The organism is Nonomuraea harbinensis, from assembly GCF_019396385.1.
Taxonomy (GTDB): domain Bacteria; phylum Actinomycetota; class Actinomycetes; order Streptosporangiales; family Streptosporangiaceae; genus Nonomuraea; species Nonomuraea ferruginea.
The window spans coordinates 55,868-111,954 of record NZ_JAHKRN010000027.1; the positions used below are offsets into that span (position 1 = coordinate 55,868).

Below are 56,087 nucleotides of genomic sequence, written 5' to 3' on the forward strand. Positions count from 1 at the left end.
AACTTCTGCGTCTGCGGGATCGGCGCCTTCTTCGTGGGCCGGATCGTCCGCGCCGCCTGCAGCGCCTCGTCGCCGATGCGGGGCTTGCCCACCTTGACCGTCTTGCCGCACTGCCTGAGCAGGGCGCGCATCCGGTCCATCATCTTCCCCGCGCCCTTGGCACTGGCGAACACGAACAGCTGCTCGCCGCGCCTGCGGTCGGTGCGCTCACCGCCGCCGATCTTCGTGTCGTACGAGACCTCCCGGCTCTCCTTCCACCCGGAGAGCATCACGGGGCTGCACTGGATGTTCCACACGTCCTCCGCCCCGTCCAGGCCGAGGATCCAGTGCTCGTCGTCCTGCCGGGCCTGCTTCTCGTACAGCAGGAAGTCCTTCGGGATGGCGGGCGCCTGCGCGGGCGCCATCAGCGCACCGGCCACCACCAACGCGATCGTCTTCAGCATGGGTGGACGCTACCGGACCTGATCAACGGAGATGGCCGCTACGGGGCAAGAATGTTGAAAGCGGCAGATTCCACCCGGCAAGGGGGTTGAAAGCGGGGCGGCGCACAGTGCGGTCAGGAAAACTTGAGAAAGGACCGCACCGATGTCGCTCTCCCGCCCCGTCGCCGTTCTCGCCCTCGCCGCAGGCACCCTTCTCGCGATCGCCCCCGCCGCCCAGGCCGCGACCGCCACCACCGAAGCCGCCGCCCCGTGGGGCCCGCGTTACGCTCCCGGCCAGAAGGCCAAGGCCGTCGGCACGCTGACCGCCAAGGGCGAGGACCACGCGGACCTTCCCACCGCCGACACCGTGAAGATCACCGGCAAGGTCTACGACTACGCCGCCTCGTCCAAGGTCTGCGGCTGGGCCGTGTTCCGCATCACCTACCGGGACGGGAACCAGCTGCCGCACAAGCACCGCAGCGTCCGCGACTGCACGTACCGGACGGCGAAGAGCTTCTCGTTCACCGACAGCGACGTCTACCAGGTCGAGCTCAAGGTCTGCGCCGAGGGCAAGCGGTCCAAGCCGTCACTCAACTGCCTGTACGCCGGCACCTGGAAGACCCTCTACCTGTCCAAGTGACCCCCGCGCCACACCCGGCACGCCCCCTCGACCCGCACCGACACCGCCGAGCCGGCCGCGACAGGGACGGCGTGGCCGGGCACGCGGGCGGTGACGCGGGTGCCGTCCGCCAGCAGGAGCGCGACGGTGGCGTCGTGGCCGTGGAAGTCGTGGCCGGTCACGGTGGCCGACACGCCCGGCCCTTCCGTGAGCACGATCTGCTCGGGCCGCACCATGACCGTCAGCTCGCCCGTACCGCCGGGGATCCGGTCCGCGGCGACCGGGCCGAGCGGCGTCAGCAGGTCGAGGCCGGTCGCCGGGAGGAACACGGCCTCGCCCACGAAGGCCGCCACCCACGGGTCGGCCGGCTCGCGGTAGAGCTCGACGGGAGGACCGCTCTGCAGGACGCGGCCGTCGCGCATCACCGCCACCTGGTCGGCGACGGACAGCGCCTCGTTCTGGTCGTGGGTGACCAGGATGCCGGTCGCCTTGTCGGCCCGCAGCGCGGCCCGCACGTCCCTGCGCAGGTCGGCGCGGAGTCCGGCGTCGAGCGCGCTGAACGGCTCGTCGAGCAGGATGACCGAGGGCCGCGGCGCCAGGGCTCGGGCCACCGCGACCCGCTGCTGCTGGCCTCCGGACAGGTGGTGCGGCATCCGGTCGCCGTACCCGGCCAGGCCGACCAGGTCGAGCACCTCCTCGGCCCGGCCTGAGCGGCGCTCCTCGCGGGTCAGCCCGTACGCGACGTTGTCCCGTACGGACAGATGAGGGAAGAGCGCGCCCTCCTGCGGGACCGTGACGACGTGCCGCCGCTCGGGCGGCGTGTGCGTGCCCGGCCCGGCGACCACGCGGCCGTCGACGGAGATCTCGCCGGCGTCGAGCCGTTCGAAGCCCGCCACGCACCGCAGCAGCGTGGTCTTGCCGCAGCCGGACGGGCCGAGCACGGCGGTGAGGGTGCCGCCGGGCACGGCGAGGTCCGCACCGCCGAGCGCGGTCACCGCGCCGTAGCGCTTGACGAGTCCCCGCAGGTCCAACTGGCTCATCGTGAAGTCTCCGCGGTGAGTATGCCGGTGCGCGCGGTGAGCAGCCACGCGGGCACCGATGACAGCAGCACGAGCAGCGCCGCGTAAGGGGCCGCCGCCGCGTACGCGGCCACGGTGGTGTGCGTCCACAGCTCGGTGGCCAGGGTGTCGACGCCCGTCGGCCGCAGCAGCAGCGTGGCGGGCAGCTCCTTCATGCAGGTCAGGAAGACCAGCGCGGCGCCCGCGCCGATGCCGGGCAGGACGAGGGGCAGCGTCACCGTGCGCAGCACGGCCACCGGCCCGCGCCCGAGCGAGCGGGCCACGTCCTCCAGCACCGGCGGCGCCTGCGCGGCGGCCCCGGCGACGGCGGCGAGGGCGAGCGGCAGGAACAGGGCGGCGTAGCCGAGCGCCAGCAGCCAGGTCGTCTGGTAGAGCGGGTACGCGAGCGTGACCCCGAACGACACCAGCGACAGCCCGATCACCACGCCCGGCAGCGCGTGGCTGACGTAGGCGAGCCGGTCGAGCACGGTCGCGACAGGTCCAGGAGCCTTGGCCGTCAGCAGGCCGAGCGGCAGCGCGAGCGCCATGGTCAGCGCGGCCCCGGCCAGTGACAGCCAGAGCGAGTTGCCCATGGCGGCGGCCACCTCCGCCCAGGCGCCCGGACGGGAGACGCCCTGGAGCATCCGGAGGCCGAGGCTGAGCGCGGTGACGCCGAGCGCGAGCCCCGCCAGCACGGCCAGCGCGGCGGCGGCGGGCCAGCGGGCCCGCCCGAGCCGCTGCCTGGCCGCGGTCCTGCGGGTGCCGCCGAGGTGCGCGTACCGGGCGCCGCGGCGGCGGGTGACGGTCTCCCCCGCGAGCACCAGCATGGTCAGCACCACCAGCACGGTGGACAGCACCAGCGCGCCGGTGCGGTCGAAGCCCAGGTCGAAGGCGACGAACACGGCCCGGGTGAAGGTGTCGGCACGCACGATCGACACCGCGCCGAAGTCCGACAGCACGTACAGCGCCACCAGCAGCGCCCCGCCGGCGTAGGCGGGCCTGATCTGCCGCAGCGTCACGCCGGTGAACGTGCGCCACGCGCTCCTGCCGAGCGAGCGCGACACCTCCTGCTGCGACGGGTCCGCGTTGACGAGCGCCGCCGCGACGGGCAGGAAGACGTACGGGTACGAGCAGAGGGTCAGCACGAGCGCGGCCGCCCAGAAGCCCTCGAACCCGTCCACCGACGACCGCCAGGCGAACGCGGCGATGTAGGTGGGCACGGCCAGCGGCAGCGCCGCCAGCACCGCGAACAGCCGCCTGCCCGGCAGGTCGGTGCGTACGACGAGGAACGCCGACGCCACGCCCAGGACGGTGCAGGCCGCGGTCACGACGGCCGCCAGGCCCACGGTCAGGACGGCCAGCCGGGCCGTTCGGACGGTGAGCACCTCTTCCGCGATCCGCGCCCATCCGGCCTCGGCCGTCCTGACCGTCAGGTAGGCCACCGGGACGAGCGCGACCGCCACCGTCACCACCGAGAGGGCGAGCAGCAGCGGCCGGCGCGTGCGCGTGCGCATCACTACGGGACGAGCCCCGATTCCTTGATCAGCGCGATCGTGGCCTCCAGCTCGTCGAGGTCGTTGAGGTCCACGTCGGGCGCGGTCAGCTGGTCGAGCGGCGGCACGAATGCGGGCGGGGCCACGCCGTCCACGACCGGGTACTCGTACGTCTGCTCGGCGAAGTACTTCTGCGCGTCCGCGCCGAGCAGGTACGTGACGAACGCCCGCACGTCGGGGTCCTCGGCGGCCTTCTTGAGCACGCCCACCCCGGCCACGTTCACCAGCGCGCCGGTGTCGCCGCCGGGGAAGAAGTGCAGCTTGGCCTTGAGCGTGTCCGGCGTGGTGCCGCGCTCCTTGGCCAGCTCGCCCAGGTAGTAGTGGTTGATGAGGCCGATGGCGATCTTGCCTCCGTCGACCTCCTCCAGGATCGGTCCGTTGCCCTCGCGGATCTGCGGTTCGTTGGCCTGGAGCCCGGTCAGGAACTCCTTGGCCTTCTCCTCGCCGTGCTGGACCCGGATCGCGGTGACGAACGCCTGGAAGGAGGCGTTGGTCGGGGCCACGCCGACCTTGCCCTTCCACTCCGGTTTGGTGAGGTCGAAGACCGACGCGGGCAGGTCCGCCTCTTGTACGAGGTCGGGGTTGTAGACCAGGACCCGCGAGCGGGCGGTGACGCCGACCCACTCCTTGCTGCCGGCCCGGTACGTCTCGGGCACCTTGCCGGTCAGGTCGTCGGGCAGCGGGGCGAACATGCCCTGCTTGGCCACCGCGCCCAGCGCACCCGCGTCCTGGGCGAAGAACGCGTCGGCGGGCGAGCGGTCTCCCTCCTCCAGGAGCTGGCCGGCCATGGCGGCGGTGTTGCCGTACCTGGCCTCGACGGTGATGCCACTCTCTTGGCTGAAACGTTCCAGAAGCGGCTTGACCAGCGACTCGCTGCGCCCGCTGTAAACGGTGATCTTCTTGTCTCCACCGGCGGCGGAGTCGCTCTCGGGCGCGCCACCACAGGCGGCCGGCCCGAGCACCAACGCGCTCGCGAGCAGCACGGTCAGAGTGAGGGGACGTCTCATGAGCCGTTAGCTTAGCCTCACCTAATTTCCTTGTCGATGGGCGGGGGGTACCTGAAACCCCCGCGTGACCTGGGGTCAGACGCCGGGGATCAGCCGCGCCAGGCGCTCGGGGTCCGCGATCACGTCGATGGCCGCGATCCGGCCGTCCGTGACGGTGAACGCCATGATGGACAGCGGCCGGTCCTTCGCCACCACGACCACGCCGGCCGTACCGTTGACGAGCGCCGGGCGGGCGAACGGCGAGAGCCGCCCGAACGTGACCGCCTGCTCCGCGACCGTTCCCGCGCCCTGGAAGACGACCGTGTGGCGGGCGCGCGCCACGCCGCCGTCGGAACGCAGCACGACCTCGGGGTCGAGTACGGAGACGAGCGCGTCGAAGTCGCCGTCACGGGCGGCGGCGAAGAACGCGTTCACCACGTCGCGCTGGCGTGCCGGGTCCGGGTCGGGCACAGGGGCCTGCCCGCGCACCCGGCGCCGCGCGCGGCTGGCGAGCTGGCGGGCCGCCGCCGGTGACCGGTCGAGCAGCGGCGCGATCTCCTCGAACGGCACCGCGAACATGTCGTGCAGCACGAACGCCAGCCGCTCGGCCGGCGACAGCGTCTCCAGCACCACCAGCAGCGCCAGCCCCACCGAGTCCGCCAGCAGCGCCTCGTGCTCGGGGTCCACGCCCGACTCCGGGCTGATGACCGGATCGGGGATGCCCGCGCCGAGCGGCTCATCGTCGCGCCGCCGCCGCGAACGCAGCACGTTGAGACACACGCGGCCCACCACCGTGGTCAGCCACGCCGCCAGGTTCGCCACCTCGCCGGTGCCGGCGCGGCTCGCCCGCAGCCAGGTCTCCTGGACGGCGTCGTCCGCCTCGCTCAGCGAGCCCAGCATCCGGTAGGCCACCGCGCGCAGGCGGCCGCGCTCCTCCTCGAAACACGCCGTCATCAGCTCGCGCTCGTTCACCGTGTCACATTCCTTCCCCGCGAGGTGTCGGCGTTGCAGACCCCACCCGATGGACTACTGGAGCAAACCATGACATCCCTGATTCTGGTCACCGGCGGCACCGGTACGCTCGGCCGCCTCGTCGTACCGCTCCTGCGGTCCGCCGGCCACCAGGTGCGCGTCCTCGGCCGGCGCGGCGGCGACGTGACCGCCGACCTGCTCACCGGCGAGGGCCTCCAGCCCGCCGTGGACGGCGCCGACACCGTCCTGCACCTGGCGGGCGGCCCCAAGAACGACGACGTGCTGACCCGCAACCTGGTCCAGGCCGCCGTGCGCGCGGAGGTACGGCACCTGGTGCACATCTCGGTGATCGGCGCCGACCGCGTGCCGCTGGCCTGGTTCCGCTACCAGCGGGACGCCGAGCGGGCCGTGATGGACTCGGGTGTCCCCTGGACGATGCTGCGCGCCGCCCAGTTCCACGACCTCGTGCTCAAGGCGGTGACGCCGATGGCCAAGCTCCCCGTGGTCCCGGTCCCCGGCGGGCTCAGGTTCCAGCCGGTGGACGCCCGCGACGTCGCCGCCCGCCTCGCGGAGCTGACCGTCGGCCCGCCGTCCGACCTGGTGCCGGATCTCGCCGGGCCGAAGGTGTACGGGATGGGCGAGCTGGTGCGCGGCTACCTGGCGGCCAGGGGCAAGCGGCGGCCGATGCTGCGGGTCCGGATGCCGGGCAAGGCGGGCCGCGCCTACCGGGCGGGCGACAACCTGTCGCTGGAGGCCGAGCTGGGCAAGCGCACGTGGGAGGAGTTCCTGGCCGAGCGGGTGCGCTAGAAATCGTTGGACAGCGCGCGGACGAGCGGGAGATCGTGGGCCGCATGCGACAGGAGGACGTCTGGGACGCCGAGACCGCCCGGCGCTACGACACGCCGGGCACCGGCATGTTCGCGCCCGAGGTGCTGGAGCCGACGGTCGGACGCCTGGCCGAGCTCGCGGGCGGCGGCCGGGCGCTCGAGTTCGCCATCGGGACCGGCCGCGTCGCCGTGCCGCTGGCCGAGCGGGGGGTGAGCGTCACCGGCATCGAGCTCTCCCTTCCGATGATCGACCGACTGCGGACGAAGGCGGACGAGGAGACCATCCCCGTGATCGCCGGCGACATGACGACGGCCGTCGCCCCGGGCACGTACACGCTGGTCTACCTCGTCTACAACACCATCTCCAACCTGCTCACGCAGGCCGGGCAGGTCGCGTGCTTCCGCAACGCCGCCCGTCACCTCGCGCCCGGCGGCCGGTTCGTCATCGAGCTCTGGGTGCCCGAGCTGCGCAAGCTCCCGCCGGGGCAGCGGGCCACGGTCTTCCACAGCGAGGACGGCTACATCGGTCTCGACACCTACGACGTGCTGGCGCAGCACGTCGTCTCGCACCACTTCGAGTTCGACGACGGCAGGCAGGCCCGGCTGTTCCGCAGCCCGCACCGCTACATCTGGCCCGCCGAGCTCGACCTCATGGCGCAGTTGGCCGGGTTCGAGCTGGAGAGCAGGCATGCCGACTGGTCCGGCGCCGCCTTCACCGCCGAGTCGCGTTCGCACGTGTCGGTCTACCGCCTTCCCGGCTGACCGCGGATCCGTTCCGGACGATCTCGCCGGAGCCGTCACGCCCGACCCGGGACGGAATCCCCGACCGCTGACCGGTCAGCGCCGGGCGGTGGTGATGACGCGCTCGGTGAGCGTCATGAGCATGGCCGGGGAGGCGAGGTCCAGCGCCGGGTCGCGGCGGAGCACCGCCTCCTGCATCCGGCGCAGCCCCGGCCCCGGCTCGATGCCCAGGTCGCCGACCATGACAGACCGGGTGTCCCGGTAGACCGCGAGAGCCTCCGACGCCCGGGACGCCCGGTACAGCGCCAGCATGAGCTGGGCCCGGGGCCGTTCCCGCAGCGGGTGGGACAGGGTGTGGGCGGTGAGCATCGGCACCAGCGCGCGGTGGTCACCGGCGGCGAGGCGGAGGTCGGCGTGGTCCTCCAGCGCCATGAGGCGCTCCTCTTCCAGGCGTGCGGCCTCGACCTGGGCCCACGGAGCGGTGATGCCGGTCAGCGCGCCGCCCCGCCAGAGCGCCAGAGCGTGCTGGAACAGCGTGTCGGCAGTCGCCGCCTCGCCCCGGGCCCGCGCGGCGCCCGCCCGGCCGCTCAGCAGCGTGAACAGATGGGCGTCGACGTTCTCCCGCTCCACGTTCAGCCGGTATCCGCCGGCGACGGTCGTGATGACCTCGTTCTCCTGGTGCCTGGAGAGCAGGTCGCGGATCTTCGACACGACGATGTGCAGTTGCTTGGCCGCCGTCGCCGCCGTGCTCTGCCCCCAGACGTCTGCCAGCAGCTGTTCGGCGGGAACCACGTGGCCGGCGCTCAGCGCCAGCCGGGCCAGCAAGCCGACCCGCCGCTCACCGGCCACCTTGACCGGTTCGTCATCCGCCGTGACCTCCCATGGTCCGAGGATCTTGATTTTCAGTGCCATCCGGGCCCCCCTGTGTCGGCCGCAGCTTGATCGCAACTCTAGGGAGGCGGGCGGCGGGCCGGTGTCCGGCGAACGCCCTACAGCGTGGCCTCCGTGTGGTCGAGCGTCTGGTTGAGCTCGGCGAGCGTGATGACGCCGTCGTCGATGGCGCGGGTGACGAGGTCGCTCTTGGTGCGGGCGGCCCTGCCGACGTTGGCGTACTTGACGCGTACGCGCGCGATGTAGGTCTCGACGGTCTTGACGGTGATGTTGAGCTTCGCGGCGACGAGGTCCTTGGACGAGGAGACGAACCACGCCCGCAGCACCTCGGTCTCGCGCTGGGACAGGCGCGGCCGGTCCGGGGACTGGTCCGCGGCGAGCGCCCCGGACAGCGACGGCGCGGTGTAGGGCTCTCCCCGCGCCGCGGCCCTGATGGCCGTCACCAGGTGCTCGGGACCCTCCCGCTTGGTCAGGTAGGCGAGCGCGCCGAGGTCGACGCACTTGATCGCGGTGGCGTCGTCGGTGTGCTGGGAGTAGACGACCACGCGCCTGCCGCTGTGGACCAGCCTGCGCAGCTCGCCGAAGTCCGGCCTGCCGGGGACCAGCTCCAGATCGAAGATCACCACGTCGGCGGCGGCGCCCGGCCCGGTCCACACGTCGGCGAGTCGCTCCCCCGCGTCGATGAGGTCGATCGGCGGCGCGGCCTCGGCGCACCAGGCGCTGACGCCCGCGGAGATGGCCGCGTGATCATCGACGATCACCGCGGTGATCACCTCGTCGCCGGCGCGGTGGGCTGCCATCGGACCTCCATCCATACCGTTTCGTCATTGCGCAGCGTCTCGACCAGCACTCCCGGCGTCGCCGGATCCGGCACGTCCACCTCGCCGCTGTCGGCGACGACGCTCACCGACACCAGGTCCGCGCTGCCCACGACGGTGACCCTGGCCCGGGAGGCGGCGGTGGCGAGCACGGTCAGCACCGGCTCGGTGAGATCGCGCCGGACGGCCACGGGGGGCGTCGGCCACTGCCCGCGCGTGTCCAGCTCCACCTCGACGCCCTTGCGGTCGGCGACGTCGGCGCAGTGGCGCAGCTCGTGTACCAGGGGGTCGGCGACGGTGTCGGTCTCGGCGAACAGCCGCCGCATCCGGGCCGCCTCGATGGCGCACAGCCGCTGGACGGCAGGATCGTCCGGCCGGAGCGAGTTGTCGGCGAACCCCTCCAGCAGCGGGATCGTGCTCGCCGATAGCTCGGTGAACCGCTGCTGCCTGCGGCGGTGCGACGCCGCCGCGACGGCTTCCACCACGCGCACCCGTTCGAGCTCCCGCTGGGCGGTGGTCGCCGCCGCGCTGAGGCCGCGGAGCACGGCCGCGCCCACGGCCACGCAGAGCGGAAAGCCGATCACGGTCACCGAGCCGGTGGCGAACCGGGCCAGGGCCTGCCGGTCGGGCTCGTCGAACAGGAACAGGTGGAGCAGGGCGACGAGCTCGTGAGCGGCCAGGAACCCCGCCGAGGTCCGCAACGGGCGGTCGAGCAGCACGGTGAAGCCCGCCCAGTTCGCCGCCCCGAAGATCCAGTCGGTGGTGGTGGACGTCCGCCCGTCCGGCAGCGTCGCGTACGAGAGAGCGGACGCGGCGAGCACCACGGCGACGGCGGCCCAGCGCAGCCGGTTCCACGGGCGCCGCCGGACCAGCAGCACGGCCTCGCAGGCGAGCACGGCCGCCAGCATCGCGAGAGCCACGACCTGGGCGACCGGCCACTCGTACACGTCCCAGTGGCGCATCAGGTTGGCGCCGCCGAGCCCGCCGGCTATCGCCACGGCGACGAGCAGCGTCGCTATCCGGAGGCCGCGTTTGAGCTGGGCTCCGGTCCGCTCCCCGGCGGCGTCAGTCATGGCCGGCCGGCCATTCGAGCCGCACTCGGGTGCCCTCGCCCTCGGCGGAGACGACGGTGGCCGTGCCTCCGATGCGGGTCATCCTGCCGCGCACGGACTCGCGGATGCCGCGGCGGTGGCCCGGGACGTCTTCCAGGGAGAATCCCTTTCCCTCGTCGATGATGTCGAGCCGCAGCGACCGGGAGTCCCCGCGCAGGCGGACGGTCGCCCGTGTCGTGCCCGAGTGGCGTCGCACGTTGGTGAGCGCCTCGCGCGCCGCGTCGGCGATGGGCGCCGCGACCCCCGCCGGGAGTGGTAAGCGTGCCGGCAGGTCGAACTCCACGGAGAGCTGGGCGGCGTCGAGGTCGGCCCTGAGCAGGTCGACGAGGTCGGCCGGGCGGGGCGTCCGCCTGCTGTCGGAACGCAGCCTGTCGAGGTCGCGGCGGGCCTGCGGGCCGAGCCAGGCGGAGTCGGAGCGCACCTGCCCGGTGCCGACCATCAGGAGGGTCGTCGCGGCCGTGTCGTGCAGGGCGTTGGCGAGCTCGCGTTCCTCGGCGCGGACGGCCGCCGCCGCCTGCGCGGCGGCACGCGCCCGGGCGGCCTCGGCCGCCATCCGGTCGGCCCTGTCTGCGGCCTGCCGCAGGAGGGTCCAGGCGGCTCTGGACAGCGCGGCCGCCGGCACCGCCCAGAGGTTGCCTCTGATCACACTCGGGTCCGGCACCGCCATGGCGACGATGACGGCCGCCCCGCCTCCGGCCACCAGAGCCACGGCGGCTCCCACGGGCAGCGAGGTGTGCCACTGCCACGTCACGCACGCGAAGGTGACCAGGAGCCGTGACCATCCGAAATTGGTGTCCTCAAGCGCGCCGGTCCAGGTGACGCTCGCAGTCAGGGTCAGCAGGACGATCACGTCGGGGGCGAGCAGCGCGTCCCCCCGGCCCCGGCGCAGCCACCATACGTAGCCGCACGTCCACACCGCCGCGACGGCGACCATCGAGGCGGTGGCCGCGAAGTGCTCCGGGGACGCCCTGAACAGGGCGACAGCGCAGATCGGCACCAGCGTCGCCAGGCGCACGGCGGCCGCGTAACGGCGGCCGAACCGCACCAGCAGCCGTGCCGCTTCCTCCGCCACACCGGTCACCTCGCCCCACCGCACGCGGCCCTCGTCGTGAGGCAGCCTAATGACTCGGCCTGCCCGGCCGGAACACGTCGATCGACAAGGGCGCCGGTTCACGAGCCCGGCATGATCTCGGGGAACGTCCGGAAGATCTCGTCGTGATCGCTACGGCTCCGACATGGCCTTCGTCGCCCGCATGGCGCAGCTGGCCGGGTTCGAGCTGGAGAGCAGGCATGCCGACTGGTCCGGCGCCGCCTTCACCGCCGAGTCGCGTTCGCACGTGTCGGTCTACCGCCTTCCCGCCTGACCGCACAATTTCCCCGGAGTTGGCACGGACTGCGGGCTTGCCTTGTCCCAGGGGCGGGAACCCTGGTTCACCGGGGGACAAGGAAGGCGTTGTCATGAAGATCGTGGTAATCGGCGGGACGGGCCTGATCGGGTCGAAGCTCGTGACCCGGCTCGGCGAGTACGGGCACGAGGCGGTGGCGGCGGCGCGGAACACCGGGGTCGACACCCTGACGGGCGAAGGGCTCGCCGAGGTCCTGTCCGGCGCGGCCGTGGTGATCGACGTGTCGAACTCCCCGTCGTTCGAGGAGAGCGCCGTCATGCAGTTCTTCGAGACCTCCACGCGCAACCTGCTCGCCGCGGAGTCCGACGCCGGCGTCGGGCATCACGTCGCGCTGTCGGTGGTGGGCACCGAGCGGCTGCCGGACAGCGGCTACTTCCAGGCCAAGCTCGCCCAGGAGCGGCTGATCGAGAAGGCGGGGATCCCCTTCTCGCTCGTGCACGCGACCCAGTTCTTCGAGTTCACCCGGACGATCGCCGACGCCGCCTCCACCGACGGCCGCACCGTACGGATCGCGCCGGTGCTCTACCAGCCCATCGCGGGCGACGAGGTCGCCAAGGAGGTCGGCAGGACCGCGGTGGGGTCGCCGCTGAACGGCAGGGTCGAGGTCGCCGGGCCGGAGCAGTTCAGGATGGACGAGTTCTTCCGCGACGCGCTCGCCGCCTGGGGCGACCCGCGCCAGGTGGTCACCGACCCGGACGCGCGCTATTTCGGGGCCGAGCTGCACGAGCGTTCGCTGGTGCCGGGCGAGGGCGCGGTGCTCGGCGAGATCCGCTACGCCGACTGGCCGGGCCGCGTGTAGCCCGTCGGCCCTCGTTTCGAGGATTCTCTTAGTGATTGCGGGCGGATGACCGCGTCCCCCAGGCTCTGTGCACAATAGCCATCGGCCGGGCTCGACCGGCGGCTGGGGGACGATGAACGGGTACTCGGAACTGCGACTCGGACCGCTGGACGAGGTCAGGGCGACGGTGGCGCTGCACCCCGGCGTCAGCCTGCTGTCGCTGGCCGCGGGCAGCGTGGGCGGCCGGCCGCACGGTGTGCCCGGTCACTGGCGGCGCGGGGTGGCCGGCGTGATCGGCGAGGACGCGGCCGCGCTGAGGCCGCTGTTCGACCCGTACTGTTCGATCATCCCCGACTGCCTGACGGCGACGGCCACGATGGTCGAGGGCGACGTCGAGACCTATCTGGAGATGCTTGAGGACCTGGGTCCGGCGACCCTGATCAGGCTGTGGGAGGACTTCGCGCCGACGTGGCACCGTGCAGGCGGGCTGCTCGGCAAGGAGCGCGAGCGGGTGGGCGTCGCGGCGGTCACCGGCGCCCTGGAGGCCGTGCTCACCGGCCTGAACAGCAGGTTCAGGTTCGGCGGCACCTCCATCAGGCTGCCGGACCAGCAGGGCCGGCGGTTCGACCTGGGCGGCAGGAAGCTGACGTTCGTGCCGGTCGTCTCCGGTCACGGCGCGTGCCTGTTCTCCTTCGACCGGCCGGGGCTGGCGTGGATCGGCTACCCCGTGCCCGCCGTGGGCCTGCTCTGGTCCGGCCACGAGGCGGAGAGCGACGAGAAGGACAGCCTGGCCCTGACGGTCGGCCGGGTGCGCGCCACGATACTGAGGGCAGGCCGGGTGCCACTCACCATGGGCGAGCTGGCCGGCCTCCTGAGCTGCACCCCGGCCACGGCCAGCTACCACTGCGACCAGTTGCAGGCGGCGGGCCTCCTGGAGCGCGAGCGGCACGGCCGCCACGTGCGCATCGGTCTGACCTCACGGGGCGAGGCCCTGGTCGATTTGATGAGCTGACTGTCAGGCGGGTTTCGAAATGATCGAGTCCGCCGGCGAACTGCTGCGGGCCGGCGGCGCACGCGCACCGGCCGCTGACGCGGGGGCGGCTACGGCTCTGACATGGCTCCCGTCGGCCGGACGGGCTCGGCGGGGCCGGGACGGGGCGGGTTCCTGGGCGGCAGTGCGGCGATCAGGAAGGGGATGACCACGAGCGAGGACAGCGCCCACACGCTGTGGAACTGCCACCAGCCCATCCCGGTGAACATCTGGACGCGCAGGTAGCCGGCCGCCGCCCAGGCGCTGGTCACCGTGATCACCGGCCAGGTGGCGCGGCCGGCGCGGGCCAGGAGGTAGGGCACCGGCCACATCAGGTACTGGGCGCCGAGCCGGTAGGTCAGGATGAGGAAGACGAGCAGCAGGACCAGGGTCAGGTCGACCGGGTCGGCCCCGCGCCACCACCATCCGGCCGCCAGCAGCCCGGCGACCAGCACGAGCATGCCGATCCTGCCGAGGACGGACGAGACGTCCTGGTCGCCGCCCGTGACCAGGGCGGTCCAGCCCCAGTCGCCCACCACCGGGCGCGTCGACATGATGGCCCTGCCCAGGTCGACGAGCCCGGTGACCGGCGTGTCCAGGAACACCGCGCTGCTGAGCAGCCACAGCCCGGGAACGGCCGCGGTCCAGCCGAGCACCACCAGGCGGCGCGACCCCGCGACGGCGAGCACCACTCCCGGCACGAGCAGCACCGACCAGTTGGTGCAGGCCACCGACAGGCCGATGAGCACGCCGGCCCAGTGGGCGCGCCCGGCGCGGGCGGCGACCAGCGCGGCCACCCCGAAGACCAGGGTGAGCGGCGGGAACTGGCCGTGGATGCCGCTCACCATGATGCCGAGCGGCACGCACGCGTACTGGAAGCCCCGCAGCGCCCCGCGCTCGCCGGCGAGCTTGGCCACCAGCGGGATCAGCGCGAGGTCGGCCAGCACGGGGACGATCCGGCCCGACCAGTTCCAGGAGAGCCCGATGAGGTCGCCCAGCTCCTTCTGGCCCGCCAGCACGTAGGCGAGGAACGGCAGGAAGTGCCAGCCTCCGTCGCGCATGTGGGTGGTCGGGTTGCGGCCTTCGAGCACCTCGGCGGCCGCCATCGAGAAGTCGTTGGCGAAGTCGTACGGCTGGGCGGGGTCCTGCGCGGCCCAGGCCATCGCGATGATCCGGAGCACGGCCCCGACCGCCAGCGCCGCCCACAGCGGCGGCGCCCAGCCGCGCCGTTGCGCGGCCAGTGCCAGGACCAGGCCGGCCACAAGGGGAGGGCCCACCACCAGAGCTGGGCTCACGTACACTCCTCCAACTGCCTCGCGGTCGGTCGACAGGACGACAAAGACCGTAGCCTACGCAGGGAGTCCAAGCGTTTGCTGGGAATGCCCTCCACATCGTCAGAACCGATGCGGGTCCACCCTCCGGATGCCGGTATCGTCGCTGGGACCTGAGGGAAAGGAATGCCAGGAGATGCCGGAGGTGGCCGGGGCCCGCGTGCTCGTCACGGGCGGAGCGGGGTTCATCGGAAAGCGGTTGGTGGCGGCGCTGCTCGCCGAGAAGGCCGAGGTGACGGTCGTCGACCTCGACCCGCACCCGGATCCCGGCGTGCTGTCCGTCGTGGGCGACCTGCGCGATCCCGGGGTGCGCGAGCGGGCGGTGACGGCCGGGCTCGACGCGGTGGTCCACCTCGCCGCCGTCACGTCGGTGCTCCGCTCGGTGGAAGACCCGGTCGGGACATACCAGACCAACGTCGAGGCCACGGCGGGGCTGCTGGAGCTCGCCAGGGAGCGCGGGGTGCCGCGGTTCCTGCTGGCGTCCACCAACGCCGTCACCGGCGACGTGGGCGGCGTCCGGATCAGCGAGAGCCTGGCGCTGCGCCCGCTCACGCCGTACGGCGCGACCAAGGCCGCGGGCGAGATGCTGCTCAGCGCCTATTCCGGCGTCTACGGCATGCGTACGAGCGCGCTGCGCTTCGCCAACGTGTACGGCCCGGGGATGCTCCACAAGGACAGCTTCGTCCCGAGGCTGATGCGGGCGGCCGCCGAGGGTAGGGGGGTCCAGGTGTACGGCGACGGCGCCCAGCTCCGCGACTACGTCCACGTCGACGACGTCGTGCAGGCGATCCTGCTCGCCTGGCGCGAGGACCACGACGGTCCCCTGATCGTCGGGTCCGGCACGTCGGTGAGCGTGCACGACCTGATCGACGCGGCGCGGACGGTCACCGGTGCGCCCATCCCGGTCGAGCACGTCCCCGCGAAGCAGGGCGAGATGCCGGCGGTCGTGCTCGACATCTCGGCGGCGAAGGCCCTCGGATATCAGCCTCGCCACGATTTGACCTCGGGAATGGCCACAGTATGGCCGGACTTCACGCCATCTGCAGCAGAATGATCTGCGGCTAAAAGCGACAAACCGGAGGAAGACGCATGACGAGCCCGGAGACACCGGTGGACATCGACGCCGCCGCGATGGCGGAGTTCACCTCGCAATACGGCTCGGACCTGCCTCCCGTCGCGATCGTCATCGCCGCGTACAACGAAGAGCGCAGCATCGGCGCCACGGTGAACGGCATCCCGGCGGTCATCGACGGGATGGAGACCGCGACCATCGTGGTCGTCGACGGCTCCACCGACCGCACGGCGGCCGAGGCGCGCAAGGCCGGGGCCATGGTCTGCGACGTCCCCGCGAACCGGGGGCAGGGCGCCGCGCTGCGGCTCGGCTACCGTCTGGCCCGCGAGAGCGGCGCCCGCTACATCGTGACCACCGACGCCGACGGGCAGTACGACCCGGCCGACATCAAGCGGGTGCTCGCCCCGGTGCTGCGCGGGGAGGCCGACTTCGCGACCGGTTCCCGCGTGCTGGGGCGGCAGGAGACCCACGACAGGGTCCGCCGCCTCGGCGTGCACGTGTTCGCGTTCCTGATCAGCCGGTTCACCGGCCAGCGGATCACCGACACCTCGTTCGGCCTGCGGGCGATGCGGGCGGAGGTGACCGGGGCGGTCACGCTCACCCAGCCGCAGTACCAGTCGTCCGAGCTGCTGATCGGCGTGATCTCGCGGGGGTTCCGGGTCGTGGAGGTGCCGGCCACCATGCGACTGCGCGCGGCCGGCACCACCAAGAAGGGCGGCAACCTCGTCTACGGCTACCGCTACTCGCGGGTCGTGCTCGGGACCTGGCTCCGTGAGCGCCGCCGGCCGGCTTCGTCGCCCTCCTCTGCGGGCTCGGCGCCCTCCTCACCCGAGCGGGTGTCGGCGAAGACGAAATAGTGGAACAGGAAGAACTTCGCCACGAACAGCAGCCCGTAGATCCCCAGGAAAACGGCACCCACGAAGATCACCCGGGGGCCGTCGGTGTCGAAGATCTGGTGTCCCACCCGGTCGGCGACCCCGGTGCCCCATGACGCGATGACCAGCCCCACCACCGCGGTCAGCCAGTACGGGAGCAGCTCGCGCAGCGGCTTGGGCCGGCCGCGCAGCTTCCAGGCCCACCACCGGTTGAGCACGTAGTTGACGACGGCGCCGAGCCCCCACGCGACCACGGAGGCGGCCGACGGGCCGAGAAGCTCCAGCCCGTAGACCGTCAGCAGCGTGATCTCGCTGACCACGCCCGCCACCACCGAACCGATCGCGTAGCGCCCGAAGATGCGCGGGAGAGCTCCCCGCAGAAGACGACGAACCTGGATCACGACGCCGCGTGCCCCCGGTCGCCGGGCACCCGGAAGACGCCGAGGATCGACTGGCCGAACGGGATCGGCAGAACCCGGTCGAGCACCCGGGTGACCGGGACCAGGACCTTGTCGTACAGGCCGACGGCGCCCGCCTTGGGCGAGCCCGCCTTGCCCAGCCGCACCGCGGCCCACCAGGCGATCCCGCCCAGCAGGTTGACCGGGCGGGACAGCTCTACCTCCAGCCCGGCGCGCACCGCGGCGTCCCTGAGCGTGGCCGGGGTGTAGCGGCGGAAGTGACCGACCTTTCGGTCGAAGTCGCCGTACAGGCTCTGGTAGGCGGGCACCCACAGCACGAGCGTGCCGCCCGGGGTGACCGAGCGGCCGAGGAGGGTGAGGAGGGCGGCGTCGTCCTCGAAGTGCTCCAGCACGTTGATGGCGATCGCGGTCTCGACCGGGCGGTCCAGGCTGGCTCCGCAGGCGAGGTCGAACTGGGCCGCCTCCACCTCGCCGCGGCCGGCGAAGCGGGCCTTCATCACCTTGACCGCGTCGGGGTCGACGTCGGTGACCACGAGCCGGTCCAGGCCGGTGAACTGGCTGGCGAACTCGCCCAGCCCGGCCCCCACCTCCAGCACGCTGCGCCCGCAGTGGGGGGCGATCAGGTCGAACTGGTAGCGGCGGTAGCGCGGCTTGTCGTGGCCGCCTTCCTCCCGCTCCGCGGTGCGGCCCGTGGCCCGGGCGAACGCGCCTTCCTCAGCGCTCACCGCCTCTCTCCGCCCAGGGCGCCGCGCCAGTCGACCCGGGGCTGCATGGCGTCGAGGTCGACCCGCTCGGCGTAGCGCTTGGTCACGTCGAACAGCGAGGTGATCAGCGTGTCGGAGAGCAGGTGGGGTTCGAGGCCGAGCTCCACCAGGCCGCTGTGGACGACCTTGTAGTAGTGCTCCTCCTTCTCGACCCTGGGGTTGTCGAGGTTGTTGATCGTCACCTCGTCGGGGAAGCTCCGCGCGACGGTCTCGGCGATGTCGGCGACCGACATGGACTCGGTCATCTGGTTGAACACGCGGAACTCGCCGCGGTCGGCCGGGTTCTCGCAGGCGAGCTGGATGCAGCGGACGGTGTCGCGGATGTCGATGACGCCCCGCGTCTGGCCGCCCTTGCCGTAGACGGTGAGGGGGTGGCCGAGCACCGCCTGGACGACGAACCTGTTGAGGACCGTGCCGAACACCGCGTCGTAGTCGAACCTGGTGGCGAGCCGGTCGTCGAGCGCGGTCTCCGGGGTCTGCTGGCCGTACACGACGCCCTGGTTGAGGTCGGTCGCGCGCAGGCCCCAGATCCGGCAGGCGAACTCCATGTTGTGGCTGTCGTGCACCTTCGACAGGTGGTAGAACGACCCCGGCCGCTTGGGGTAGAGCACCCGGTCCTTGCGTCCCTTGTGCTCGACCTCCAGCCAGCCTTCCTCGATGTCGATGTTGGGGGTGCCGTACTCGCCCATGGTGCCGAGCTTGACCAGGTGGATCTCGGGGTCGATCTCGGCGATGGCGTAGAGCACGTTCAGCGTGCCCGCCACGTTGTTGACCTGCGTGTAGACGGCATGCTTGCGGTCGATCATCGAGTAGGGGGCGGCCCGCTGCTCGGCGAAGTGGACCACGGCGTCCGGACGGAAGTCGCGGATCATGTCGTAGGTGAAGTCCGCCTCCATCAGGTCGCCAATGTACGCCTTGATGGTCTTACCGGTCAGCCGGTGCCAGGTGGAAATCCTGGTTTGCAGGGATTCGATCGGCACCAGGCTTTCCACGCCGAGCTCGAAGTCGTACTGCCGCCGGGCGAAGTTATCGGCGACGGCGACCTCGTGCCCGGTCTGAGAGAGGTGGAGGGCGGTGGGCCAACCAAGATAGCCGTCACCACCGAGGACCAGAATCCGCATTGACCTGACTTTCTCACTGTGCGACAAGTTCGGGGACATTAATACGCCTATGGGGGTGTATCACACCTAGATGTCAGAGTGTTCCCCCTGCTGTATCCATCACACTCGTACCACATCACCAGTCCTAACCTTCCCGTCTTGCGCCACTTCACAGCAGGTTGACAGGCGCTGGATCAACGGGACAAGTCGCTTGACCGCGGCGCGCGCCTGCTGCCAACATCAGCGAAACAGCGTTCCAGAAGATGGAACCGAGGCAACCCCCCGAGGACGACGCCATGCGTATCAAGTCCTGTATCGCCATCGGCACGCTCCTGACTCTCTCCCTGACGGCCTGCGGCGGCTCGGCTCCCGGCGGGGCCGCCCCGGCCTCGCCGGACGCGTCGGGCACCATCAAGATCGGCTCCATCCACCCCCTCACCGGCGCCCTGGCCTTCGACGGCCAGCAGATGTCCAAGGCGATCAAACTCGCCGCCAAGGCGATCAACGACTCCGGCGGCATCAAGTCGCTCGGCGGCGCGAAGCTGGAGATCCTGGACGCCGACAGCCAGGGCAAGCCGGAGATCGGCCAGAGCGAGGCGCAGCGCCTCACCCAGGCGGGCGCCGTGGCGCTCGTCGGGCCCTACCAGAGCGCGGTCGCCGCGCAGGTCGCCACGGTGGCCGAGCGGAACAAGGTGCCGTTCGTCATCGACGTCGCCTCCGCCGACGACATACTCAAGCAGGGTTACACCTATACCTTCCGGCTCCAGCCCTCCTCCGACACCCTCGGCAGGTACGGCGCGCGCTACCTCAAGGACCTGGCCGACCGCACCGGGCAGCAGATCACCAAGGTCGCCTACTTGCACGAGCAGACCGACTACGGATCCTCGACGTACGAGTCGTTCACCGACGAGGCGGCCGAGCTCGGCCTCCAGGTCGGCCCGCGGATCACCTACGACGCGCTCAAGGCCGCCGACCTGACCACCGAGCTCACCAAGGTCAAGGCCGCCGGGGTGGACGCGCTCGCGGTCACCGGCTACTACCGCGACGGCCTGCTCACCGCCAAGGCCATCGCGTCCGTACAGCCCGGCGTGAAGATCGTACTCGGCGTCTCTCACGGCGCCTTCAGCTCGCCGGTCTTCCCGCGCGACGGGGGCGCAGCCGCGGAGGGCGTCTACGACTCCAACTTCAACTACGACGCCACCAAGCCGGAGTCCAAGGCGATCCTCGACGCCTTCCAGGCCGAGTACGGCGAGGAACTGCGTTTCATCCCCTTCACCTCGTACGAGTGCGTCAGGCTCGTGGCCGCGGCCCTGGAGAAGGCCGCCAGCCGGGACCCGGCGAAGATCCGTGAGGCGCTCGCCGGGATCTCCTTCGACACGCTGATGGCGTTCGACGGCCCTGTCCAGTTCGACGAGTCCGGGCAGAACGAGAACGCCACCCCGATCGTCCTGCAAGTCCAGGACGGCAAGGTCGTCCCGGTGCACCCCGCGGCCAAGGCCGTGGCCGAGCCGAGGCCCGCCGCGGAGTGAACCACCTGATCTCGCGCGCCGGCCTGGGCATCCTCGTGGCGGTGGCCGTGGTCGCGGGCGCGTGGGCCCGCTCGGGCAGCGGATCGGTCACCGCCCAGGCGGTGCTGACCGGTCTGCTGCTCGGCGGGGTCTACGCGCTGGTCGCGATGGGCCTGACGCTGATCTTCGGGGTGCTCGACATCGTCAACTTCGCGCACGGCGCCTTCATGACGCTGGGGATGTACGCCACCGCGCTGCTCGCGACCGGCGCCGGGCTGAACCCCTACCTGTCGCTGCTGGTGAGCGTGCCGCTGCTGTTCGGCCTCGGCTACGCCGTGCAGCGCCACCTGGTGAGCCGGACCATGGGCGGCTCGCTCGCCGCGCAGCTCCTGCTGACCCTGGGCATCGCGATGCTGCTGGAGAACGCCCTGCTGCTGGCCTTCTCCGGCGACACCAGGACGGTCGCGGTCTCCTTCGACACCCCGCTGCGCGTCCTCGGCGCGGTGGCCGACCTCAGCAGGGTGCTGGCGTTCGCCGGCGCGATGGGGCTGGCCGGGGCGGTGTGGCTGCTGCTGACGAGGACCAGGCTGGGCACCGCGATCCGGGCGGTGGCCGCCAACCCGGAGGGCGCCTCGCTGGTGGGGCTCGACGTGCGGCGGCTGCACGCGCTGACGTTCGCCGCCGGCACGGCCTGCGCCGGGGCCGCGGGGACGCTCGTGACGCCGCTCGTCACCGTCGAGCCGACGGCCGGCGAGCTGTTCAACATCATCGGGTTCGTCGTCGTGGTGCTCGGCGGTCTCGGCAGCGTGCCAGGGGCGGTGGCCGGCGGGCTGATCGTCGGCCTGACCGAGCAGCTCGGCGGCATCTACCTGCCGGGGCAGAGCCCGCTGCTGGCGGTGTTCGCGGTGTTCGTGCTCGTCCTGCTCTGGCGCCCGCAGGGCCTGTTCGGGAGGCCGGCGTGATCAGAAGGCTCGTCGTGCTCGCGGCGATCGGCGTGGCCCTCGCCCCGCTACCCCTGCTGCTGCCGCCCGCGCAGGAGGCGGTCGCCGTCCGCGCCCTGATGTTCGCGATGATGGCCGTGGCCTGGAACCTGATGAGCGGGTTCGGCGGCCTGTTCAGCTTCGGGCACGCCGCCTACTTCGGGCTGGGCGCCTACACCACCGCGCTGCTGACCGTCGAGCTGGGGCTCTCGCCGTGGCTCGGGCTGCTCGCCGGGATGGCGGTGGCCGCGCTGTTCGGCGTCGTCACCGGCTATCTGGCGGTCCGCTACCGGCTGAAAGGCGCCTACTTCGCCCTGGCCACCTTCGCCTTCGCGGAGATGCTCAGGCTGGCGGCGCTGAACTCCGAGCTCGTGGGCGGCGCGGTCGGCCTCACGCTGCCCGTCACCGGCGAGCAGGGGTGGTGGACGCTCCGGTTCGACGTCGGCGATCCCGCGTACTTCTGGGTCGCGCTGCTGCTCACGCTCGCGTGCGTGGCGACGGTGATCGTGCTGCTCGGCAGCAGGGCGGGGCTGAACCTGGTGGCCGTGCGCGAGGACGAGACGGCCGCCGCGGCCGCCGGGGTCGCGGTGGTCCGCCACCAGATCCTGGCGATCGGCGTCTCCGCCGCGCTCACCTCGGTCGCCGGCGGCTTCTACGCCGTCTACTACCTGTTCGTCAGCCCGGACCTGGCCTTCGGACCGTCGGTGTCGATCCAGGCCATCCTGCCCGCGGTGATCGGCGGCGTCGGCACGGTGTGGGGGCCGCTGATCGGCGCGGCGGTGCTGGCCCCGCTGTCGGACGTGGCCGCGACGGTGGTCCGCACCCCGCCCGAGTTCCTCTCGTTCCTCCAGGGCCGCAGCGGGCTCGACGTGATCATGTACGCCGTGCTCCTGATCGTCGTGGTCCTGGCCATGCCACGCGGTCTGTACGGCGGATTCGCCAGGAGGTCGCGATGATCCTGCGCATGGAGGGGGTCAGCAAGGCGTTCGGCGGCCTGCGCGCGCTGGACGCGGTGACGTTCGAGGTCGAGCGGGGCACCATCCACGCGGTCATCGGGCCCAACGGCGCGGGCAAGACCACGCTGTTCTCGGTGATCTCCGGCGAGCAGCGGCCGGAGAGCGGCCGGATCCTGTTCGACGGCCAGGACGTCACCGCCCGGCCCGCCCATCTGCGCGCGCGAGCCGGCCTGGTCCGCACGTTCCAGCTCACCCGGCCCTTCCCCGCCCTGTCCGTCCTCGACAACGTGACCGTGGCCGCCGGCGCGCACCTCCGCACCAGGAAGGAGGCCGTCGCCGCCGCGACCGGGACGATCGAGAGGATCGGGCTCGGCGCCTACCTGTCGCGGCCCGCCGGGGAGTTGCCGGCCGCCGCGCGCAAGCAGCTGGAGCTGGCCAGGGCGCTGGCGCTCCGGCCGAAGGTGCTGTTGCTGGACGAGGTGCTGGCCGGGCTCACCCCGGCGGAGCGGGAGCCGATGATCACCCTGCTGGGCGAGCTGCGCGCGGAGGGCATGACGCTGGTCCTGGTCGAGCATGTGATGCCGGCGGTGATGCGGCTGGCCGACCGGGTGCTGGTGCTGGATCGCGGGAGCGTGCTCGCCGAGGGGGAGCCCGCGGCGATCGCCCGCGATCCCCGCGTCGTGACCGCCTATCTGGGAGAGGACTCCGATGATGCTCTCGCTTGACGGCGTCGACGCCGGATACGGCGGCCTGCGGGTCCTGCACGGCCTGTCGCTGGAGGTGGCGGCCGGGGAGATCGTCGCGCTGGTCGGGGCCAACGGCGCGGGCAAGTCCACGACGCTGCGGGTCGCCTCGGGGCTGCTCAGGCCGACCGCCGGCCGGGTGGTGTTCGACGGGGCGGAGCTGTCCGGGCTGCCGGTCCACGCGGTGGTGCGGCGCGGGCTCGTCCAGGTCCCCGAGGGCCGCGCGCTGTTCGGCCCGCTCACCGTCGCGGAGAACCTGGCGATGGGCGCCTACCACACGGGCGAGCCCGCCGACCGGGTGCTGGAGCTGTTCCCGAGGCTCGCCGAACGGCTGGACCAGCGGGCCGACACGATGAGCGGCGGCGAGCAGCAGATGCTGGCCATCGGGCGCGCGCTGATGACCCGGCCGAGACTGCTCATGCTGGACGAGCCGTCGGTCGGGCTGGCCCCTCTCATGGTCCGCGCCGTCTTCGCCGCGCTCCGGCGCATCCGCGAGAGCGGCGTCGCGATCCTGCTGGTGGAGCAGAACGCGGCCCAGGCGCTGGCGCTCGCGGACCGCGCCTACGTCATCGAGAGCGGGGTCATCACCCTGTCGGGCGACGACCTGGCGGGCGACGAACGGGTGCGCCGCGCCTACCTGGGCCTCTGAACTCGTTTCAGCCGGTTTCCCGAGGCATATCGCCAGCTCATGGATGGATTGCGTGATCGTACGGATCGAAAATTTCGGCGCTTGATTGACATGTTTCGGGAGGATTCTCAGACTGATCACCGACCCCTCACCGCAAGGGAGAGCTCCGGTGATCATCGGGATTCGTACGAGAGCCGTCGCGCTGGCGGCGGCCGTGACGCTCGCGGCCGCCGGGGCCGTGGCGCTGACCTCCGCCGAGGCCGTCGCGGCCGCCGGGGTCGAGGACGAGGGCGCCGACTGCGCGGTGTCCGGCCTGCCCGGCGAGGCGTCCCTGCCCACCGTCTCCCGGCTTCCCGACCCGTTCATGAAGCTGAACGGCACGCGCGTCTCCACCAGCTCCGAGTGGCGGTGTCGCAGGGCGGAGATCAAGGCGCTGGCGGAGAGGTTCGTCTACGGCGAGAAGCCCGCGAAGCCGTCCGGTGTGACGGGGACGGTGTCACGCACCGGCATCACCGTGAACGTGTCGCACAACGGCAGGAGCGCGAGCTTCTCGGCGGGCGTCGACCTGCCGAGCGGTTCCGGCCCGTTCCCCGCCGTCATCGTCCTGGGCGGGCTCGGCGCGGACACGGCCACGATCAAGGCGGCCGGCGCGGCCGTCGTGACCTACGACCCCCTCGCGGTGGGGCGGGAGGGCACGCCGCGCTCCAGCAAGCAGGGCGCGTTCTACAACGTCTACGGCTCCTCCAGCGGTACGGGACTGCTGGCCGCCTGGGCGTGGGGCGTGAGCCGGATCATCGACGTCATCGAGCAGTCGGGCGGCAGCGTGCTCACCGCCGACGCGACCGGCGTCACGGGCTGCTCCCGGTACGGCAAGGGCGCCTTCGTGGCCGGCGCCTTCGACCAGCGCATCGCCCTGACCATGCCGATCGAGCCGGGCAGCGGCGGCCTCGCGGCCTTCCGCGCGATCCCCGGCGAGAGCGGCGCCCAGCCGCTGAGCAGCGCCTACGGGGAGCAGCCGTGGCTGGGCGACGCGTTCGGGTCCTTCACCGGCAACCCGGCCAGGCTGCCGGTCGACACGCACTCGGTCGTGGCGATGATCGCGCCGCGCGGCCTGTTCGTCATGGACAACCCGCACATCGACTGGCTGGCCGCCAGGTCGGCGAGCGTCGGCGCCCTCGGCGGGGCGGAGGTCTACAAGGCCCTCGGCGCGGAGGCGAACATCACCTACTGGTCCGACGTCCAGGACGGCAACCACTGCGCCACCCGGTCCGAATGGCGCACCCCGCTGCAGCAGACCATCCAGAAGTTCCTGCGGAACACGGGCGGCCACACGGGCTCGATGCGGATCTCCCCCAGCAAGCGGGGCAACCTCGCCGAGTGGCGTGACTGGCAGACCCCGGCGCTCGGCGGCTCCGGCGACACCACCCCGCCGACCGCCCCCACCGGCCTCGCCGCCTCGGGCACCACGGCCACGGGCACGAGCCTGAGCTGGACGGCCTCGACGGACGACACCGGCCTGGCCGGCTACGACGTCCTGCGCGCGCCTGGCCCGAGCGGCGGCACGTTCACCCAGGTCGGCACCTCGGCCACGACCTCGTACGCCGACACGGGCCTGACGCCGGACACCACCTACCGCTACCAGGTCAGGGCACGCGACGCCGCGGGCAACACCTCGCCGGTCTCGAACACCGCCCAGGTCACCACGCAGCCCGGCCCGTCCGGCGGGACCTGCACGGCCGTCCCGACCGTGCAGACCCAGTGGAGCACCGGCTACGTCGTGCAGCCGCTGACCATCACCAACACGAGCAGCTCGACCATCACCGGATGGACGGTGACCTTCACGCTCCCGGCCGGCCACACGCTGACCGGCTCATGGAACGGCACCGTTACCACCAGCGGGCAGACCGTGACCATCAGGAACGTCGCCCACAACGGCACCCTCGCCGCCGGAGCCAGCACCACCAGCGTCGGCTTCCAGGTGAGCCGCCCGAGCGGCGACGCCCTGCCGTCCGGCTACACCTGCGCCTGAAGGGCTCGGATCAGGACTGCGTCACCATGCGCGACGCCATGCGGCGCTCGAACCACAGCGAGGTGAACGGCGGCACGGCGCACGCCAGGCCCAGCACCACCGTGCCGCGGCTCCAACCGGCCTCGCGCGCCGCGAGCACCACCCCGGCCGCGTACAGCACGAACAGCGCTCCGTGGACCGGCCCGAAGATCTTCACCCCGAGCTCGGTGGTCTCCGTCACCCACTTGAAGAACATGCCGATCAGCAGCCCTGCCCACGAGCACGCCTCGGCCACCGCAACGATCCTGAACCAGCGCAGCATGCCGCACCCTTTCACCTGGAGGAAGCGTTCACTCTACAGGCTGTAGAGCTGGCCGTGGTCAGGCGCCCTCGGGCTTGTAGACCAGGGACAGCACCCCGGTGGTGAACGTCTGCGACTTGACCAGCTCCAGCGGGATGGCGTCGCCGCCCTCGTCGAACAGCCGCTCGCCCTTGCGGACGGCGATCGGGTGCACCAGCAGGTGCAGCTCGTCCAGCAGCCCGGCGGCCAGCAGCTGGCGGACCACCGAGACCGAGCCGCTCATGGCGATCCGGCCGCCCGGCTCGTTCTTCAGCGCGGTCACGCCCTCGATCAGGTCGCCCCGCAGCTGCTCGGAGTTGCGCCAGGTGAACTCCAGCGACTGGCGCGACACCACGATCTTCCGCGCGTCGCCGAGGGTCTTGGCGAAGTCGGCGTCCTCGCCGCCCGCTGCCTCGCGCTCCGGCCACGCGCCCACGAAGCTGTCGTAGGTCTTGCGGCCCACGAGCACGGTGTCGGCCATGCCCTCCGTCACGGCGGCGCCCATCTCCTCGTTGAAGTAGGGGAAGTGCCACTCCGCCGGCTCGTCGATGACGCCGTCGAGGGAGATGAACAGGCTTGCGGTGATCGTCCTCATGACGGTCCTCCGGGGAAGGGGCGGGGCTGTCCGGCCGCGCCGTTCTGTCGTACCGACAGCTTCGCCGGACCTGCTTACGGATCCCTTAAGGCGTCCTGCGGTCCGGCCGTCAGGAGATCGGAAGGGGATGCTCACGTGCCTCGATCCTGCCGGACGTCAGGGGCTCGTGAGGACGACCAGTTGCCGGGTCGCCCTGGTCATCGCGACATAGCGGTCGACCGCTCCTTCGACGCCCTCGCCGAACGCCTCCGGGTCGACCAGGACGACCAGGTCGAACTCGAGCCCTTTCGCCAGCTCCGGGGTCAGCGACCGGACCCGGGACGTCGCCCGGAACGCGGGATCGCCGATGACGCAGGCGGTCCCGTCGGCGTTCGCGGCGAGCCAGCCGTCCAGGATCGAGTCAAGCTCCCCCGCGGACCCGTGCGCGACGGGGACGCCGCCGCTCCGGATGGAGGTCGGCACGTTGGCGTCCGGGAGCGCGGCCCTGATGACCGGCTCGGCCTCCGCCATGATCTCCTCCGGCGTCCGGTAGTTGATGGTGAGCGAGGCCAGGCTCACCCGGTCGAGCCCGACCCGCTCCAGCCGCTCCTGCCACGACTCGGTGAACCCGTGCCTGGCCTGGGCGCGGTCCCCGACGATGGTGAAGCTCCTGGAGGGGCAGCGGAGCAGCAGCATCTGCCACTCCGCGTCGGTCAGCTCCTGGGCCTCGTCCACGACGACGTGCGCGAACGGGCCGGCGAGCCGGTCCGGTTCGACGCCGGGCAGCATGCTCTCGTCGACCAGGGCGTCCTTGATGTCCTGTCCGTGCAGCATCATCACCGCGCCCTCACCGTCGTCGTCGGCCTCGATCATGTGGTCGACGACCGCGGACATCCGCTCGCGCTCGGCGGCGAGGGTGGCTTCCTGGCGGCGCCTGTGGCGTGACGCTTCCGGGTCGCCGAGCCGCTGCCGGGCCGCGTCCAGCAGCGGCAGGTCGGACACCGTCCAGGCCTGGGCGTCCGCGCGCCGCAGCTTCCGCACCTCGTCGGGGCTGAGCCAGGGGGCGCACATCCGCAGGTAGGCGGGCACGGTCCACAGGTCTCCGACGAGGTCGGCGGCTTCGATGATCGGCCACGCGCGGTTGAAGGTCGTGAGCAGCTTCCGGTTGCGCAGCAGCGACCTTCGGATCAGGTCGGCCGGGGCCTCGACCTCGTGCCTGTCCACCAGGATCGTGAGCAGTTCCTCCCAGATCCGGTCGCGTGCCTCGTTGTGCGGGGTGCCGGGCTCCGGCGCCTCGAACGCCTCGGCCCAGTCGTCGGCGCTCAGCCGGACCTCGTCCCAGTCGGTGGTGACCGTCATCTCCTCGGTGGGCGGGTTCTCGTAGAACCTGACGGCCGGCTCGATCGCCTTCACCAGGTCCGCGGACGCCTTCAGGCGGGCCACCTCCGGGTCGGTCTCGACCCCGGCGGCGGCGCCCTCGGCGACGAGGTCGCGCAGGGTGCAGGTCTGCACGCCCTCCTCGCCGAGGCTGGGCAGGACGTCGGACACGTAGGCCAGGTAGGGCTGGTGCGGGCCGACGAACAGCACGCCGCCCCTGCGGTGGCCGAGCCGGGGGTCGGAGTAGAGGAGGTAGGCGGAGCGGTGCAGCGCGACGACGGTCTTCCCCGTGCCGGGACCGCCGTCGACGACGAGGGCGCCACGGGATCCGGCGCGGATGACGGCGTCCTGGTCGGCCTGGATGGTGCCGAGCACGTCCCGCATCCGGCTCGACCGGTTGCCGCCGAGGCTGGCGATGAAGGCGGACTGGTCGTCGAGCGCGGCGTGCCCGTCGAACCCGTCGGAGGTGAAGACCTCGTCCCAGTAGTCGCTGATCCGGCCACGCGTCCAGCGGTACCTGCGGCGGCTCGCCAGGCCCATGGGGTTGGCGTGGGTGGCGCCGAAGAACGGCTCGGCCGCCGGTGAGCGCCAGTCGAGCAGCAGCCGGCGGCCCTCTCCGTCCGTCAGGCCGAGCCGTCCGACGTACACGGGCTCGGGGTCGTCCGCGCCGACCATGCGCCCGAGGCACAGGTCGAGACCGAACCTGCGCAGCGCGCGCAGGCGGGCGGACAGCCGGTGGACCTCCAGGTCCCGGTCCAGCGCCGCCCGGCCCTTGCCGCCCGGCGCCTTCCGCGTGGCGTCGAGCCGGTCGGACAGCTCGGCGATCGTCTGCCGCAGGCTCTCCGCGATGGCCGCGAAGTGCCGCTCGTCGCCGGCGATCAAGGCCGGGTCGGCCTTGGGCGCGAGGTTGCCGGGTAGGTCGAACGCGCTGGTGGTCAGCGGGTTCGTGTCAACAGCTCCGAAACGCACGTGCGCCCCCCAAGTTTCCGCAGGTTCTGGCCCCGGCCGACGATTCTGCGGCACGACCCGGGTCTTGCCGCAAGCCCTGGGGTGCGCTATAGGTTGGAAGTGGAAAGGCGCGGATCTTCCCCTTTCCCCTCGTCCGCCGCCTGAGGCGGCTGTCTCGGGCCCTCGCAGGGCCATACCTATCACTGCTCATGGCTGATCGACGTCCTTCTGCCGACCTTGTTGACAAAGGATATTTTTACATACAAGCTCATTTTTGCAATCAGCCACGACCGATGGAGATCGACCATGTCCTCCGACACCGCAGTTGACCGGCCACCCCTGCGCACGACCCGCGCCCTGCTCGCCTGCGGAGTGGCCGCGGGGCCGCTGTTCGTCCTGCTGATCGTGGTGCAGGCCATGACCCGCGACGGGTTCGACGCCCGGCGCCACCCGCTCAGCATGCTCAGCCTGGGTGATTACGGCTGGATCCAGACGTGCAACTTCCTGCTCTGCGGGCTGCTGGTGCTGGCGTCCGTCGCCGGTCTGCGCCGTACGCTCCGGCCCGGGACACCGGGCCGAGCCTGGGGCACCTGGCTCATCGGGGTCTACGGCGCGAGCCTGATCTGGGCCGGCGTCTTCCCCACCGACCCGGCCGAGGGATATCCCGTCGGAACCCCTGACGGCCCCGGCGAGGTCAGCTGGCACGGCATGCTGCACAACCTCGCCCCGGTCGGGATGGGCCTCGCGCTGAGCGTGGCGTGCCTGGTGTTCGCCCGCCGGTTCGCCCGCGCCGGTCAGCGTGGCTGGGCTCTCTACAGCGTCCTGGCACCGGTGGCCTACCTCGTCCTGGGGTTCGCCGCGTTCCCCGCGCAGGACTTCCGCTTGATGGTCGTCGGCGGCGCGGCCATCTGGACCTGGGCGGCCGCGCTGTGCCTGAAGTCGATGCCGACCGGAAGATGAGGCGCACGCGGCGCGAGACCGCGCCGCGTGCGCCGTGGGCGTCTGTCCTGCCCTACTGGGGCATCAGGACCTTGTCGATGACCTGGACGGTGGCGTTACGCGTGGGCACGTCGGCGCAGACCACCTTCGCGTCGTTGACCGTGATCTCCTCACCGGAGGCCTTCGCCGTCAGGTCACCGCCCTGAAGGGTGGTGAGCGGCGCGCCCTCCAGGTCGGCGGCCATGTGCTTCCCTTGGACGACGTGGTACTGGAGAACCTTGGTGAGCTCTTCCTTGTTCGCCATGAGCTGGTCCAGCTGCTCCTTCGGGACAGCCTGGAACGCCTCGTTGGTGGGTGCGAACACGGTGATGTCCTCGGCGGAGTTCAGCTTCTCTGTCAGGCCGGCCTCCTCGACCGCCTTGGCCAGCGTGGAGAGCTCCGGCACCTGGGTGAGTGCGGTCCCGACCGGCTTGTCTGCGATGTCCTTGAGGCTGCCCTCGATGGCCGCGCACCCCGGGCCTGACGGGCTGCCTCCGTTCGTGGGCTGGGGCGCGGGCGAGGTGACGGACGCGCCGGCGGTACCCGTCACGGTGGCGGCCAGTGTCATGGCCGCGGCGATGAGCAAGTGCTTCACGATGGTCCCCCTGAGATCCTTGGGACCCGCCCGACGGCGGAGCCCGTATGGCGTGCCCGAGATTCCGGACCACGGATTCCCTGATCTCCAGTGTTGAGGAGCTCCGGCCACGGCCAAGTCACATAGCACTCAAACGGGGACAAAAGGGGCGTTACTCACTTTTGGCAATCAGTTCCAGTTGTCGATCTTCACGTCGTCGGGGGCGGGGGCGCCCTTCCCGGTTTCGACCAGCGACTTCAGGCTCATGAGGAAGACCGCCCACTTGGTGCTGCAGTGGTGCATGAACTCCACCGGCTCCTTCCAGCCCGCGTGCTTGAAGAGGATGACGGTGTAGTCCCCGGCCCGATCGAGGTCCCAGCCGACGTGCGTGCCGATCCACTCCTCGGGCCCGCCGACCACCTCCCACAGCACGCGCTCGCCGGGGCGGGCCTCGAGGACCTTCATGTCGAACCCGTCGGCCCCGAACCTGAACCGGAGCACGTCGCCTTCGCCCCGGGTGTCGGCCGTCCACCAGCCGGCGAGCCCTTCGACGGTGGTCAGGGCCTCATAGACGTCGGCCGCCGGCGCCTTGATCCCCACTCTGTGCAAGATGTCTGCCATTGCCGGTCCTTCCATCGATTCACTGGTGATCTTTTTCGCGCTGGATCGTCTCGGCGATCCGCTTGATGCGCCGGAGCCTGGCGTCCCACGCCGCCCCCACCGAGGACAGCTGGGCCACGGCCCGGGCGAGCTGCGCCTCGTCCACCCGGTATCTCTTCTCCCGCCCGGCGGGCGCCGCGTGGACGAGGCCGGCGCGGTCGAGCACGACGAGGTGTTTCGCGATGGCCTGCCGCGTCACGGGCAGCCGCTCGCTGAGACTGGTGGCGGTGCCGCTGCCGTCGGCCAGGAGCAGGTCGAGCATCCGCCGACGGGTCGGATCACCGACCGCGGACCACAGGTCGTCGTCGACGGCGGCGGTCATGGAGCCGACACCAGGCGCGCCGCGTACGCGCCGAGCCGGGGAACGAAGGTGTCCCAGCCCTCGACGTGCTCGCGGTACATCTGGGCCAGCTTGGCGGCCTCCCAGCCCATCTCCCGGAACCCGGTCTCGGTGAGCCGGATCCTCGTGCCCGTGCCCGACGGGGTGAGCTCGAAGGTGACCAGCAGGGATTCGGCGACCTTGCCGTCGGGATAGCACCAGCGGAACGAGAACAGCCGGGGCGGCTCCACCTGGACCACGGTCATCGGGGAGACGACCGCCCTGTCACCCCAGACGAACTCCCCGACAGCGCCCGGAGCCGCCTCGAAGTCGGCGTCGTCCGTCCACCACTGCGCGATGTGCTCGGGGCGGCTGACGACCTCGAAAACGACCTCGGGCGAGGCGTCGACGTGGATCTCCCGTTCGATGCTGCCGTACTCCATACGCCCGCTCCTCCTTGACGCGCAACTTTTGGTTGCACGTCAAGTTAGCAGCCGAACCCCCCGACACGCAACCATCGGTTGCGTCAGCCCCCGGCATCCCGGTATCGGTACCACGGGCCCGCCACGTGATCGGCGCCGTCCGGCCGCCCTCGGGGGCTCCTGACATAGCCGTGGGCGCGGTCCCCCAGCCACCCCCGGCCCAGCTCGAAGTAGACCAGGCCGTTCTCGCGGAAGACCCTCTCGAACGTGAGACCGCCGACGGTCCGCTCACCGAGCTCCTCGCCCTCGACCAGCGAGCGGGCGACCGCCTCCATGCCGGCGACCGAGCCGGTGAAGCGGTCGTCCTCCGTGGGAGCCAGGGCCACGAGCGCGACCAGCAGGAGGGCGGCGGACACCAGCACCGCTCCCAGATAGGCGGCGCCGCGTAACGCGGGGCCCTGCGTTCGGCTCACGGGGGCAGGCTAGTGGCGTCCGATCGTGCCGAACCAGCTCTCCGTGAGGACGTCCAGCATCTCGTCGCGCTCGACGCCCCAGGTGCCCGGCTTCCAGTGGCGCGCGACGTGGTCGAGCTCGGTGATCGCGACGACGCCGCGGAAGTGGCGGGTGCCGGCGGGGAACCGGCCGGCGCGGTCGAGCCCCTCCTTGATGTCGCCGGTGGCCTCGTTCAGCCACTCGTCGAGGAGCGCGCGGATGTCGGGGTCGACGGCGGCGGCTTCGAAGGCGGCCGTGGTGTAGGGACGGATCACGTCCCACCGTTCGGAGGTGGACGCCAGCCACGCGCGGATCCGCTCGCGCGAGCCGTCCTCGACCACGTCGACCAGCTCGCGCTCGGTGGACCCGCGCTCGGTGGACGGGGTCCGGTCGAGCGCGGCGTTGAGCCGCTCCGAGATGAGGGCCTTCATCAGCTCGACCTTGGACGGGAAGTACGCGTAGAAGGTCACCCGCGTCGTCCCCGCCGCCGACGCGATGTCGTCGACCGTCGTCGTCGCGTAGCCCTTGGACCCGAACAGGTCGAGACCCGCGTCGAGCAGGAGCTTGCGCGTCATCTCCTTCTGTGCCGCACGGAGCGTCGCCATGCGGCCAGCATAGAGCACCCCGGCCGCCTTCCACTCTCACTGATCGTTCTCAATACATACCGCTCAAACACTTGATGGAGTGTCAAGTCATATGACACATTGCACGCCAATGAGGTGATCGAGCTCACACGGGTGGCCGATCCCGAGCGCGGCCGGAACCGGTCCGGCCTGTGGACAAGAAAGAACCGCGATGACGCAGACCGCTGCGCGCAAGCAGGGCCACACCGCCACGGTGATCGCCGGCTGCTTCGCCGTCCTCCTCGCGCAGGTGGCGTACTCACTGCCCGGCGCCCTCAACGGCACCTTCCACCAGGAGTTCCAGACCACCGGCGCCCAACTGACCTGGGTCACGGCCGCCTTCGCCATCCCCATGGTCGTCTTCGAGCTGACCACCGGCGTGCTCGGCGACCTGTTCGGCCGCAAGCGGCTGCTGCAGGCGGGCGCTCTGCTGACCGTGGCCGGCTCGCTCGTCAGCTACGTCGCCGAGACCGTCCAGGCCCTGTGGATCGGGCAGGCCGTGGCGGGCTTCGGGGCCGCGATCCTCTACCCGATCTCGCTGGCCATGCTGGCCGCGGCCAGCCCGTCGCAGGAGGCCCGGTCCAAGGCCATCGCCGTGTGGGCCGGCTTCCTCTCGATCGGTGCGGCGATCTCCCCGCTGATGGGCGGATGGCTGGCCGAGCAGGGCGACTGGCGGGCGTCGTACCTCGTCGTGGTCGCCGCCGCGGTCGTCTCGATCGTGATCACCCGGTTCGCCGCCGACTCCTCGGCGCCGGAGGGCCGCAAGCTGGACGTCCCCGGCCAGGTCACGCTGGCCTTGGGCCTGATCGCCATCCTCTTCGCCGCCACGCAGGGCTCCGAAGCCGGGTTCGCCCGCCCCGAGATCATCGGCGCCTTCGTCCTGGGCGTCGCGCTCCTCGGCGCCTTCGTCGTCATCGAGCTGCGCACCGAGGTGCCGCTGCTGCACCTCGGCATCTTCGCCAACCGCTCCTACGCGGTCGTCGCGATCGCCACGGTGGTCGGCATGTTCGCGTTCCTCGCGACCTGCTACTCGATGAGCATCTGGCTCGGCGCGATCCAGCACCAGAGCGCCCTGAAGATCGGCGTGCTGTTCCTGTTCATCCAGGGCCCGGCCTTCGTGCTGGTGCCGATCGTCTCCCACCTGATCAGGAACTTCTCGCCCCGCTGGGTGCTCACCGCCGGCTTCTCCCTCATCGCCGTCAGCGGCGTCTGGTGCTCGACCTTCGACGTCCACGACATGGACTGGACGCGGTTCATCGCCCCGATGCTGGCGCTCGGCGTCGGCTTCGCGCTCACCGTCGGCTCGATCACGGCGGTCGCGATCAACACCGTTCCGCTGCGGCTCGCAGGCATGGCCAGCGCCACCACCAACCTGCTCCGCGACTTCGGCTTCGCCCTCGGCCCGGTGCTCATCGCCGCGTTCGCGGTCAGCCGGGCGAACAGCGACATGAGCGCCGGTTTCGGCGGGGCACTCGGCGCGTCCGGCCTCCAGCCGCCGTACACCGACGTCGCCGGAGGGATCGCGAACGGGAGCGGCGCCATGGCGATCAACTCGATGCCGGTAGTGCCCGGCGCCGGTCCGGACATGCCGCCGGTGCCGATGCCCGAGAGCCTGCGCACGCTCGCGCTCGAGTCGCTCGGCAGCGCCTACAGCCTCGCGTTCCTGGTCGCCGCCCTCTGCGCCGCCGCCGCCGCGGCCCTGACGCTGTTCGGGCTCTTCGGCTCGAAGCACGACGCCGACCTGCCCAGTACGAATGGATAGGTAAATTTACGTGACGGACATTTACTTGACACAATGTAAAACCAGATGCCACGATTCACAGTGCGGGGTGACGCGGTCACTCGCTGAGACCCGAGCTGAAACCCGAAAGGAGTGGCAGTGATGGGCGCCCAGACCGACACCGTCAACACCGTCAACACCGTCCTCGGCCCGGTTCCCGCGCGGGAGCTGGGTGTCGTCGCGGTGCACGAAGCCCTGCTGTCGGTGTTCCCGGGAGCGGAGCACGCGTTCGACGTCACCCTCGACCGCGCCGAGATCTTCGAGACCCTGGCCGCGAAGCTGACGGACTTCCGCCGCCATGGAGGCGGCACGATCGTCGACAGCACCGGCATGTTCCACGGGCGCGACGTGCGGCTCTACGAGACCCTCTCGCGCGCCACCGGCGTGCACATCGTCGCGTCGACGGGCCAGGGCCCCGAGGAGCTGCTCGGCGGCTACTTCCTGACGCCGCAGACCAACCCGCCGACGCCCTGGCCCGCCGAGAAGTTCGCCGACCTCTTCGCCAAGGAGGTCACCGAGGGCATGGTGGTCCCCCGGGTCGAGCGGCGTGGCCCCGCCGGTCTCATGGCCACCGCCGCGACAACCGCGGGCATGACCGCGACCGACGAGAGCCTGTTCCGCGGCGCGGCCAGGGCCGCCCTCGCCACCGGCGTCCCGGTGTCCATCCGTTACGGCGGCGACGCCGTACACGATCTCGAGGTCGTCCTGGACGAGAAGCTGCCCGCCGGGCGCGTCGTCGTCGGCGGGCTCGACCGCAGGGACGCCGTCGCGGCCGGCGCGCCGCTCGCGGTCGCCGCCCGCGGCGCCTACGTCGCCCTCGACCACGTGGGCACCAAGGACGACGCCCACGTCACCGACGCCGAACGCGCCGCCCTGGTCGCCGAGCTGATCGAGGCCGGCCACCGCGACCGGATCCTGCTCTCCAGCAACGCGACCGGCGTCGCCAAGGGACACCCCGCCAACGACGTGCGCTACAGCCACGTCCTCACCACGTTCGTCCCCCTCCTCAGGACACGGGGCCTCGGCGACGAGGACGTCCGGCGGATCCTCGTGGACAACCCCCGCGACCTGCTGTCGGTGCGCTGAGCGCGACAGCCCGAGAGAGCTTTTGAAGGTGAGTTCTGTGTCGAGAGTGAACACCGTCCTGGGGCCGATCCCGGCCGAGGAACTCGGTCTCGTGGCCGTCCACGAGCACATCGGGTACGGCATGCCGGGCTCCGAACTGGACACGAAGTGGTGGAAGACCCCCGAGCGGCGATACGAGGAGACCGTCCCGAAGCTGCGCCGGTTCCATGAGTACGGCGGCGGCACCTTCGTCGACGCGACCGGCATCTGCAACGGCCGCGACGTCGACTACTACAGGTCGCTGTCGGCCAAGACCGGCGTGCACATCGTGGCGAGCACCGGCTTCGTCGGCGGCGACACCGCGCTGCCGTTCTTCGCCCGGGCGAGCGTCGGCTACCTGACCGAGCACTTCGTCCACGAGATCACCGTGGGCATCGGCGACACCGGCGGCCGCGCCGGCGTCATCAAGGTCGGCGTGAGCCGCGGCGGCCGCATGACGGACCTGGACAAGCGCATCTACCGCGCCGCCGCCCGCGCGGCCCTGGCCACCGGCGTGCCCATCCTGACCCACCTGGCGATCGACGCCGAGAACGCCATCGCCATCTTCACCGAGGAGGGCCTCCCGCTCGACCGCGTCCTGTTCGGGCACGTCGACGACGGGGTGAACGCCGGCAAGACCCGTGACACCTGGATCGCGGAGCAGGGCGGCCGGATCGGGTTCGACACCTTCGGCTACGAGACCGAGCTGGAGGACCCGCCCTTCTGGGCCCGTCCGCGCAAGGAGCGGCTGGACCACTTCCTGCGCTTCATCGGTCAGGGGCACCTCGGCAAGGTGCTCGCCTCGGCCGACGCCAACTGCAGCCCGCTGGGCTGGCCGGGCGTGAAGGGCCACACGGTCAACTACATCTTCGAGGACCTCATCCCGGACCTGCGTGCCGCCGGCCTCGACGAGGCCACGATCACCACCATCTTCGTCGACAACCCCGCCGACTTCCTGACGATCCAGAACTGACAAGGACCACAAGCATGCAGCCCTCAGACCTGAAGAACCTGAAGATCGCCGTCGTCGGCGCGGGGTACGCCGGCGCCGCCGCGGCCAAGGCTCTGAGCCTCCTCGGCGCCACCGTCGACGTCTACGAGCAGGCGAGCCGGATCCACGAGGTCGGCGCCGGCATCGGCCTGCGGCCGTCCACCATGGACCGGTTCCGACAGTGGGGCATCTTCGACGCGATCGCGAAGGTGAGCTCGCCGAGCGACTACTTCGAGATCCTCACCGCCACCGCCGAGCCGATCATCAAGGAGGCCTGGCCGGAGATCGACACCTTCGGCGAGAAGACCCGGCTGATCCACCGCTGCGACTTCATCGAGGCCCTCCTGGGCGTGCTCCCCGAGGGCATGGTCCACCTCGGCCACAAGCTGGAGGGCATCCAGGACGAGGGCGACAGGGCGACGCTGACCTTCGCCAACGGCGCGTCGGCCACCGCCGACCTGGTGGTGGGCGCCGACGGCATCAAGTCGGTCGTACGCGCGCGGCTGTTCGGCGACAACCGGCCGGTGTTCTCCGGCGAGCACGCCTACCGCGTCGTGATCCCCGTCGGCGACGCCCACGGGATGGCCGTCGACGACAACTTCCGGATGTACATCGGCCGGGGCACGAAGGTCTACTTCCTGCCGCTGCGCCACCGCGACCAGGTCTCGTTCGACATCACCGCCCTGTGCCCCGACAGCACCTGGGCGCCCAAGGTCACCAAGGACGACCTGCTGAAGTGTGTCGAGGGCTTCGACGAGCGGATCGTGAACATCACCCGCGGCCTCGACATGGACGCCGTCAACTGCCGCGCGGTCTACGACATCGACCCGGTCGACACGTGGCACTCCGGCTCCGTCGTGCTCGTGGGCGACGCGGCCCACTCGATGCTGCACCACCAGGGTCAGGGCGCCAACTCGGCGATCCTGGACGCCGGCGCCCTCGCCGACGCGCTCAAGGAGGCCGGCTCCGTCAAGGAGGCGCTGGCGAGCTACCAGGCCGCCCGCAAGCCGGTGACCGACGAGCTGCAGCGGATCTCGCGCCAGGGCTGGACCGAGGACGAGATCAGCGACGTCTTCCCCGGCCAGAAGCCCTCGTCCCAGACGCCCACGTCGTAGCGCCCACGTCCCGGAACATCCCGAAGGTCTGACATGCCACTGCACCCTGACATCGCCCGCGTCCTCGCCGGCCTGCCGGCGCCTCCTCCCGGCCCGCTGGACCCTGCGGCGATGCGCGCCGCCGAGGAGGCCCAGGTCCCGCCCGTGGCCGACCGGCTGCCGCTCCACTCCGTCGAGGACGTCACCGCTGGACAGGTCCCGGTGCGGGTCTACACACCGCACGAGGCGGACGCGTACGGCCTGCTCGTCTATTTCCACGGCGGCGCGTTCTTCCTCGGCAGCCTGGACACCCACGACCACGTCGCAAGGTCGCTGGCGAAGGAGACCGGGCTCAAGGTCGTCTCCGTCGGCTACCGGCGAGCGCCCGAGCACGTCTTCCCCGCCGGGCTCGACGACTGCTACGCCGCGGTCCGCTGGGCGGCCGGGAACCTCGGCCGGGAGGGCGCGACGCTGGCCGTCGCCGGTGACAGCTCAGGCGGCACGTTCGCCGCCGCGGTCGCCGGTCTGGCGCGCGACGACGGCTTCGACCGGATCACCCACCAGGTGCTGTTCTACCCGTCGCTCGATCTCGACTTCGACGTGGACCGCTACGCCTCGCTGCGCGAGAACGCCGTCGGCTACGGCCTGGAGACGGCGGGGCTGAAGCCGTTCAACGCCTTCTACCTCGACAGCGGCGCCGACCCCGCCGATCCGCGGGTCTCGCCGATCAAGCGGGCCGACCTCACCGGGCTGCCGCCCGCGCTGATCGTGACCGCGGAGTACGACCCGATGCGCGACGAGGGCGAGCTCTACGGCCGGCGGCTCAAGGAGGCAGGCGTGGCGGCGACGGTGAGCCGATATCCGGGCGCCGGCCACGGGTTCGTCCAGCACTTCTCCTGGATCCCGGAGTACCACCGGGTCTTCGAGGAGACGGCCGCCTTCCTGAGAGGCACGTCATGAACGTCCATCCCCTGGTCTCGCCGTGGGGCCGGTTCGGGCTGTACAGCTTCTTCCTCGACGCGCCCGAGCCGGCCGTCGTCGACACCGGGATCGCCTCCTCGCCCGCAGAGGGCATGGCACCCGCGCTGGCCGCCATCGGGCGGCGCATCGAGGACGTGCGCTGGATCCTGCTGACCCACGGGCACATCGACCACGTCGGCGGCGCCCACGCCCTGTGGGAGCTGACCGGCCGCCGCGCGCGGGTGGTCATCCACGAGGCCGACGCCCCGATGCTGCGCTCGCGCCGGGCGCACGTGGACGAGTACCTCCGGGGCCGGGGCCGCTACCTGAACGACCCGGAGGGCGAGGCCAAGGTGACGGCCGCCGCCGACGCGGTCATCTCCGGCGAACTGGAGCCGCACGTGCTGGTCCAGGGCGGCGAGACCCTCTCGCTCGGCGGCGACGTCACCGTCTCCGTCCACGCGATCCCCGGCCACACGCCCGGATCGGTGGCCTACGACGTCGGCGGCCGGGTGTTCGTCGGCGACGCCGTCCAGGTCCACGGGGCCGCCAACGGCTTCCCCGGCTTCACGGACCCGGCCGCGTACCGCGAGAGCCTGCGCTTCCTGCGCGACGAGATCCGGCCGCGCCACCTCTACCTCGGTCACCCGTACCGGCGCGCGGACGGCACCCCGTACGGCGTCGAGCTCGACGCGGGGCAGGCCCGCGAGGCGCTCCAGCAGAGCCTGGACATCGAGGCGCGGGTGGGTGAGGCGGCCCGCCGCTGCCTCCTGGACGGCCCGCGGGAGACGGACTCGCCGTACTCGCCGTTCGCGCCCGTCGCCGAGAGCCTCGGCTACACCGGCGACCCGGCGCTGGAGCCGTCGCCGTTCTTCACGTCGATGCACGGCTACCGCACGCACTTCGACCAGGACTAGGACATCTCATGGCTGACTTCCAGACGATCCACGCAGGCGGGCAGGCGATCGCCGTACGCAAGGACCTGCGGGTGCCGATGCGCGACGGGGTCACCCTCGCCGCGGACGCCTACCACGGCACGGAGGACCGGCCGCGCCCTGCCCTGATCGCGATGAGCGCCTACGGCAAGGAGCTGCAGGCCCTCGCGCTCACCACACCGCCGCAGCGCCGCCCCAGCCCGATGTGGGACGGTTGCATCGAGGCCGGCGACATCGCGCGCGTCGTCAAGGAGGACTACGTCCACGTCATCGGCGACATGCGCGGCACCGGCGACTCCGGCGGCGTGATGATCGGCAACTACAACGCCGGCGGCGTCCCCCAGGGCCAGGACCTGTACGACGTCGTCGAATGGGTCGCCGCGCAGCCGTGGTGCGACGGGAACGTCGGCATGATCGGCATCTCGTACTTCGGGTCGATGCAGGTGTACGCCGCGGCCGAGCGCCCGCCGCACCTGAAGGCGATCTTCGTCAGCGGCGGCCACTTCGACTTCTACGAGACCACCTACCACGGCGGCATCATGTGGTTCATGCCCAGGGCCGCCCGCGAGGGACGCGGCGGCGACTCCGGCATCGCCCACACCGACGTACGGTCCCGCATGCAGGAGGTCCACTCCCCCGAGGAGCTCAGGAAGCTCGTGGACGAGCGCCTGCGGGACCCGGACGTCGCCGCGTGGCCGAACCTCGTGCACGTGCTGAGGTACCCGAGGAACCGCGAGTTCTGGTTCGACATCGTGATGAACGACCTCGACGGCGAGTGGTACGAGGAGCGCAACCCCGTCAAGCTGGCCGAGAACATCGACATCCCGGTCTACCTGCAGATCGACCAGGGACGCGGCTGGACCGTCGACGGCCACATCGAGCTGTTCGACGTGCTGAAGGGCCCCAAGAAGCTCGACATCGGCTCCTACCCGCCGATGCAGTCGCGCCCCTGGATCGAGGAGCACGACAAGATGTTCCGCTGGTACGACTACTGGCTCAAGGGCATCGACAACGGCATCATGGACGAACCCGCCGTCAGCGTCTTCGTGGAGGGCTCGCGCGAGGTGGTCACCGCGGCGCAGTGGCCGCCGAAGGAGATCGACTACAGGCCGCTCTACCTGCGCCCGCGCCACAAGCTCTCCCCCGAGCCCGAGCTGATGGGCGCCGAGCACGCCGCCCCGGACGGCTTCTACCAGGCGCCCCTCACGGTGACCGACAAGGTGGAGATCGTCAGCTGGAGCACCGAGCCGTTCGAGGAGCCCGTGGAGCTCATCGGCACCGGCGCGGCGCACCTGTTCGCCGAGATCGACCAGGATGACACGAACTTCATCATGCGGCTGTGGGACGTCGCCCCGGACGGCGGCCGGCAGCTGATCACCACGGGTTTCCTCAAGGCGTCGCACCGGGAGCTGGACGACCGGACCACCGAGGGCAACCCGTACCACCCGCACACCCGCGCCGTGCCCGTGAAGCCCGGCGAGATCGAGGAGTACGTCCTGCGGCTCTACCCGTTCGCGGCGACGTTCCGCCCCGGCCACCGGCTGCTGGTGGAGCTGTCCAACGACGAACCGCTGGCCGACGCGCACAACGCGCTGCTGCCGCCGGACGCCTTCCACCTGCCGGTGGGCCGTCCCGTCACGCACAAGATCTACCGCGACGCGGCCCACCCGTCCCGGCTCGTCCTGCCGTTCACCAAGCGGCACGGGTAGGCCGTTTCCGGTCAGTCCATCGCCGTCAAGGTGTCACGCAGCTTACGCAGGTCCCGCATGCGGGCCTCGTACGTCGCCCCGACCACCACGAGCAACAGCCCGCCCACGGCGATCGGCGCCCAGCGCGGCACCACGAGGAGCATCTCCGACACGTACGGTGCCAGCTCCCGCACCGCGACACCGGCGAGCACGACGGCTCCGATCACCGTGGGCGCCTGCAGCCGGAACCTGGCCCCGGCGACCAGCACCACCAGCGCCACCACGCCGAGGCCCAGCGAGCGCCGCCATTCGGCGTCCGCGTAGACCGCGACCAGGCTGGGCAGCATCGTGAAGGAGAGGCCCGCGCCGTACGCCGCCCAGGACCCGGCCGGTGCGCCACGCCGCCGCCACCAGCCGGACCCCAGCAGGACCAGCGAGCACGGCACCGTGTACGCCTCGACCACGGTGACCTCGTCCGCCCCCAGCCGCAGCCACGAGGCCAGCAACAGCAGGACGGCGCCGGTGTACCTGAGACCGCGCGCGCCTCTCTGGCCCGCCCGCAGCGACCAGAGCAGCGCCAGCACACCGGCCACGGCGAATCCCATGCTCGCCGCGACCAGGACGCGCACGCCCAGCGAGAGCCCCGCCGCCACCGCCTCCAGCCCGAGGAACAGCGCGGCGAAGGCCGGCGCCCAGACCCGGAGCTCCTTCGTCCTGCCCGCCAGCGCCATGACGGCGGCCGCCGACGCCAGGACAGGCAGCACGATCAGCGTCGCCGGCTCGCTGCCGAACGCGTACGCCGCCGCCCGCGTCGAGGCCGCCCCGGCGACGAGCGCACACGCCCCGGCCCACCACGTCGCCCGGCCCAGCGTGGCGGCGACCGCCAGCGCGACGGCCAGCGCCACCTGGACCGCCACCACGGCCGGGTAGGCCATCGCGAAGGCCTGAGGCGCGACGGCGACCATGAGCGCCCCGACCACCAGCGCCCCACACCCCGCGACCCGCGCAGCGGTGCCATGAGACCGCGCCGGCTCTTCAGAAGTCCCGGGCACCGCACCATGAGACCGCGCCGGCTCTTCAGCAGCGCCGCGCACCGGCCGCGCGCGCACGGCCGTCACCAGGAGGGCGGCGGCCACCGTGCCCAGCACCACCACGTCCGCGGGCGACACCGTCGCGAACGGCTGCCACTGCGGTCCGCCCCACGTGCCCGTCCAGAACACGTCCAGCCACGGGAGCGGCGACCCCAGGGTGACCACGAGCCGGGGCAGCAGCGTCAGCGTGACCAGCAACGCCACCAGCCAACCGGTGGTCATGCCCGCGAGCCGTACCCTCCGCCAGGGCAGCCACGTGGCGGCGAGCACCACCGCGAGCGCCGGCACGAGATAGGCCAGGGAGCGCCAGCCCGCGCCCGGACCGGCCAGCGCCGCCTGCGCGGGCGCGGCCACCACGGCGATCAGCGTGAACGCGGTCCCGGCGGCGACCACGGCGGCCCAGGTCTCCCCCTCGACCTTGCCCTGCCTGGCCAGCAGCCAGGTCGCGAACCCGCCGAGCAGAGCCAGCGCCACCAGCGGCGCCACCCTCACCAGGGCCTCACCGACGGACGGGGCCCCCAGCGCGTACGGCGTGCCGCCCAGCAGGGCGAGCGCGGCGACCCCGCCGCCGGCCAGGGCGGCCGTCACCCGCACCGCTCCCTGACTGTGACGGACCAGGGCCGCGTCCAGCGCCGCGGTGGCCACCAGCGCGGCGACCAGCCAGGTCCCCGGCAGGGTCCCGGTCAGCAGCGCCAGGACCGGCTGCGCCAGCATCACGGCGACCGGGCCGGGTCCGCGGAGCCGGGTGACCCGGGCGTAGGCCACCAGGATGAGCGCGGTGACCCCGAGCACCCCCGCCGTGTAGTGCAGCGCGTCGAGGGCGCCGGCCCCGAGGAATCCCGCCTGCCTGGCCGCGTAGCCGTCGAGCAGCAGCAGCGCGACCGCGAACCCGGCCACGGTCTCGGCCGTCGCGGTGAGCCCGCGCCGGATCAGCACGACCGGCGCGAACATGACCAGCGCCGTGAACGCGGCCAGCACGGCCGCGCGCCCGCCGATGCCCAGCCACCCCCAGCTCACCACGGTGAACACCACCGCCGCCACCGTCAGCAGCAGGCCGCCGAGGATGAGCAGGACGTTCTTCGCGGCAGCCTGCGAGACCTCCCGCGGCGTGGCGCCGGCCCCCGCGGCCGCGTAACCCGCCGCCGGGTACGGCGCCAGCGGACCGGCGAACGGCGGCGGCACCACGCTCCCGGGGCCCTGACCCGCCGCACCCGCGCCGGCACCGGCACCGGCACCGCCGCCCGCGCGCAGGATACCGAGCAGGTCCGTCCGACGAGCACGCAGCCGGGCCTGCTGGTCCTTCAGCCCGGCGAGCGCCTGGTCCACCTGCCAGAGCTCGTACGCGGCGGGTCCCTGAAGGGGCAGCCCGCACCTCGGGCACCTGGGCACCGGCTCCCGGGACGCGGACAGCGTCGCCCCACAGTCCGGACATGTCATGCTTTGATGCACCGATACTCCGCTTCAGGCCTGTCGAGATGTCCCATATCTCACCCTGGCCTCCTTGCGAACCACTGTCACGCGTCCAAGGCGCCCTGCTCGCCGAGCGGCAGGGGCCGGATCTGACGGGATCTGTAATTTCTGATGGTCTCGGACCACTTCCTCCTGTGAACAGTTCCGGGACACGTGAGGGGTTGGGGCGGTGACGAGCGATCGAGAGCGCTTCACCACCATCTACGACGAGTGCCGACAACGCGTCTGGGCCTACGTGGTCAGCCGCGCCGGCCGGCAGGTGGCCGACGAGGTGGTGAGCGAGACGTTCGCCATCGCCTGGCGCAAGTTCGACCAGATGCCGCGGAACGCCCTGCCATGGCTGCTGGGTGTGGCGCGCAACGTGCTCCGCGACACCATCAGGGCCGAGGCCAGGCGTGAGGGGATCCAGCGCGAGATGCGCGCGTGGATCACCGCCGACGTGGCCGACCACGTGGCCGAGCGCCTGGGCGTGCTCAAGGCCATGGCCAGGCTCAGCCAGGACGAACGCGAGATCCTCGTCCTCGTCGCCTGGCAGGGCCTGAGTCCGAAGGACGCCGCCAAGGTGCTCGGCTGCTCGGTGCCCGCCTTCCGGGTCCGGCTGCACCGGGCGAGGAAACGCCTGCGTGCCGAGCTCGAATCCCTCATGCTGTCCCAGCCCCGGCTCGTCGAGGAGTTGTCGTGAACCCGATGGAAGAGCTGCGTGCCGCCCGACCGGCCCACCTGACCGGCGGGCCGGTCGACCCACGGACCCGGCAGGCCGAGCTGGTCCACGCCTTCGCCCAGCCCACGCAGGTGCCGCGCCGCGGCAGGAAGGCGCTGACCTGGGGCCTGGGCCTGGCGAGCGCGGCGGCGGCCGCCGTGACCGCGGTCGCGCTGGCCGTCGGTTCGGCCCCGGTCGTGTCTCCGGGAGCACCGGACGTCGCGGCGGAACCGGTTACGCTGTCGGCGAGGGAGGTGCTGCTCGTGGCCGCGACCAGCGCGGAGCGCCGGCCCGCCGAAGCCGGCGACTATTGGCACGTCTCCAGCCGCTCCCGCGGCCTCCATCCGGTCAACGAGGGCTTCGTGATCTCCATAGAGCAGGAGAGCGAGAGCTGGGTGGGCGCGGAGGAACAGTGGGGCTCCAGCCGCACCCTGGCCGTCAAGCCCGCGACCGACGCCGACCGGGCCGCCTGGGAGAAGGCGGGTTCGCCGCGAGAGCTGACCTTCGCGGGCCGCAAGCGGATCCCGATCAAGGAGAGCGCGGAGCAGCCGCACATCCGTCACGCGCGGGCCCAGGAGATCTTCTGGCTCGGCCGCAACGTCACCATGTCAGACTTGCGGAGCCTGCCGGCCGATCCGGCGGCGCTCAAGGCGGACCTGCTCCGTTTCTACGAGGGCAAGGACACCGAGTCCGACGCTCCGATGGCTGAGGACGCCTGGCTGTTCCGGGTGACTGAAGGGCTGATCACCGACATGCCGGTGAGCCCGGAGGTGCTCGCGGCGGCCTTCCGGATGCTGGCGGACCTGCCGTCGGTCACCTCACTGGGCCGGGTCACCGACGCCGCCGGGCGCCCGGGCACCGCGATCGCGATCGCGGACATCTCGCAGCGCAAGCCCGGCGACACCGCCAAGGGCGTGCTGCAGGTGCGGCTGATCATCGACGAGAAGGCCGGCCGCGCGCTGGCGCGCGAGAGCGTGGTCGTCAAGCCGGGCGGCCTGCAGGCCGGGCTGGAGCCGGGGACGGTGTGGAGCACCCACACCATCCTGGAGACGGGCTGGACGGACGAGCACCCGTAGACGGTTCACCGTGCGGCCTGCGAGGTGACGCGCTCGACCGCCCGCACGGCGACATCGGGCCGGTCGACATAGATGTGGTGCCCGCTCTTCTCGGCCGTGCTCAGCTTGCTGTCGCCGGACAGCGCGAGCCACTCGCGCTGTCCGGCGGCCCACGCCTCCTCCAGGCGCGGCGGTGGCGACACCGCAACGCTAGGGAACCGACGGCCCCGGAATCGTCACCGCTCGGTGGACATCCGCCGGTAGCTCGCACCGGGGACACGCGGCTTGCGCCGGCGCCAGGTGTCGCGCTACGGTAAGTGCATGCACATGCAGATAGATGGCCTCGGGTCGCAGTGGTCCCAGGTCGCGGCGTTCACGTCCGCGATCGACACGGCTCTGGGCAAGTGGCTCGTGGATGTGCATCGGATCGGGCTGACCGAGTACCGGGCGCTGGCCCATCTCACCCAGGCACCGGACAAGGAACTGCGGGTCAACGATCTCGCGCAGAAGATCGGCCTGAACCAGAGCTCGGCCACCCGGCTGGTCAGCCGACTGGAGAGCAAGGGCGTCGCGCGGCGCGACGTCTGCGCCGACGACGGCCGCGGGGTCTACGCCGTCCTCACCCCGGAAGGCGAGGCGCTCGCGCGTGAGGTGCGGGCGTCCTATGACGAGCGCATCGGCGAACTCCTGGCCAGCGCGTCGGCGGAGGCGCCCCACGTGGACGTCCGCCTGCTCGGCACCGCGCTCCGGCAGATCGCGGACGTCGTTACCCCATGAGTGAGGGCGCCCGGCGCGGTGAGATGCGCACGCGTACAAATATGTATGTACATGCAGAGAGATAAGGAACATCATGAGCTGGCTCTATCTGGCGATCGCCATCGTCTTCGAGATCGCGGTCGCGATCAGCGCGAGCAACGCGAAGGGATTCACCGACCTGTGGTGGACCGTCGCCACGCTCGTCACCGGCGGGATCGCCACGTTCTTCCTCAGCCTCGCGCTGCTGACCTTCGACGTCGGCGTCGGCTACGCCCTGTGGACGTCGATCGCCGGGGTCGGGATCGTCATCGTCGGCGCGCTGCTGCTCGGCCAGCAGCTGACCTGGAAGAAGCTCCTGGGCATCGTCGTCGTCATCGCCGGTGTCATCGGCCTGCAGCTCAGCGGTGGCGCATGACCTCCGCGCGTCCCATCAACACCACACCCGGAAGGACTTCTCCCATGACACCCAGCAAGACCGTCTCCTGGCTCGTCCTGCTCCTGGCAGGAGTGTTCGAGGTCGGCTACGCCCTCACCGTGAACGGCAGCGAAGGCTTCACCCGTCCGGGCTGGTCGGTCGTCGCCGTCGTGTTCTTCCTTCTCACCCTGTTCTGCCTCAGCGTCGCCCTGAAGGGCGTCGACGTCGGCATCGGCTACGCCGTGTGGGCCGGCATCGGGGCCGTCGGCGCGGCACTCCTGGGCCCGGTGTTCTTCGACGAGGTGCTGACCCCGGCGCGCGCCTTCTGGCTGGCCGTGATCATCGCCGGGGTGGTGTGGCTCAAGCTCGCCGACAGTCCCGCCCTGGAGGACAGGCCCGAGAAGACGGCGGCCGGAGTCAGCTGACCCGCTGCGTCAACCCTTCGATCCGGGCGCGGGCCGCACGGACGAGGAGCCGGTCGGCCTCGACGTCCGTGACGGTCATGGACGGCAGCGGCAGCGCGGGCGGCGGCAGCTCGGGAGTGAACGTGAGGGCGACGCCGCCGACCCGGGCACGCAGCCGGGTCACGTACATGACGACACCGCCCGACAGCCGCAGCCGGGAGAACCGCTGGTGGACGGCCGCATCGGAACCACGCGTCCGGTGCAGGCCGTCCTCGATCTCGACGGCGGACATGGACAGCTTGAGACGGGGGCCGGCGGGCCGGCTCACCACTCCTTCGAACCGGCCGCCCCACAGGGTGAGCCGCGCGGCTTCGAGCCCGGAATCGGCGGGCCCGGAGAGGTGGGGGGCCGGCAGGGCGAGAACGAGAGCCACCGGGACGGCCGCGATCGCGCGCAGCGGTTCCTCCCGCCGGCGGACGGGGCGGCCGTCGGGGCTCCAGGCGCACAGGAGCGCGCCACCCGTGAGCCCGGCGAGCATGCCGAGGCCGAGACCGCCGAGGTTGGACGTGACGAATGAGCCCAGTGACAGCGCGATGGCGGCGACCCCGAGGAACACCCGCTGCCCGTGCTGCCACCAGCTCAGCAGGCCGGCCGCGACGAGGAGCAGCCCCGCCAGATAGCCGGAGATCCCGGCGACCCCCTGCCGGACCAGGAGCGGGAGCGGCGCGAGCGGCGCCAGCAGGATGACGGCCCCACCGGCGGCCACCCACAGCCCGCCCCAGAAGGGACGGGTACGCCGCCACCGGCGGAATCGGGTGTCAGGCATGGTCAGAAGCACTCGTGGTCGCCGGGCTCGAAGCTGAGCCGCAGCCCGTTGAGCCGGAAGGTGCCGGCGTTGACGGCGTAGGCGGTCTGCCGCAGGCCGGTGATGCGCACGGTGGCCGCCTGCTGGCCGATGTCGCCCGGACGGCCGCCCAGACCGGCGGGGGCGTCGAGGGTGGCGGCGTCGCGGCCGATCTCGATGTCGCCGAACGTGACGTCGCCGGAGAGCTGGTGGAGGTCGATGACGAGGTTCGCGGCCTCCACGGGCCGCTCTCCGTCGCCCGCCCTGACCAGGAACGTGACCGGGCCGACTGGAGTGCGTACGAGCGCCGACTGGCACAGGCCGGTGATCCGCGCCCGGCCGATCACCGAGACGAGGACCGGACGCCGCCCCTCGGCGGTCGACGTCACGTCTCCGTACTGGGCGAATCCCTTGCCCACGAGCCGGTCGGCCGAGATCTTGAACCGCTCGCCGGACAGCGCGAACGACGCCGCGACGCCCCCTTCGCCGGTCACGCCGACGAGGATCGCGGCCGCCGCCAGCGCGGGGACGAGCACCGCGGCGAAGCGCCGCCACCGCGTGCGGCCGAGCCGCGTCTCGGCTGACATGGCGCTCACCTTCGCTCGGGCGCGGGACGGGGAAGCCGGAACGAGTGAACCGGCGGGCCCAGTATAGGGACTCTTTGCATAATGTTGACTACTCTCGGCAACATTCCTTACGTTTCCGCGGCGCACCACACCATCCCTTAACAGGAGGCATGACGCTTACCAGCAAGGAACACGAACAGTCGCTGTTCGACCACGTACGGCTGTGATGCCATGGGTGTCGCCGACGAACAGGAAAGGTGGCATATGAGCGCAGGCGGGAACGAGCGGACATGGCCGGGGCGAGCGGTGGCGATCGTGGGCGTGGGCTGCCGGCTTCCCGGCGGCATCCGCGACCTCGACGGACTGTGGCAGGCCCTGCTGCGCGGTGACGACCTGGTCGGCACCGTGCCGCCGGACCGGTTCGAGGCCGAGCGGTACGTCGACGAGTCCCTCCCGCGCCCCGACCGCAGCTACACGCGGGCGGGCGGCTTCCTCGACGACCTCACCGGCTTCGACGCCGCCTACTTCGGGATCTCGCCCAAGGAGGCGGCCTCGATGGACCCGCAGCAGCGGCTGCTCCTGGAGATGGCCGCAGAGGCGCTCGACGACGCCGGCATCGCCCCGGCACGCCTGGCGGGGACCGACACGGGGGTGTTCGTCGGCGTCTCCGATCCTTCGTACGGGGTGCTGCAGGCGCTGGAGCCCGGCGGGATCGGCCCCTACTCGATGTCGGGCAGCGCGTTGTCGATCGCGGCCAACCGGCTCTCGTACGCCTTCGACCTGCGCGGGCCGAGCATGAGCATCGACACCGCCTGCTCGTCGGCGCTGCAGGCGGTGGAGCGCGCCTGCCGGGCGCTGGTCGACGGCTCCACGCGGACGGCGCTGGCCGGGGGCGTGAACGTGCTGCTGAGCCCGACCGGGTTCGTCGGGTTCAGCCAGGCGTCGATGCTGTCGCCGACCGGGCGGTGCCGGGCGTTCTCGGCCGACGCCGACGGGTTCGTCCGGTCGGAGGGCGGTGGCGTGGTCGTGCTCAAACGGCTGGAGGAGGCGCTCGCCGACGGCGACCGGATCCACGGTGTCATCGTGGGCGCCGCCGCCAACAACGACGGCCGCACGATGGGGCTGGCGCTGCCCCGTACCGAGGCGCAGGAGGCACTGCTGCGGCAGGTGTACCGGGAGGCCGGGATCAGCTCGGACGAGGTCGCGTACGTGGAGGCGCACGGCACCGGCACCCAGGCGGGCGACCCGGCCGAGTGCGGGGCGCTGGGGCGGGCGCTGGGCACGGCGCGGTCGGGCGGCCCGCTGCCGATCGGCTCGGTCAAGACGAACCTGGGGCACCTGGAGCCGGCCTCGGGCATGCCGGGGCTGTTCAAGGCGCTGCTGGTGCTGCGGCACGGGACGATCCCGGCGTCGCTGCACGCCTCGACGCTCAACCCGGCCATCGACTTCGACGGGCTCGGGCTGAGCGTCGTCACCCGGCCGCGCCCGCTGCCCGAGACGGGCGGCCGGGCGGTGGTCGGGGTGAACTCGTTCGGGTTCGGGGGCGCGAACGTGCATGTGGCGGTGGCCGCGCCGCCCCTCCGAGCGGCGCCGGCGCGGCCGGAGGGGGCCGCGCCGGTGCCTGTCGTCGTGTCGGCCCGGGCCGCGGGCGCGCTGCCGGAGGCCGTCGCGCGGGCGGCCGAGCACCTGGCGTCGGTGGACGAGGGTGACTTCTACGACGTGGCCTACACCGCCACCCGGCGGCGCGGCCTGCACCGGCACCGCGCCGTGGTGCTCGCCGCGTCCGCGGCGGAGGCGGCGGGCAGCCTGTCCGGTCTGTACGGTTCGTCGCCGGTGATCGGGGAGGCGGTGGAGCGGGGCCGGGTGGCGCTGGTGTTCTGCGGCAACGGCTCGCAGTGGGCCGGGATGGGCGCCGGCCTGCTGAGTGATCCTGCCTTCCGTAAGGCCGTCGAGGCCGTGGACGACGAGCTGGCGACCCGGCTGAGCTGGTCGGTGCTGGAGGAGCTGACGCTGCCCCCGGACCGGTGGCGGCTGTCGGCGACCGAGCGGGCCCAGCCGCTGCTCTTCGCCGTCCAGGCCGGGCTCGCCGGGATGCTGGAGGCGGCGGGCGTGCGGGCGGGGGCGGTGCTCGGTCACAGTGTCGGCGAGGTGGCCGCCGCGTACGTCGCCAAGGCGCTCTCGCCCGCCCAGGCCGCGCAGGTGATCGCCGAGCGCGGTCTGGCGCAGGCCGCGACGCGTGGGCAGGGCCGGATGGCGGCGGTCGGGCTGCCCGAGGCCGAGGCCCGGCAGCTCCTGGCCGGTTACCCCGGGGTGGAGGTGGCCGCGGTCAACTCCGACCGCGACGTCACGGTCGCGGGGCCAGGGGCGGCGCTCGGAAGGCTGGGCGGGGATCTGGCGGCACGCGAGGTGTTCTTCCGCGAGCTGGACGTGGACTATCCGTTCCACAGCGCGGCCATGGACGGGGCTCGCGAGCCGCTCCGCGCGGCGCTGGCCGACCTGCGGCCGTCGCGGACGCGGATCCCCATGGTGTCGACCGTGACCGGCGAGCCGCTGACCGGCGAGGAGCTCGACGCGACGTACTGGTGGCGCAACGTAAGGCGGCCCGTGCGCTTCTCGGCGGCGGTCGAGCGGGTGCTCGCCGACGGGTTCGACGTGCTGGTGGAGGTGGGCCCGCACCCGGTGCTGCAGTCGTACCTGCGCCGCGTCGCGGCCGCCGCCCGCATCCGCGCCGCCGTGGTGCCGACGCTGCGGCGTGCCGCTGTGGAGGAGACCGCCGCGACAGGCGCCGAGGTGCCAACCGTGCGGCGTGCCGCTGTGGAGGAGACCGCCGCGAGCGCCGCCGTCGGCTCGGCGGTGGCGGCGGTCGTCGCGGCCGGGGGTGACGTCGACTGGGACCGCTACTTCCCGCGGCCGGGCCTCGTACGGTCGCTGCCCGCGTATCCGTGGCAGCGGCAGCGGCACTGGCTGGGCGGCCCGCTGACCTGGGTGCGCACGATCGGCGACCCCGAGATCACGCACCCGTTGCTGGGCCAGCGGCTGCCCGCGCTCGACCCTTCCTGGTACGGGGAGATCGACCAGGTCCGGGTGCCCTGGGTGACCGACCACCGGGCGGGCGGGGCCGCCGTGATGCCCGCGACCGGCTACGTGGAGATGGCGCTGGCGGCGGGCCGGCAGGCGATCCCGGACGCCGGCGAGGCGATCGAGGTCGACCGGGTGAGCATCACCCGCGCGCTGGTGGTGCCGGGGCCGGGCGCGGAGCCGGTCTGCGCGCAGACGTCGCTGTCCGCCGAGACGGGCACGATCACGGTGGCGAGCACGACGCGGCGCGGGCAGCATCCGCGCGAGCACTTCCGGGCGCGGGTCCGGCCGCTGCTACGCCCGGCCCCGGCGCCGCTCGACCTGGCGGAGCTGCGCGCCCGCGTCGCCGAGCCCGTGGACGTGCCCGCCTACTACGCGCGGGCCGCCGAGGGACGCATGGTGTGGGGTCCGGCGTTCCGGGTGCTGACGGGGTTGTGGCGGGCCCCGGGCGAGGTGCTGGGCACGTACACGTGCCCTGACCAGCGGGACGAGCGCTACCAGGCGCATCCCGTACTGTTCGACAGCGCCCTGCAGGCGGGCGTGCTGTGGCTGGTGGACGCGCTGGTGGGCGGCACGGGTTATATGCCTGCCGCGATCGGGTCGGTCCGGCTCTGGGGCAGACCGGCTCCGGAAGGTTTCCTGCATGTACGGGAACGTTCCAGTTCTGTCGAGGAGGTGTGCTGGGACATCACGGTCACCGGGGACGACGGCCGGGTGGCGGCCGAGATGGAGGGGGTCAGGCTGCGCAGGACGCCCGGCCTGCACGCCACGCGGACCGAGCGCTACCACGTCGAACTACGGGCGGCGCCCCGGCCCGGGGAGCCGGCGGACGCCTGGCCGGGGCCCGATCCGGCGGGCATACTCGCGGTGGCTTCCGCGCGGCTGGACGAGGTGCGCTCGGCCTGGCGTGAGCTGCGCTACCCGGAGTACGCGGCCAAGCTGGAAGAGACGTTCGCCCGTACGCTCGGCGCGGCGCTGGCGGCCTTGACCGGCGGTGGCGAGCTGACCGTCGACGATCTGGCCGCCGCCTGCCGGGAGCCGCACCACCGTGCGCTGGTCCGGGCGGCGCTGCCGCTGCTGGAACGGCACGGCGTGCTGGAACGCCGCGGCGAGCGGGAGGTGCGCCTGGCCCCGCCCGCACCGGTCACGACCGAACTGCGGCGGCTGGCCGTGGCGGGGGCGGCGTTCCCCGCGCAGACGGCGCTGGCGGTGCGGGCCGGGCTGCGGCTGCGCGAGGTGCTGGCCGGGGAGGTCGCGGCCGGCGACGTGCTCGGCGCGGACGGGGCCGGGGAGCTGCTGGACCAGTACCACGACGTGGGGCCGGCGAGCCTGTTCGCGAACCGGCTCGCGCGGGCGCTGGTGGAGCAGGTCGTCAAGGGGTGGCCGGCCGACCGGCCGCTGCGGATCCTGGAGGTGGGCGCGGGGACGGGCGGCACCACGGTGACGTTGCTGCCGATCCTGCCGGTCGACCGGGTTCGCTACACGGTGACCGACGTGGCCGAGCCGGTGCTGGCCCGGTTGCGGCAGCGGCTGTCCGGGGTGGACGTCGCCGAGTTCGGCCTGCTCGACCTGGACGCCGACCCGGTCGGGCAGGGGTGGCCGGCCGGCGGGTTCGACTTCGTGGTGGCGGCCGGGTGCCTGCATCTCGCGCGTGACCTGCCCTGCGCCCTCCGCGGGCTGGGACGGCTCCTCGCCCCGGGCGGCAAACTGCTCGTCGCGGGACCGCACCGGGCCGGACCGCTGCTGCCCTTCCTGGGGCTGACACCGGAACTCTGGGGCCCCGACGCGCTGCCGTCCGCCCAGCGGTGGCCGGAGCTGCTGGCGGAAGCCGGATACGCCGACATCATCCAGACCGGCCCTGAACAGGACCCTGAAGCGGGCGACTTCTCCGTACTCCTCGCCACCTCTCCCCCCGACCACATGGCGGAGAGGATCGCCGGCGGCAGTGCGGACGGCGTGTGGGTCGTCGCTGCGGAGGACGACGGGGATCCGCTCGCCGTCGAGCTCGCTTCGTTGCTGCGGGAGCGGGGTGGGCGGGCGAATGTGGCGCCTCTCGCCGATGATCCCGCCGCGTGGGCGGCCGGGGCCTTGTCGGCGAACATGGTCACGTTCGCGGTCGTCCTCGGCGGCACAGGCCCGGAGGACGCCGTCGAACGGATCACCCGCCGGGCCGCGGCGCTCCGCGCGATCGCCCTGGCCTGCGAGCAACTGCCGCACCACGTCCAGGTGAGGCTGTGGCTGGTGACCCGCCCATGCGGCGCGCTCCCGGAGCCGGGACCAGCCGACGACGTCTACGCCGGAAACACCAACCCGGTGAAGACCGCCGACCCCGCGTACCCCGAGAACGCCGCCGACCCCCTACAGACCATCCACCCCGAGGATGCCGCCACCTGGGGGACGGTGCGGTCGCTCGGGAACGAGCAGCCCCAGTTGGACGCCCGGCGGGTGTGCCTGCACCGTAGTGGCGACGTCCGGCGCGACGCGGCGCGGCTGGTGGCGGAGCTGGTGTCGGCCGGGGAGGACGACGAGATCCTCCTCACTCGCCGGGGCCGGTTCACGCCGCGTCTGGTGAGGTCGGCGCCGCCGTCCGTCCCCGCCGGCCGCCGGGGCGCGTACCGGCTGGCGGTGCGTGACCCGGGGCTGTCGTACGAGCTCTGCTGGGAACAGGCTGAGATCCCGGAGCCCGGGCCGGGCCAGGTGCTGATCGAGGTACGGGCGATCGGGCTGAACTACCGCGACGTCATGTTCACGGTCGGCCTGCTCCCGTCGGAAGCGGTCGAGGCGGTCTTCGGCGGCCACGAGCTGGGCCTGGAGTGCGCCGGCACCGTCACCGCCGTGGGGCCGGGCGTCGTCCGGCTGAGGCCCGGCGACCGGGTGATGGCCGCGGGCCCGGTGGGGTTCGGCAGCCACGCGGTGGCCGAGGAGTGGACGGCCGTCCGGATCCCCGACAGTCTCACCTTCGCCGCGGCGGCCACGCTGCCGATGGCGTTCTCGACCGCCTACCACTCGCTGCACGGGTGCGCGCGGCTCCGGCCCGGCGAGACGCTGCTGGTGCACGGCGGCGCGGGCGGGGTCGGCCTGGCCGCGCTGGAGTACGCCAGGCACGCCGGCGCGCGGGTGATCGCCACGGCGGGCAGCGAGGCCAAGCGCGACCTGCTGCGGGCGCTGGGCGCCGCGCACGTGCTGGACTCGCGCAGCCTGCGCTTCGGCGAGCAGGTCAGGGAGCTGACCGGGGGCCGCGGCGTGGACGTCGTGCTCAACTCCCTGGCCGGGGAGGCCATCAGCCGCGGCCTGGAGTGCCTGCGGCACGGCGGCAGGTTCGTCGAGCTGGGCAAGCGCGACATCTACGAGAGCAGGCACGTGGCGCTGCGGCCGTTCGGCGACAACATCGCGTTCTTCGGCGTGGACGTGGGCACCCTCATGTGGAAGGACCCGGCGCTGATGGCCGAGCAGATGACGGCCGCGTTCCAGCACGTGCACGACCAGCGCCCGCTGCCGCACACGGTGTTCCCGGCCGAGCGGGTGGCCGACGCGTTCGCCCTGATGCGGCACTCCCGGCACATCGGCAAGGTCGTCGTCTCCCTCGGTGACCCTGTCACGGTGCGGTCCCTGCCCACCCGGCGTCCGGCTGCGGGCACGTACCTGATCACGGGCGGGCTGAGCGGGTTCGGCGCGGAGACGGCGCGGCACCTGGCGCGGGGCGGGGTGCGGCGGCTGGCGCTCGTCAGCCGCCGCGGCGCGGACACCCCGGGCGCGGACACGCTGCTGGAGGAGCTGCGCGGCCTCGGCGCGGCGGCCACCGCGCACGCGGCCGACGTGGCCGACCGCGACGCCATGCGGGACATCCTGCGCGAACTGGACGCTTCCGGCCACCCCGTGCGCGGCGTCGTGCACGCCGCCATGCATCTCGACGACGCGGCGCTGGCCGATCTCTCCGACGACCGGATCCGGGCGGTCCTGCGCCCCAAGGTCGCGGGCGCGCTGGTGCTGGACCAGCTCACCGCGGACCTGCCGCTGGAGGCGTTCGTGCTGTACTCGTCGCTGACGACGATCGGCAACATCGGGCAGTCGCCGTACGTGTCGGCGAACCTGTTCCTGGAGGCGCTGGCGCGACGGCGGCGGGCCCGGGGCCTGCCCGCGCTCGCGGTCTGCCTGGGCGCGCTCGCCGGCACCGGCGTGCTGGCGCACGGCACGCAGGCCGAGGCGCTGAAGCGGTTCGGCATCGACTCGGTGGACCCCGCCGTGGCGCTCG

54 protein-coding genes (2 of these 54 running past the window's edge) are annotated in these 56,087 nt (G+C 72.2%); 28 read left to right on the plus strand and 26 right to left on the minus strand.

Features of this window, described 5'->3' with window-relative positions; genetic code table 11:
• On the minus strand, positions 1-443 hold the 5' portion of the coding sequence (locus tag KME79_RS25920) for a hypothetical protein (protein ID WP_148035201.1). 139 nt of this gene lie to the left of the window's left edge; 443 of the gene's 582 nt are visible here — the first part of the coding sequence; its start codon is at positions 441-443; its stop codon lies off the left edge, out of view.
• 142 nt (positions 444-585) lie between these two features.
• Between KME79_RS25920 and KME79_RS25925 the strand changes: the two genes are divergently transcribed.
• Entirely contained in the window at positions 586-1,062 is a 477-nt protein-coding gene (locus tag KME79_RS25925) for a hypothetical protein (RefSeq protein WP_219546713.1), read from the plus strand.
• Here KME79_RS25925 and KME79_RS25930 read toward each other — a convergent pair.
• The 4 genes from KME79_RS25930 to sigJ all read right to left on the minus strand — a co-directional run bounded on the left by KME79_RS25930 (position 1,047) and on the right by sigJ (position 5,610).
• Positions 1,047-2,081, minus strand: coding sequence for an ABC transporter ATP-binding protein (locus tag KME79_RS25930; protein WP_219546714.1), 1,035 nt, complete (start codon positions 2,079-2,081; stop codon positions 1,047-1,049). The two genes, KME79_RS25925 and KME79_RS25930, sit on opposite strands and share 16 nt — an antisense overlap.
• On the minus strand, positions 2,078-3,613 hold the full coding sequence (locus KME79_RS25935) for an ABC transporter permease (RefSeq protein ID WP_219546715.1): 1,536 nt from the start codon (positions 3,611-3,613) through the stop codon (positions 2,078-2,080). Before KME79_RS25935 ends, KME79_RS25930 begins: the two co-directional genes overlap by 4 nt.
• Positions 3,614-3,615: 2 nt before the next feature.
• Positions 3,616-4,659 carry an iron ABC transporter substrate-binding protein gene (locus KME79_RS25940; RefSeq protein ID WP_219546716.1) on the minus strand — a complete coding sequence of 348 codons (1,044 nt, stop codon included), beginning with the start codon at positions 4,657-4,659 and terminating at the stop codon, positions 3,616-3,618.
• Positions 4,660-4,734: 75 nt separating this feature from the next.
• Entirely contained in the window at positions 4,735-5,610 is an 876-nt protein-coding gene (gene sigJ, locus KME79_RS25945) for an RNA polymerase sigma factor SigJ (RefSeq protein WP_219546717.1), read from the minus strand.
• A gap of 69 nt (positions 5,611-5,679) precedes the next feature.
• Between sigJ and KME79_RS25950 the strand changes: the two genes are divergently transcribed.
• Positions 5,680-6,417: an SDR family oxidoreductase gene (locus tag KME79_RS25950; protein WP_219546718.1), complete on the plus strand. Its 738-nt coding sequence runs from the start codon at positions 5,680-5,682 to the stop codon at positions 6,415-6,417.
• A 44-nt stretch (positions 6,418-6,461) separates the two neighbouring features.
• On the plus strand, positions 6,462-7,199 hold the full coding sequence (locus KME79_RS25955; RefSeq protein ID WP_219546719.1) for a class I SAM-dependent methyltransferase: 738 nt from the start codon (positions 6,462-6,464) through the stop codon (positions 7,197-7,199).
• Between the two features lie 75 nt (positions 7,200-7,274).
• Here KME79_RS25955 and KME79_RS25960 read toward each other — a convergent pair whose 3' ends face one another.
• The 4 genes from KME79_RS25960 to KME79_RS25975 all read right to left on the minus strand — a co-directional run bounded on the left by KME79_RS25960 (position 7,275) and on the right by KME79_RS25975 (position 11,071).
• On the minus strand, positions 7,275-8,090 hold the full coding sequence (locus KME79_RS25960) for an AfsR/SARP family transcriptional regulator (protein WP_219546720.1): 816 nt from the start codon (positions 8,088-8,090) through the stop codon (positions 7,275-7,277).
• A 77-nt stretch (positions 8,091-8,167) separates the two neighbouring features.
• On the minus strand, positions 8,168-8,869 hold the full coding sequence (locus KME79_RS25965; RefSeq protein WP_219546721.1) for a response regulator: 702 nt from the start codon (positions 8,867-8,869) through the stop codon (positions 8,168-8,170).
• Positions 8,839-9,960: a hypothetical protein gene (locus KME79_RS25970; RefSeq protein ID WP_219546722.1), complete on the minus strand. Its 1,122-nt coding sequence runs from the start codon at positions 9,958-9,960 to the stop codon at positions 8,839-8,841. Before KME79_RS25970 ends, KME79_RS25965 begins: the two co-directional genes overlap by 31 nt.
• Complete coding sequence (locus KME79_RS25975) at positions 9,953-11,071, minus strand: sensor histidine kinase (protein ID WP_219546723.1); 1,119 nt, start codon at positions 11,069-11,071, stop codon at positions 9,953-9,955. The genes KME79_RS25970 and KME79_RS25975 overlap by 8 nt, the downstream gene beginning before the upstream one ends.
• Before the next feature lie 163 nt (positions 11,072-11,234).
• On the opposite strand from KME79_RS25975, the gene KME79_RS25980 reads away from it, so the two are divergent.
• From KME79_RS25980 to KME79_RS25990, 3 genes are all read left to right on the plus strand, one after another.
• The gene (locus KME79_RS25980; RefSeq protein WP_372452470.1) at positions 11,235-11,363 is read left to right on the plus strand and encodes a hypothetical protein; all 129 of its coding nucleotides are present in this window, start codon (positions 11,235-11,237) and stop codon (positions 11,361-11,363) included.
• A 94-nt stretch (positions 11,364-11,457) separates the two neighbouring features.
• Positions 11,458-12,204, plus strand: coding sequence for an SDR family oxidoreductase (locus KME79_RS25985; RefSeq protein WP_219546724.1), 747 nt, complete (start codon positions 11,458-11,460; stop codon positions 12,202-12,204).
• 112 nt (positions 12,205-12,316) lie between these two features.
• Positions 12,317-13,195, plus strand: a complete 879-nt coding sequence (locus KME79_RS25990; protein WP_219546725.1) for a MarR family winged helix-turn-helix transcriptional regulator — start codon at positions 12,317-12,319, stop codon at positions 13,193-13,195.
• Between the two features lie 89 nt (positions 13,196-13,284).
• Here the strand turns inward: KME79_RS25990 and KME79_RS25995 are convergent, their stop codons facing one another.
• Positions 13,285-14,508: a hypothetical protein gene (locus KME79_RS25995; RefSeq protein ID WP_219546726.1), complete on the minus strand. Its 1,224-nt coding sequence runs from the start codon at positions 14,506-14,508 to the stop codon at positions 13,285-13,287.
• 172 nt (positions 14,509-14,680) lie between these two features.
• Here KME79_RS25995 and KME79_RS26000 point away from each other — a divergent pair, with 172 nt between their 5' ends.
• Both KME79_RS26000 and KME79_RS26005 read left to right on the plus strand, forming a co-directional pair.
• On the plus strand, positions 14,681-15,598 hold the full coding sequence (locus KME79_RS26000) for an NAD-dependent epimerase/dehydratase family protein (RefSeq protein WP_219546727.1): 918 nt from the start codon (positions 14,681-14,683) through the stop codon (positions 15,596-15,598).
• Positions 15,599-15,633: 35 nt separating this feature from the next.
• Positions 15,634-16,473: a glycosyltransferase family 2 protein gene (locus KME79_RS26005; protein WP_219546728.1), complete on the plus strand. Its 840-nt coding sequence runs from the start codon at positions 15,634-15,636 to the stop codon at positions 16,471-16,473.
• Here KME79_RS26005 and KME79_RS26010 read toward each other — a convergent pair.
• The 3 genes from KME79_RS26010 to KME79_RS26020 are packed head-to-tail and all read right to left on the minus strand — an operon-like array spanning position 16,356 to position 18,795.
• Positions 16,356-16,892, minus strand: coding sequence for a GtrA family protein (locus KME79_RS26010; RefSeq protein WP_148035218.1), 537 nt, complete (start codon positions 16,890-16,892; stop codon positions 16,356-16,358). The two genes, KME79_RS26005 and KME79_RS26010, sit on opposite strands and share 118 nt — an antisense overlap.
• Positions 16,889-17,635: a class I SAM-dependent methyltransferase gene (locus tag KME79_RS26015; protein ID WP_271275660.1), complete on the minus strand. Its 747-nt coding sequence runs from the start codon at positions 17,633-17,635 to the stop codon at positions 16,889-16,891. Before KME79_RS26015 ends, KME79_RS26010 begins: the two co-directional genes overlap by 4 nt.
• Positions 17,632-18,795 carry an NAD-dependent epimerase/dehydratase family protein gene (locus KME79_RS26020; protein ID WP_219546729.1) on the minus strand — a complete coding sequence of 388 codons (1,164 nt, stop codon included), beginning with the start codon at positions 18,793-18,795 and terminating at the stop codon, positions 17,632-17,634. The genes KME79_RS26015 and KME79_RS26020 overlap by 4 nt, the downstream gene beginning before the upstream one ends.
• Before the next feature lie 275 nt (positions 18,796-19,070).
• Between KME79_RS26020 and KME79_RS26025 the strand changes: the two genes are divergently transcribed.
• From KME79_RS26025 to KME79_RS26050, 6 genes are all read left to right on the plus strand, one after another.
• The gene (locus KME79_RS26025; protein ID WP_148035221.1) at positions 19,071-20,303 is read left to right on the plus strand and encodes an ABC transporter substrate-binding protein; all 1,233 of its coding nucleotides are present in this window, start codon (positions 19,071-19,073) and stop codon (positions 20,301-20,303) included.
• Positions 20,300-21,244, plus strand: a complete 945-nt coding sequence (locus tag KME79_RS26030; protein ID WP_219546730.1) for a branched-chain amino acid ABC transporter permease — start codon at positions 20,300-20,302, stop codon at positions 21,242-21,244. The genes KME79_RS26025 and KME79_RS26030 overlap by 4 nt, the downstream gene beginning before the upstream one ends.
• Positions 21,241-22,218 (plus strand): branched-chain amino acid ABC transporter permease, encoded by a 978-nt coding sequence (locus tag KME79_RS26035; protein ID WP_219546731.1) that lies wholly within the window; start codon positions 21,241-21,243, stop codon positions 22,216-22,218. The genes KME79_RS26030 and KME79_RS26035 overlap by 4 nt, the downstream gene beginning before the upstream one ends.
• Positions 22,215-22,943, plus strand: a complete 729-nt coding sequence (locus KME79_RS26040; protein WP_219546762.1) for an ABC transporter ATP-binding protein — start codon at positions 22,215-22,217, stop codon at positions 22,941-22,943. Before KME79_RS26035 ends, KME79_RS26040 begins: the two co-directional genes overlap by 4 nt.
• Entirely contained in the window at positions 22,927-23,610 is a 684-nt protein-coding gene (locus tag KME79_RS26045) for an ABC transporter ATP-binding protein (protein ID WP_246640451.1), read from the plus strand. The genes KME79_RS26040 and KME79_RS26045 overlap by 17 nt, the downstream gene beginning before the upstream one ends.
• Before the next feature lie 148 nt (positions 23,611-23,758).
• On the plus strand, positions 23,759-25,618 hold the full coding sequence (locus KME79_RS26050) for a glucuronyl esterase domain-containing protein (RefSeq protein ID WP_308249055.1): 1,860 nt from the start codon (positions 23,759-23,761) through the stop codon (positions 25,616-25,618).
• A 10-nt stretch (positions 25,619-25,628) separates the two neighbouring features.
• Here KME79_RS26050 and KME79_RS26055 read toward each other — a convergent pair whose 3' ends face one another.
• From KME79_RS26055 to helR, 3 genes are all read right to left on the minus strand, one after another.
• Positions 25,629-25,919 (minus strand): DUF3817 domain-containing protein, encoded by a 291-nt coding sequence (locus KME79_RS26055; RefSeq protein WP_219546732.1) that lies wholly within the window; start codon positions 25,917-25,919, stop codon positions 25,629-25,631.
• A 58-nt stretch (positions 25,920-25,977) separates the two neighbouring features.
• Positions 25,978-26,532, minus strand: a complete 555-nt coding sequence (locus tag KME79_RS26060) for a dihydrofolate reductase family protein (RefSeq protein WP_219546733.1) — start codon at positions 26,530-26,532, stop codon at positions 25,978-25,980.
• A gap of 156 nt (positions 26,533-26,688) precedes the next feature.
• Positions 26,689-28,857 carry an RNA polymerase recycling motor ATPase HelR gene (gene helR, locus KME79_RS26065; RefSeq protein WP_308249056.1) on the minus strand — a complete coding sequence of 723 codons (2,169 nt, stop codon included), beginning with the start codon at positions 28,855-28,857 and terminating at the stop codon, positions 26,689-26,691.
• Between the two features lie 285 nt (positions 28,858-29,142).
• Between helR and KME79_RS26070 the strand changes: the two genes are divergently transcribed.
• Complete coding sequence (locus tag KME79_RS26070; RefSeq protein ID WP_219546734.1) at positions 29,143-29,796, plus strand: DUF998 domain-containing protein; 654 nt, start codon at positions 29,143-29,145, stop codon at positions 29,794-29,796.
• Positions 29,797-29,848: 52 nt separating this feature from the next.
• Here KME79_RS26070 and KME79_RS26075 read toward each other — a convergent pair whose 3' ends face one another.
• The 6 genes from KME79_RS26075 to KME79_RS26100 form a co-directional block, all read right to left on the minus strand.
• Entirely contained in the window at positions 29,849-30,409 is a 561-nt protein-coding gene (locus KME79_RS26075; protein ID WP_148035230.1) for a fasciclin domain-containing protein, read from the minus strand.
• A gap of 168 nt (positions 30,410-30,577) precedes the next feature.
• Complete coding sequence (locus tag KME79_RS26080; RefSeq protein ID WP_219546735.1) at positions 30,578-31,009, minus strand: SRPBCC family protein; 432 nt, start codon at positions 31,007-31,009, stop codon at positions 30,578-30,580.
• A 19-nt stretch (positions 31,010-31,028) separates the two neighbouring features.
• Positions 31,029-31,370 (minus strand): ArsR/SmtB family transcription factor, encoded by a 342-nt coding sequence (locus KME79_RS26085; RefSeq protein ID WP_148035232.1) that lies wholly within the window; start codon positions 31,368-31,370, stop codon positions 31,029-31,031.
• Positions 31,367-31,810 (minus strand): SRPBCC family protein, encoded by a 444-nt coding sequence (locus KME79_RS26090; protein ID WP_219546736.1) that lies wholly within the window; start codon positions 31,808-31,810, stop codon positions 31,367-31,369. The genes KME79_RS26085 and KME79_RS26090 overlap by 4 nt, the downstream gene beginning before the upstream one ends.
• An 83-nt stretch (positions 31,811-31,893) precedes the next feature.
• Positions 31,894-32,262, minus strand: coding sequence for a hypothetical protein (locus KME79_RS26095; RefSeq protein ID WP_219546737.1), 369 nt, complete (start codon positions 32,260-32,262; stop codon positions 31,894-31,896).
• A gap of 9 nt (positions 32,263-32,271) precedes the next feature.
• The gene (locus tag KME79_RS26100; protein WP_148035235.1) at positions 32,272-32,886 is read right to left on the minus strand and encodes a TetR/AcrR family transcriptional regulator; all 615 of its coding nucleotides are present in this window, start codon (positions 32,884-32,886) and stop codon (positions 32,272-32,274) included.
• A 190-nt stretch (positions 32,887-33,076) separates the two neighbouring features.
• Between KME79_RS26100 and KME79_RS26105 the strand changes: the two genes are divergently transcribed.
• The 7 genes from KME79_RS26105 (at position 33,077) to KME79_RS26135 (ending at position 41,477) form a co-directional block, all read left to right on the plus strand.
• On the plus strand, positions 33,077-34,666 hold the full coding sequence (locus tag KME79_RS26105) for an MFS transporter (RefSeq protein WP_219546738.1): 1,590 nt from the start codon (positions 33,077-33,079) through the stop codon (positions 34,664-34,666).
• Positions 34,667-34,786: 120 nt separating this feature from the next.
• A complete protein-coding gene (locus KME79_RS26110; protein ID WP_219546739.1) occupies positions 34,787-35,770 on the plus strand; it encodes a phosphotriesterase family protein in 984 nt (327 codons plus the stop codon).
• A 37-nt stretch (positions 35,771-35,807) separates the two neighbouring features.
• Positions 35,808-36,761 (plus strand): phosphotriesterase family protein, encoded by a 954-nt coding sequence (locus KME79_RS26115; protein WP_308249057.1) that lies wholly within the window; start codon positions 35,808-35,810, stop codon positions 36,759-36,761.
• A 14-nt stretch (positions 36,762-36,775) separates the two neighbouring features.
• Positions 36,776-37,894, plus strand: coding sequence for an FAD-dependent monooxygenase (locus KME79_RS26120; protein ID WP_219546740.1), 1,119 nt, complete (start codon positions 36,776-36,778; stop codon positions 37,892-37,894).
• A gap of 33 nt (positions 37,895-37,927) precedes the next feature.
• On the plus strand, positions 37,928-38,833 hold the full coding sequence (locus tag KME79_RS26125; RefSeq protein WP_219546741.1) for an alpha/beta hydrolase: 906 nt from the start codon (positions 37,928-37,930) through the stop codon (positions 38,831-38,833).
• Positions 38,830-39,750 carry an MBL fold metallo-hydrolase gene (locus KME79_RS26130; protein WP_219546742.1) on the plus strand — a complete coding sequence of 307 codons (921 nt, stop codon included), beginning with the start codon at positions 38,830-38,832 and terminating at the stop codon, positions 39,748-39,750. Before KME79_RS26125 ends, KME79_RS26130 begins: the two co-directional genes overlap by 4 nt.
• An 8-nt stretch (positions 39,751-39,758) precedes the next feature.
• Positions 39,759-41,477: a CocE/NonD family hydrolase gene (locus tag KME79_RS26135; protein ID WP_219546743.1), complete on the plus strand. Its 1,719-nt coding sequence runs from the start codon at positions 39,759-39,761 to the stop codon at positions 41,475-41,477.
• Positions 41,478-41,488: 11 nt separating this feature from the next.
• Here the strand turns inward: KME79_RS26135 and KME79_RS26140 are convergent, their stop codons facing one another.
• Positions 41,489-43,936, minus strand: a complete 2,448-nt coding sequence (locus KME79_RS26140) for an SCO7613 C-terminal domain-containing membrane protein (protein ID WP_219546744.1) — start codon at positions 43,934-43,936, stop codon at positions 41,489-41,491.
• Positions 43,937-44,186: 250 nt separating this feature from the next.
• Here KME79_RS26140 and KME79_RS26145 point away from each other — a divergent pair, with 250 nt between their 5' ends.
• Positions 44,187-44,699, plus strand: a complete 513-nt coding sequence (locus KME79_RS26145) for an RNA polymerase sigma factor (protein WP_308249058.1) — start codon at positions 44,187-44,189, stop codon at positions 44,697-44,699.
• Positions 44,700-44,704: 5 nt separating this feature from the next.
• Positions 44,705-45,793, plus strand: coding sequence for a CU044_5270 family protein (locus tag KME79_RS26150; RefSeq protein ID WP_246640472.1), 1,089 nt, complete (start codon positions 44,705-44,707; stop codon positions 45,791-45,793).
• Between the two features lie 5 nt (positions 45,794-45,798).
• On the opposite strand, the gene KME79_RS26155 is transcribed toward KME79_RS26150, so the two are convergent.
• The gene (locus tag KME79_RS26155; RefSeq protein WP_219546746.1) at positions 45,799-45,975 is read right to left on the minus strand and encodes a hypothetical protein; all 177 of its coding nucleotides are present in this window, start codon (positions 45,973-45,975) and stop codon (positions 45,799-45,801) included.
• A 118-nt stretch (positions 45,976-46,093) separates the two neighbouring features.
• Here KME79_RS26155 and KME79_RS26160 point away from each other — a divergent pair, with 118 nt between their 5' ends.
• The 3 genes from KME79_RS26160 to KME79_RS26170 all read left to right on the plus strand — a co-directional run bounded on the left by KME79_RS26160 (position 46,094) and on the right by KME79_RS26170 (position 47,368).
• Entirely contained in the window at positions 46,094-46,549 is a 456-nt protein-coding gene (locus KME79_RS26160) for a MarR family winged helix-turn-helix transcriptional regulator (RefSeq protein WP_246640452.1), read from the plus strand.
• 73 nt (positions 46,550-46,622) lie between these two features.
• Entirely contained in the window at positions 46,623-46,943 is a 321-nt protein-coding gene (locus tag KME79_RS26165) for a DMT family transporter (RefSeq protein WP_148035246.1), read from the plus strand.
• Positions 46,944-46,987: 44 nt separating this feature from the next.
• Positions 46,988-47,368, plus strand: coding sequence for a DMT family transporter (locus KME79_RS26170; RefSeq protein ID WP_219546747.1), 381 nt, complete (start codon positions 46,988-46,990; stop codon positions 47,366-47,368).
• Here the strand turns inward: KME79_RS26170 and KME79_RS26175 are convergent.
• Both KME79_RS26175 and KME79_RS26180 read right to left on the minus strand, forming a co-directional pair.
• Positions 47,361-48,173, minus strand: a complete 813-nt coding sequence (locus KME79_RS26175; RefSeq protein ID WP_219546748.1) for a DUF6114 domain-containing protein — start codon at positions 48,171-48,173, stop codon at positions 47,361-47,363. The two genes, KME79_RS26170 and KME79_RS26175, sit on opposite strands and share 8 nt — an antisense overlap.
• A 2-nt stretch (positions 48,174-48,175) precedes the next feature.
• Positions 48,176-48,778, minus strand: coding sequence for a DUF6230 family protein (locus tag KME79_RS26180; RefSeq protein ID WP_219546749.1), 603 nt, complete (start codon positions 48,776-48,778; stop codon positions 48,176-48,178).
• 243 nt (positions 48,779-49,021) lie between these two features.
• Here KME79_RS26180 and KME79_RS26185 point away from each other — a divergent pair, with 243 nt between their 5' ends.
• A protein-coding gene (locus KME79_RS26185; protein ID WP_219546750.1) for a type I polyketide synthase crosses the window boundary here: on the plus strand, positions 49,022-56,087 show its 5' portion. 455 nt of this gene lie beyond the right edge of the window; 7,066 of the gene's 7,521 nt are visible here — the first part of the coding sequence; the start codon lies at positions 49,022-49,024; its stop codon lies off the right edge, out of view.

Excerpts from the sequence above, each read along its gene's own strand:
- KME79_RS25925 (WP_219546713.1), top strand. The coding sequence starts at position 586 with ATGTCGCTCTCCCGCCCCGTCGCCGTTCTCGCCCTCGCCGCAGGCACC.
- KME79_RS25930 (WP_219546714.1), bottom strand. The coding sequence starts at position 2,081 with ATGAGCCAGTTGGACCTGCGGGGACTCGTCAAGCGCTACGGCGCGGTG.
- KME79_RS25935 (WP_219546715.1), bottom strand. The coding sequence starts at position 3,613 with ATGCGCACGCGCACGCGCCGGCCGCTGCTGCTCGCCCTCTCGGTGGTG.
- KME79_RS25940 (WP_219546716.1), bottom strand. The coding sequence starts at position 4,659 with ATGAGACGTCCCCTCACTCTGACCGTGCTGCTCGCGAGCGCGTTGGTG.
- KME79_RS25950 (WP_219546718.1), top strand. The coding sequence starts at position 5,680 with ATGACATCCCTGATTCTGGTCACCGGCGGCACCGGTACGCTCGGCCGC.
- KME79_RS25955 (WP_219546719.1), top strand. The coding sequence starts at position 6,462 with ATGCGACAGGAGGACGTCTGGGACGCCGAGACCGCCCGGCGCTACGAC.
- KME79_RS25960 (WP_219546720.1), bottom strand. The coding sequence starts at position 8,090 with ATGGCACTGAAAATCAAGATCCTCGGACCATGGGAGGTCACGGCGGAT.
- KME79_RS25965 (WP_219546721.1), bottom strand. The coding sequence starts at position 8,869 with ATGGCAGCCCACCGCGCCGGCGACGAGGTGATCACCGCGGTGATCGTC.
- KME79_RS25970 (WP_219546722.1), bottom strand. The coding sequence starts at position 9,960 with ATGACTGACGCCGCCGGGGAGCGGACCGGAGCCCAGCTCAAACGCGGC.
- KME79_RS25980 (WP_372452470.1), top strand. The coding sequence starts at position 11,235 with ATGGCCTTCGTCGCCCGCATGGCGCAGCTGGCCGGGTTCGAGCTGGAG.
- KME79_RS25985 (WP_219546724.1), top strand. The coding sequence starts at position 11,458 with ATGAAGATCGTGGTAATCGGCGGGACGGGCCTGATCGGGTCGAAGCTC.
- KME79_RS25990 (WP_219546725.1), top strand. The coding sequence starts at position 12,317 with ATGAACGGGTACTCGGAACTGCGACTCGGACCGCTGGACGAGGTCAGG.
- KME79_RS26000 (WP_219546727.1), top strand. The coding sequence starts at position 14,681 with ATGCCGGAGGTGGCCGGGGCCCGCGTGCTCGTCACGGGCGGAGCGGGG.
- KME79_RS26005 (WP_219546728.1), top strand. The coding sequence starts at position 15,634 with ATGACGAGCCCGGAGACACCGGTGGACATCGACGCCGCCGCGATGGCG.
- KME79_RS26020 (WP_219546729.1), bottom strand. The coding sequence starts at position 18,795 with ATGCGGATTCTGGTCCTCGGTGGTGACGGCTATCTTGGTTGGCCCACC.
- KME79_RS26025 (WP_148035221.1), top strand. The coding sequence starts at position 19,071 with ATGCGTATCAAGTCCTGTATCGCCATCGGCACGCTCCTGACTCTCTCC.
- KME79_RS26040 (WP_219546762.1), top strand. The coding sequence starts at position 22,215 with ATGATCCTGCGCATGGAGGGGGTCAGCAAGGCGTTCGGCGGCCTGCGC.
- KME79_RS26045 (WP_246640451.1), top strand. The coding sequence starts at position 22,927 with ATGATGCTCTCGCTTGACGGCGTCGACGCCGGATACGGCGGCCTGCGG.
- KME79_RS26055 (WP_219546732.1), bottom strand. The coding sequence starts at position 25,919 with ATGCTGCGCTGGTTCAGGATCGTTGCGGTGGCCGAGGCGTGCTCGTGG.
- KME79_RS26060 (WP_219546733.1), bottom strand. The coding sequence starts at position 26,532 with ATGAGGACGATCACCGCAAGCCTGTTCATCTCCCTCGACGGCGTCATC.
- KME79_RS26070 (WP_219546734.1), top strand. The coding sequence starts at position 29,143 with ATGTCCTCCGACACCGCAGTTGACCGGCCACCCCTGCGCACGACCCGC.
- KME79_RS26080 (WP_219546735.1), bottom strand. The coding sequence starts at position 31,009 with ATGGCAGACATCTTGCACAGAGTGGGGATCAAGGCGCCGGCGGCCGAC.
- KME79_RS26085 (WP_148035232.1), bottom strand. The coding sequence starts at position 31,370 with ATGACCGCCGCCGTCGACGACGACCTGTGGTCCGCGGTCGGTGATCCG.
- KME79_RS26090 (WP_219546736.1), bottom strand. The coding sequence starts at position 31,810 with ATGGAGTACGGCAGCATCGAACGGGAGATCCACGTCGACGCCTCGCCC.
- KME79_RS26100 (WP_148035235.1), bottom strand. The coding sequence starts at position 32,886 with ATGGCGACGCTCCGTGCGGCACAGAAGGAGATGACGCGCAAGCTCCTG.
- KME79_RS26105 (WP_219546738.1), top strand. The coding sequence starts at position 33,077 with ATGACGCAGACCGCTGCGCGCAAGCAGGGCCACACCGCCACGGTGATC.
- KME79_RS26110 (WP_219546739.1), top strand. The coding sequence starts at position 34,787 with ATGGGCGCCCAGACCGACACCGTCAACACCGTCAACACCGTCCTCGGC.
- KME79_RS26120 (WP_219546740.1), top strand. The coding sequence starts at position 36,776 with ATGCAGCCCTCAGACCTGAAGAACCTGAAGATCGCCGTCGTCGGCGCG.
- KME79_RS26125 (WP_219546741.1), top strand. The coding sequence starts at position 37,928 with ATGCCACTGCACCCTGACATCGCCCGCGTCCTCGCCGGCCTGCCGGCG.
- KME79_RS26130 (WP_219546742.1), top strand. The coding sequence starts at position 38,830 with ATGAACGTCCATCCCCTGGTCTCGCCGTGGGGCCGGTTCGGGCTGTAC.
- KME79_RS26135 (WP_219546743.1), top strand. The coding sequence starts at position 39,759 with ATGGCTGACTTCCAGACGATCCACGCAGGCGGGCAGGCGATCGCCGTA.
- KME79_RS26150 (WP_246640472.1), top strand. The coding sequence starts at position 44,705 with ATGGAAGAGCTGCGTGCCGCCCGACCGGCCCACCTGACCGGCGGGCCG.
- KME79_RS26160 (WP_246640452.1), top strand. The coding sequence starts at position 46,094 with ATGCACATGCAGATAGATGGCCTCGGGTCGCAGTGGTCCCAGGTCGCG.
- KME79_RS26165 (WP_148035246.1), top strand. The coding sequence starts at position 46,623 with ATGAGCTGGCTCTATCTGGCGATCGCCATCGTCTTCGAGATCGCGGTC.
- KME79_RS26170 (WP_219546747.1), top strand. The coding sequence starts at position 46,988 with ATGACACCCAGCAAGACCGTCTCCTGGCTCGTCCTGCTCCTGGCAGGA.
- KME79_RS26175 (WP_219546748.1), bottom strand. The coding sequence starts at position 48,173 with ATGCCTGACACCCGATTCCGCCGGTGGCGGCGTACCCGTCCCTTCTGG.
- KME79_RS26180 (WP_219546749.1), bottom strand. The coding sequence starts at position 48,778 with ATGTCAGCCGAGACGCGGCTCGGCCGCACGCGGTGGCGGCGCTTCGCC.